Origin of the sequence: Shewanella sp. NFH-SH190041 (assembly GCF_024363255.1) — a bacterium.
Classification (GTDB): domain Bacteria; phylum Pseudomonadota; class Gammaproteobacteria; order Enterobacterales; family Shewanellaceae; genus Shewanella.
Genome location: NZ_AP026070.1, coordinates 2,304,906 through 2,361,305 on the forward strand (window position 1 = coordinate 2,304,906; position 56,400 = coordinate 2,361,305).

Annotated in this window: 62 protein-coding genes and 1 pseudogene (2 of these 63 running past the window's edge); 5 read left to right on the top strand and 58 right to left on the bottom strand. The window is 47.0% G+C overall.

Features of this window, described 5'->3' with window-relative positions:
- The 9 genes and pseudogenes from guaD to pheS all read right to left on the bottom strand — a co-directional run.
- Positions 1-1,043, bottom strand: partial view of a guanine deaminase gene (gene guaD / locus NFHSH190041_RS10155; protein WP_261921747.1) — the 5' portion only. Its footprint begins 274 nt before the window's first position; the window shows 1,043 of its 1,317 coding nt (coding positions 1-1,043); the start codon lies at positions 1,041-1,043; the stop codon falls past the left edge of the window.
- Positions 1,044-1,167: 124 nt separating this feature from the next.
- Positions 1,168-2,580 (bottom strand): nucleobase:cation symporter-2 family protein, encoded by a 1,413-nt coding sequence (locus tag NFHSH190041_RS10160; RefSeq protein ID WP_261921748.1) that lies wholly within the window; start codon positions 2,578-2,580, stop codon positions 1,168-1,170.
- Positions 2,581-2,741: 161 nt separating this feature from the next.
- The gene (locus tag NFHSH190041_RS10165) at positions 2,742-5,627 is read right to left on the bottom strand and encodes a molybdopterin-dependent oxidoreductase Mo/Fe-S-binding subunit (RefSeq protein ID WP_261921749.1); all 2,886 of its coding nucleotides are present in this window, start codon (positions 5,625-5,627) and stop codon (positions 2,742-2,744) included.
- Between the two features lie 5 nt (positions 5,628-5,632).
- Positions 5,633-6,433, bottom strand: coding sequence for a molybdopterin-dependent oxidoreductase FAD-binding subunit (gene ygfM / locus NFHSH190041_RS10170; protein WP_261921750.1), 801 nt, complete (start codon positions 6,431-6,433; stop codon positions 5,633-5,635).
- 445 nt (positions 6,434-6,878) lie between these two features.
- Positions 6,879-7,697 (bottom strand): annotated as a pseudogene (locus NFHSH190041_RS10175) (IS1595 family transposase); the annotation flags it as partial.
- 219 nt (positions 7,698-7,916) lie between these two features.
- Positions 7,917-8,855 (bottom strand): lauroyl-Kdo(2)-lipid IV(A) myristoyltransferase, encoded by a 939-nt coding sequence (gene lpxM, locus NFHSH190041_RS10180; protein ID WP_261921751.1) that lies wholly within the window; start codon positions 8,853-8,855, stop codon positions 7,917-7,919.
- Between the two features lie 93 nt (positions 8,856-8,948).
- Entirely contained in the window at positions 8,949-9,245 is a 297-nt protein-coding gene (gene ihfA, locus NFHSH190041_RS10185) for an integration host factor subunit alpha (protein ID WP_261921752.1), read from the bottom strand.
- Positions 9,246-9,248: 3 nt separating this feature from the next.
- The gene (gene pheT, locus NFHSH190041_RS10190; RefSeq protein ID WP_261921753.1) at positions 9,249-11,636 is read right to left on the bottom strand and encodes a phenylalanine--tRNA ligase subunit beta; all 2,388 of its coding nucleotides are present in this window, start codon (positions 11,634-11,636) and stop codon (positions 9,249-9,251) included.
- A gap of 15 nt (positions 11,637-11,651) precedes the next feature.
- Positions 11,652-12,635 carry a phenylalanine--tRNA ligase subunit alpha gene (pheS, locus tag NFHSH190041_RS10195; RefSeq protein WP_261921754.1) on the bottom strand — a complete coding sequence of 328 codons (984 nt, stop codon included), beginning with the start codon at positions 12,633-12,635 and terminating at the stop codon, positions 11,652-11,654.
- A 791-nt stretch (positions 12,636-13,426) separates the two neighbouring features.
- Between pheS and NFHSH190041_RS10200 the strand changes: the two genes are divergently transcribed.
- On the top strand, positions 13,427-16,060 hold the full coding sequence (locus NFHSH190041_RS10200) for a PAS domain S-box protein (protein ID WP_261921755.1): 2,634 nt from the start codon (positions 13,427-13,429) through the stop codon (positions 16,058-16,060).
- Positions 16,061-16,112: 52 nt separating this feature from the next.
- Here NFHSH190041_RS10200 and NFHSH190041_RS10205 read toward each other — a convergent pair whose 3' ends face one another.
- The 9 genes from NFHSH190041_RS10205 to speE all read right to left on the bottom strand — a co-directional run bounded on the left by NFHSH190041_RS10205 (position 16,113) and on the right by speE (position 24,277).
- Entirely contained in the window at positions 16,113-16,985 is an 873-nt protein-coding gene (locus tag NFHSH190041_RS10205; RefSeq protein WP_261921756.1) for a RimK/LysX family protein, read from the bottom strand.
- A 42-nt stretch (positions 16,986-17,027) separates the two neighbouring features.
- Positions 17,028-17,402, bottom strand: a complete 375-nt coding sequence (locus tag NFHSH190041_RS10210) for an STAS/SEC14 domain-containing protein (RefSeq protein ID WP_261921757.1) — start codon at positions 17,400-17,402, stop codon at positions 17,028-17,030.
- Between the two features lie 144 nt (positions 17,403-17,546).
- A complete protein-coding gene (locus tag NFHSH190041_RS10215; RefSeq protein WP_261921758.1) occupies positions 17,547-17,915 on the bottom strand; it encodes a DUF3802 family protein in 369 nt (122 codons plus the stop codon).
- 139 nt (positions 17,916-18,054) lie between these two features.
- Complete coding sequence (locus tag NFHSH190041_RS10220) at positions 18,055-18,513, bottom strand: YaiI/YqxD family protein (protein ID WP_261921759.1); 459 nt, start codon at positions 18,511-18,513, stop codon at positions 18,055-18,057.
- A gap of 277 nt (positions 18,514-18,790) precedes the next feature.
- Positions 18,791-19,435 carry a pyridoxamine 5'-phosphate oxidase gene (gene pdxH / locus NFHSH190041_RS10225; RefSeq protein ID WP_261921760.1) on the bottom strand — a complete coding sequence of 215 codons (645 nt, stop codon included), beginning with the start codon at positions 19,433-19,435 and terminating at the stop codon, positions 18,791-18,793.
- Positions 19,436-19,518: 83 nt separating this feature from the next.
- Complete coding sequence (speB, locus tag NFHSH190041_RS10230; protein ID WP_261921761.1) at positions 19,519-20,451, bottom strand: agmatinase; 933 nt, start codon at positions 20,449-20,451, stop codon at positions 19,519-19,521.
- A gap of 34 nt (positions 20,452-20,485) precedes the next feature.
- On the bottom strand, positions 20,486-21,415 hold the full coding sequence (locus tag NFHSH190041_RS10235; RefSeq protein WP_261921762.1) for an S-adenosylmethionine decarboxylase proenzyme: 930 nt from the start codon (positions 21,413-21,415) through the stop codon (positions 20,486-20,488).
- A 50-nt stretch (positions 21,416-21,465) separates the two neighbouring features.
- Positions 21,466-23,385, bottom strand: a complete 1,920-nt coding sequence (gene speA / locus NFHSH190041_RS10240) for a biosynthetic arginine decarboxylase (RefSeq protein ID WP_261921763.1) — start codon at positions 23,383-23,385, stop codon at positions 21,466-21,468.
- The gene (gene speE / locus NFHSH190041_RS10245) at positions 23,378-24,277 is read right to left on the bottom strand and encodes a polyamine aminopropyltransferase (RefSeq protein ID WP_261921764.1); all 900 of its coding nucleotides are present in this window, start codon (positions 24,275-24,277) and stop codon (positions 23,378-23,380) included. The genes speA and speE overlap by 8 nt, the downstream gene beginning before the upstream one ends.
- 659 nt (positions 24,278-24,936) lie before the next feature.
- Between speE and NFHSH190041_RS10250 the strand changes: the two genes are divergently transcribed.
- Positions 24,937-25,770 (top strand): S1 RNA-binding domain-containing protein, encoded by an 834-nt coding sequence (locus tag NFHSH190041_RS10250; protein ID WP_261921765.1) that lies wholly within the window; start codon positions 24,937-24,939, stop codon positions 25,768-25,770.
- Between the two features lie 158 nt (positions 25,771-25,928).
- Positions 25,929-26,579, top strand: coding sequence for a YceH family protein (locus NFHSH190041_RS10255; RefSeq protein ID WP_261921766.1), 651 nt, complete (start codon positions 25,929-25,931; stop codon positions 26,577-26,579).
- Between the two features lie 668 nt (positions 26,580-27,247).
- Here the strand turns inward: NFHSH190041_RS10255 and NFHSH190041_RS10260 are convergent.
- From NFHSH190041_RS10260 to NFHSH190041_RS10410, 32 genes are all read right to left on the bottom strand, one after another.
- Positions 27,248-27,457: a cold-shock protein gene (locus tag NFHSH190041_RS10260; RefSeq protein WP_261921767.1), complete on the bottom strand. Its 210-nt coding sequence runs from the start codon at positions 27,455-27,457 to the stop codon at positions 27,248-27,250.
- A gap of 307 nt (positions 27,458-27,764) precedes the next feature.
- Complete coding sequence (gene rlmA, locus NFHSH190041_RS10265) at positions 27,765-28,583, bottom strand: 23S rRNA (guanine(745)-N(1))-methyltransferase (RefSeq protein ID WP_261921768.1); 819 nt, start codon at positions 28,581-28,583, stop codon at positions 27,765-27,767.
- Between the two features lie 733 nt (positions 28,584-29,316).
- The gene (locus tag NFHSH190041_RS10270; RefSeq protein ID WP_261921769.1) at positions 29,317-31,743 is read right to left on the bottom strand and encodes a hypothetical protein; all 2,427 of its coding nucleotides are present in this window, start codon (positions 31,741-31,743) and stop codon (positions 29,317-29,319) included.
- A 43-nt stretch (positions 31,744-31,786) separates the two neighbouring features.
- Positions 31,787-34,528 (bottom strand): host specificity factor TipJ family phage tail protein, encoded by a 2,742-nt coding sequence (locus NFHSH190041_RS10275; RefSeq protein ID WP_261921770.1) that lies wholly within the window; start codon positions 34,526-34,528, stop codon positions 31,787-31,789.
- On the bottom strand, positions 34,516-34,890 hold the full coding sequence (locus NFHSH190041_RS10280; protein ID WP_261921771.1) for a hypothetical protein: 375 nt from the start codon (positions 34,888-34,890) through the stop codon (positions 34,516-34,518). The genes NFHSH190041_RS10275 and NFHSH190041_RS10280 overlap by 13 nt, the downstream gene beginning before the upstream one ends.
- Positions 34,890-35,342, bottom strand: a complete 453-nt coding sequence (locus tag NFHSH190041_RS19755; RefSeq protein WP_410010825.1) for a DUF1833 family protein — start codon at positions 35,340-35,342, stop codon at positions 34,890-34,892. Before NFHSH190041_RS19755 ends, NFHSH190041_RS10280 begins: the two co-directional genes overlap by 1 nt.
- Positions 35,339-35,905 (bottom strand): hypothetical protein, encoded by a 567-nt coding sequence (locus NFHSH190041_RS10285; RefSeq protein WP_261921772.1) that lies wholly within the window; start codon positions 35,903-35,905, stop codon positions 35,339-35,341. The genes NFHSH190041_RS19755 and NFHSH190041_RS10285 overlap by 4 nt, the downstream gene beginning before the upstream one ends.
- Entirely contained in the window at positions 35,905-38,064 is a 2,160-nt protein-coding gene (locus NFHSH190041_RS10290; protein ID WP_261921773.1) for a hypothetical protein, read from the bottom strand. The genes NFHSH190041_RS10285 and NFHSH190041_RS10290 overlap by 1 nt, the downstream gene beginning before the upstream one ends.
- A 228-nt stretch (positions 38,065-38,292) precedes the next feature.
- Complete coding sequence (locus NFHSH190041_RS10295; RefSeq protein ID WP_261921774.1) at positions 38,293-38,622, bottom strand: hypothetical protein; 330 nt, start codon at positions 38,620-38,622, stop codon at positions 38,293-38,295.
- Positions 38,623-38,631: 9 nt separating this feature from the next.
- A complete protein-coding gene (locus NFHSH190041_RS10300) occupies positions 38,632-39,084 on the bottom strand; it encodes a hypothetical protein (RefSeq protein WP_261921775.1) in 453 nt (150 codons plus the stop codon).
- A 14-nt stretch (positions 39,085-39,098) separates the two neighbouring features.
- On the bottom strand, positions 39,099-39,494 hold the full coding sequence (locus NFHSH190041_RS10305; protein ID WP_261921776.1) for a hypothetical protein: 396 nt from the start codon (positions 39,492-39,494) through the stop codon (positions 39,099-39,101).
- A 2-nt stretch (positions 39,495-39,496) separates the two neighbouring features.
- Complete coding sequence (locus tag NFHSH190041_RS10310) at positions 39,497-39,943, bottom strand: HK97-gp10 family putative phage morphogenesis protein (RefSeq protein WP_261921777.1); 447 nt, start codon at positions 39,941-39,943, stop codon at positions 39,497-39,499.
- Positions 39,940-40,296: a hypothetical protein gene (locus NFHSH190041_RS10315; RefSeq protein ID WP_261921778.1), complete on the bottom strand. Its 357-nt coding sequence runs from the start codon at positions 40,294-40,296 to the stop codon at positions 39,940-39,942. The genes NFHSH190041_RS10310 and NFHSH190041_RS10315 overlap by 4 nt, the downstream gene beginning before the upstream one ends.
- Before the next feature lie 6 nt (positions 40,297-40,302).
- The gene (locus NFHSH190041_RS10320) at positions 40,303-40,635 is read right to left on the bottom strand and encodes a head-tail connector protein (RefSeq protein ID WP_261925090.1); all 333 of its coding nucleotides are present in this window, start codon (positions 40,633-40,635) and stop codon (positions 40,303-40,305) included.
- A complete protein-coding gene (locus tag NFHSH190041_RS10325; RefSeq protein WP_261921779.1) occupies positions 40,635-40,829 on the bottom strand; it encodes a hypothetical protein in 195 nt (64 codons plus the stop codon). The genes NFHSH190041_RS10320 and NFHSH190041_RS10325 overlap by 1 nt, the downstream gene beginning before the upstream one ends.
- Positions 40,830-40,876: 47 nt before the next feature.
- Positions 40,877-42,070 (bottom strand): phage major capsid protein, encoded by a 1,194-nt coding sequence (locus NFHSH190041_RS10330; protein ID WP_261921780.1) that lies wholly within the window; start codon positions 42,068-42,070, stop codon positions 40,877-40,879.
- A gap of 65 nt (positions 42,071-42,135) precedes the next feature.
- Positions 42,136-42,744 carry an HK97 family phage prohead protease gene (locus NFHSH190041_RS10335; protein ID WP_261921781.1) on the bottom strand — a complete coding sequence of 203 codons (609 nt, stop codon included), beginning with the start codon at positions 42,742-42,744 and terminating at the stop codon, positions 42,136-42,138.
- A complete protein-coding gene (locus tag NFHSH190041_RS10340; RefSeq protein ID WP_261921782.1) occupies positions 42,737-43,933 on the bottom strand; it encodes a phage portal protein in 1,197 nt (398 codons plus the stop codon). The genes NFHSH190041_RS10335 and NFHSH190041_RS10340 overlap by 8 nt, the downstream gene beginning before the upstream one ends.
- Positions 43,933-44,088: a hypothetical protein gene (locus tag NFHSH190041_RS10345; RefSeq protein ID WP_261921783.1), complete on the bottom strand. Its 156-nt coding sequence runs from the start codon at positions 44,086-44,088 to the stop codon at positions 43,933-43,935. Before NFHSH190041_RS10345 ends, NFHSH190041_RS10340 begins: the two co-directional genes overlap by 1 nt.
- Positions 44,085-45,824, bottom strand: a complete 1,740-nt coding sequence (locus NFHSH190041_RS10350; protein ID WP_261921784.1) for a terminase large subunit — start codon at positions 45,822-45,824, stop codon at positions 44,085-44,087. Before NFHSH190041_RS10350 ends, NFHSH190041_RS10345 begins: the two co-directional genes overlap by 4 nt.
- Positions 45,824-46,273, bottom strand: a complete 450-nt coding sequence (locus NFHSH190041_RS10355) for a phage terminase small subunit P27 family (RefSeq protein WP_261921785.1) — start codon at positions 46,271-46,273, stop codon at positions 45,824-45,826. The genes NFHSH190041_RS10350 and NFHSH190041_RS10355 overlap by 1 nt, the downstream gene beginning before the upstream one ends.
- Before the next feature lie 192 nt (positions 46,274-46,465).
- Positions 46,466-46,813, bottom strand: a complete 348-nt coding sequence (locus NFHSH190041_RS19665; protein ID WP_315972938.1) for an HNH endonuclease — start codon at positions 46,811-46,813, stop codon at positions 46,466-46,468.
- A gap of 145 nt (positions 46,814-46,958) precedes the next feature.
- On the bottom strand, positions 46,959-47,504 hold the full coding sequence (locus NFHSH190041_RS10365; RefSeq protein WP_261921787.1) for an antA/AntB antirepressor family protein: 546 nt from the start codon (positions 47,502-47,504) through the stop codon (positions 46,959-46,961).
- A 139-nt stretch (positions 47,505-47,643) separates the two neighbouring features.
- Positions 47,644-47,862, bottom strand: a complete 219-nt coding sequence (locus NFHSH190041_RS10370; RefSeq protein ID WP_261921788.1) for a hypothetical protein — start codon at positions 47,860-47,862, stop codon at positions 47,644-47,646.
- A gap of 285 nt (positions 47,863-48,147) precedes the next feature.
- Positions 48,148-48,318 carry a hypothetical protein gene (locus tag NFHSH190041_RS10375; RefSeq protein ID WP_261921789.1) on the bottom strand — a complete coding sequence of 57 codons (171 nt, stop codon included), beginning with the start codon at positions 48,316-48,318 and terminating at the stop codon, positions 48,148-48,150.
- 25 nt (positions 48,319-48,343) lie between these two features.
- Positions 48,344-48,694 (bottom strand): hypothetical protein, encoded by a 351-nt coding sequence (locus NFHSH190041_RS10380; protein ID WP_261921790.1) that lies wholly within the window; start codon positions 48,692-48,694, stop codon positions 48,344-48,346.
- Entirely contained in the window at positions 48,669-49,247 is a 579-nt protein-coding gene (locus tag NFHSH190041_RS10385; RefSeq protein ID WP_261921791.1) for a lysozyme, read from the bottom strand. The genes NFHSH190041_RS10380 and NFHSH190041_RS10385 overlap by 26 nt, the downstream gene beginning before the upstream one ends.
- On the bottom strand, positions 49,244-49,501 hold the full coding sequence (locus NFHSH190041_RS10390; protein ID WP_261921792.1) for a hypothetical protein: 258 nt from the start codon (positions 49,499-49,501) through the stop codon (positions 49,244-49,246). The genes NFHSH190041_RS10385 and NFHSH190041_RS10390 overlap by 4 nt, the downstream gene beginning before the upstream one ends.
- Before the next feature lie 189 nt (positions 49,502-49,690).
- The gene (locus tag NFHSH190041_RS10395; protein ID WP_261921793.1) at positions 49,691-50,053 is read right to left on the bottom strand and encodes a hypothetical protein; all 363 of its coding nucleotides are present in this window, start codon (positions 50,051-50,053) and stop codon (positions 49,691-49,693) included.
- Positions 50,054-50,062: 9 nt separating this feature from the next.
- The gene (locus NFHSH190041_RS10400; RefSeq protein WP_261921794.1) at positions 50,063-50,311 is read right to left on the bottom strand and encodes a DUF3850 domain-containing protein; all 249 of its coding nucleotides are present in this window, start codon (positions 50,309-50,311) and stop codon (positions 50,063-50,065) included.
- An 18-nt stretch (positions 50,312-50,329) separates the two neighbouring features.
- On the bottom strand, positions 50,330-50,872 hold the full coding sequence (locus NFHSH190041_RS10405; RefSeq protein WP_261921795.1) for a hypothetical protein: 543 nt from the start codon (positions 50,870-50,872) through the stop codon (positions 50,330-50,332).
- A gap of 16 nt (positions 50,873-50,888) precedes the next feature.
- The gene (locus NFHSH190041_RS10410) at positions 50,889-51,587 is read right to left on the bottom strand and encodes a hypothetical protein (protein ID WP_261921796.1); all 699 of its coding nucleotides are present in this window, start codon (positions 51,585-51,587) and stop codon (positions 50,889-50,891) included.
- Positions 51,588-51,737: 150 nt separating this feature from the next.
- Between NFHSH190041_RS10410 and NFHSH190041_RS10415 the strand changes: the two genes are divergently transcribed.
- Entirely contained in the window at positions 51,738-52,004 is a 267-nt protein-coding gene (locus NFHSH190041_RS10415; RefSeq protein ID WP_261921797.1) for a hypothetical protein, read from the top strand.
- A 14-nt stretch (positions 52,005-52,018) separates the two neighbouring features.
- Here NFHSH190041_RS10415 and NFHSH190041_RS10420 read toward each other — a convergent pair whose 3' ends face one another.
- The 8 genes from NFHSH190041_RS10420 to NFHSH190041_RS10455 form a co-directional block, all read right to left on the bottom strand.
- Positions 52,019-52,351, bottom strand: coding sequence for a hypothetical protein (locus tag NFHSH190041_RS10420; RefSeq protein WP_261921798.1), 333 nt, complete (start codon positions 52,349-52,351; stop codon positions 52,019-52,021).
- A complete protein-coding gene (locus NFHSH190041_RS10425) occupies positions 52,344-52,553 on the bottom strand; it encodes a helix-turn-helix domain-containing protein (protein WP_261925091.1) in 210 nt (69 codons plus the stop codon). Before NFHSH190041_RS10425 ends, NFHSH190041_RS10420 begins: the two co-directional genes overlap by 8 nt.
- Before the next feature lie 17 nt (positions 52,554-52,570).
- Positions 52,571-52,888 (bottom strand): endonuclease domain-containing protein, encoded by a 318-nt coding sequence (locus NFHSH190041_RS10430; RefSeq protein WP_261921799.1) that lies wholly within the window; start codon positions 52,886-52,888, stop codon positions 52,571-52,573.
- A 94-nt stretch (positions 52,889-52,982) separates the two neighbouring features.
- A complete protein-coding gene (locus tag NFHSH190041_RS10435) occupies positions 52,983-53,192 on the bottom strand; it encodes a hypothetical protein (RefSeq protein WP_261921800.1) in 210 nt (69 codons plus the stop codon).
- Entirely contained in the window at positions 53,189-53,899 is a 711-nt protein-coding gene (locus tag NFHSH190041_RS10440; RefSeq protein WP_261921801.1) for an ATP-binding protein, read from the bottom strand. The genes NFHSH190041_RS10435 and NFHSH190041_RS10440 overlap by 4 nt, the downstream gene beginning before the upstream one ends.
- A gap of 22 nt (positions 53,900-53,921) precedes the next feature.
- Positions 53,922-54,887: a replication protein gene (locus NFHSH190041_RS10445; protein WP_261921802.1), complete on the bottom strand. Its 966-nt coding sequence runs from the start codon at positions 54,885-54,887 to the stop codon at positions 53,922-53,924.
- Positions 54,884-55,549 (bottom strand): hypothetical protein, encoded by a 666-nt coding sequence (locus NFHSH190041_RS10450; RefSeq protein WP_261921803.1) that lies wholly within the window; start codon positions 55,547-55,549, stop codon positions 54,884-54,886. Before NFHSH190041_RS10450 ends, NFHSH190041_RS10445 begins: the two co-directional genes overlap by 4 nt.
- A 28-nt stretch (positions 55,550-55,577) precedes the next feature.
- Positions 55,578-55,793, bottom strand: coding sequence for a helix-turn-helix domain-containing protein (locus tag NFHSH190041_RS10455; RefSeq protein ID WP_261921804.1), 216 nt, complete (start codon positions 55,791-55,793; stop codon positions 55,578-55,580).
- Positions 55,794-55,924: 131 nt separating this feature from the next.
- Here NFHSH190041_RS10455 and NFHSH190041_RS10460 point away from each other — a divergent pair, with 131 nt between their 5' ends.
- Positions 55,925-56,400, top strand: the 5' portion of a protein-coding gene (locus NFHSH190041_RS10460) for a helix-turn-helix domain-containing protein (protein ID WP_261921805.1). Its footprint extends 214 nt past the window's final position; 476 of the gene's 690 nt are visible here — the first part of the coding sequence; its start codon is at positions 55,925-55,927; the stop codon falls past the right edge of the window.

Below are 56,400 nucleotides of genomic sequence, written 5' to 3' on the forward strand. Positions count from 1 at the left end.
AGCTGCATCACTTTGTAGGCTTCATTCAAAGTCTGCAGAATATTGAAGGTGGTGCCGGCACCAATATCAGTTCCCACCCCGACCTTGACCTTGCGTTTCCAGGCTTCCTGTAGCTTGAATAAGCCACTGCCAAGATACAGGTTCGATGTTGGACAGAAAGCAACCGCAGAGTCAGTCTTATACAAACAATCCCACTCGCTGTCTTCCAGATGAATACTGTGGGCAAACACACTCTTGCAGCCTGTCAGGCCATAATGGTGATACACATCCAGATAGCTGGCACGATCTGGATACAACTCTTTTACCCACTGGATTTCATTTTTGTTTTCACACAGGTGGGTATGTACATAAGTATCTGGATATTCCTCTTTCAGTTTGCCGGCCAGCGCTAATTGCTCTGGGCTAGACGTCGGGGCAAACCGTGGCGTAATGGCATACATCAAGCGGCCACGGCCATGCCACTTTTCAATCAGTGCTTTGGTTTGCTCATAACTAGACTCTGGGGTATCCACCAGATAATCCGGCGCATTGCGATCCATCATCACCTTACCGGCGATCAGGCGCATATGGTAACCTTCCGCGACTTCAAATAAAGAGTCGACCGATTCTGGGTGCACAGTGCCAAACACCAGCGCAGTAGTGGTGCCATTGCGTAATAACTGGTTAACGAAGAACTTAGACATCTCCTTGGAGTAGTCTTTGTCTGAGTAGCGGGCTTCTGTCGGGAACACATAATTATCCAGCCACTCCAGCAGCTGCTCACCATAAGCGCCAACCATTTCAGATTGTGGATAGTGCACATGGGTGTCGATAAAACCTGGCATCACGATTTTTCCCGGATAACTGCGAATTCGTACCCCGGGTGGCACTTTATCCTTGCCTTCTTCCCATTTACCGACCCATTCGATTTTGCCATCAATGATTAACATCAGGCCATCGTCAATGTAGCGCATGTTCTTTTCAATGTCTTCCGGACGGTCCACAACACATTTCACGTCCATGATTGAGGCGCGGATCGCCTTGATTGACTCTAATTGTCCCATCTCAAATCCTCGTTGATGTACAGCTTGAACTCATCACCAGGGTGCGTTGAACTTTCCTTAGCTGATGTCGCCCGACAGGCTCAGGAACATCCATCTTTCCTTGGCTCGCTTTCCAGAAAAACTGTTAAATCATTCCCTTACGTCCAGTGAGCGACCGCTGACGCTCTTTTTCCAACTCCATTGCACACAGGTCACACTCTTTTACCTGCTGCTCCAATGCGGCCCGTTTTTCCATGGCGCATTCCGCCTCATCCTCACGGTCCACCGGCAATACCAAGTTCAGTATTAAGGCCACCAGCGAGCCGGTAGTAATGCCGGAGCCAAGGATCACGTGCATAGGCTCTGGCAAATAGGTCAAAATCTCAGGGCGCACAGTCACCGCCAGTCCAGAGGCAATCCCCACTGCAATCACCAGCATATTGCGCTTGGTAAAATGGATGCGGGATAAGATGCCTACCCCAGAGGAGATGATCATGGCAAACATCACCAGCCCCGCCCCACCGAGTACTGGCGATGGGATGGTCACCACAATGCCACCAAGCTTGGGGAACATACCGGCAAACAACATAATAGCGCCGGTTAACGCCACCACATGTCGGCTAGCCACACCAGTGATGGAAACAATGCCGACATTCTGACTGAAAGAGGAAAATGGCGTAGAGCCAAATACGGAGGAAATTGCACTGCCGACCCCATCACATAAAATGCCACGGGACAGCTTCTTACCGGTCAGTTTGGTATGGGTTGCATCGCTTAAGGCCAGAAAGTCCCCGGTCGATTCCATAATGGTCACCAGATAGGCAATGGACATGCCGATAATGCCGCTGACCGTAAAACTCAGCCCAAACGGCAACAGTTCTGGTAGGGCAAACAGCGGTGCATTAGTTACTGGGCTGAAATCGACCATACCCAGCATCATGGCCACCATATAGCCAACAAACATACCAATCACGATGGCAGCAGCAGAGATAATGCCCTTCCCCAGCATGGAGAGGATAATCACCACCCCCAGCACCAATGAACCGAGCAGTAAATTATCCAGCTGACCGTATTGCTCCTGGCCCACGAACCCACCCGCAAACCAGTCCACGCCCACGGGCAATATGGTCATCCCGATCAGCACCACAACAGTGCCGGATACCACTGGGGGAAACAATTTGCGAATTTGCGGCATAAACCGACTGCCGATAATCATCACCAAAGAGCCCACCAGCGCCGAGCCGAAAATACCTGAAACGCCAGAATCCATCCCGATTGAAATTGCAATGGCCACAAAGGTAAAACTGGTCCCCATCACCACAGGTAAACGGATCCCGATAGGGCCAATGCCCTTACACTGCATCATGGTGACCAGACCCGATACAATCAAAGCCGCATTGACCAGCACAATCATATCTTCCGTCGGCAGCCCAAGCGCACTACCGACCACCAAAGGTACCGCGATGATGGCGCCCATTGCCGCCAACATATGCTGTAGCGCTAACAGGATCCAGGCACCGACTGGTGGTTTATCTTCAACGTTATAAAGCAGCTTCATATTCACTCACCTCGTTCCAAGGTACGCAATCGATTAATTAGTTAATTGCTCATCACCGGTACTTCAGTTAACGCGAATATCGCCCTCTTAGTTAGGCCGGCAGCCCTGCCCATCGGGCTGCCGGGAGTGTGTTACCCAAAAGTTGAGTTGTGCATCTACCCTTACAGCAACTTCAGCCCTGCCAAGACTTTTTCAGGGGTAAAGTGCCAATCACGGATCCACACGCCGCAAGCATCATGGATCGCTGAGGCAATCGCAGGAGCGGCACCATTTACGCCAATTTCAGAGATAGACTTGGCACCATAAGGGCCGACAGGATCATCACTGGGCACTAACACCGCGCGGAAGTCCTTTGGAATATCCCCGATCATGGGCGCGCCATAGGTCTTTAGATCCCGCGTGAGTGGAATGCCCTGCTCATCGTAAATCAGCTCTTCATACAGGCTGTGACCAATGGCCCGCATGCTGGCGCCGTAAATCTGTCCCAGCGCCAAATCAGGGTTCACCGGTGTGCCGCAATCCAACAGGGCATAGAACTTATCCAAGCGGATTTCACCGCTGCGGACATTCACTGCCACTTCAGCGAAGTTAGCACCATATGGGAAGGCAAATTCAGGGGTAGTGAAGCAGCCAGATGCCAGCAGTTGCCCCCAACCAGTGCCACTTTCCGCTTTATGGGCGATATCAAAGAAGCTCACTTCACCCACTTTCTGATCATGGTGCTGACAGCGCACAATACCGGGGGCGACTAACTCAACCTTATACACTTCTACCCCGAGCATCTCAGCGCCACATTTCAGGATCTTCTCCTTCATCGCTTCTGCCGCTAGACGCGCCGCATTACCCGAGAAACAGGTGCCAGATGAAGCGTAAGCGCCTTTATCAAATGGGGCATGGTCAGTATCACCAGAGTGAATAGTGATATTGTCTAGTGGACAACACAGCACTTCTGCCACCAGCTTGTTCACCACAGTATCTAATCCCGTGCCGATATCCGCGCCGCCGGAGTGAACAATAAAGGTGCCATCTGAGGCCATCTTGATGGCGCAGTTAGCTTGGTCAATATCCGGAATACCCGATTTTTGCTGGATAATGGCAACACCACGACCAATGCGCCAATCACCGTCACTTTCTTTCGGGCTATCCCAATTAATCATCTCCCACCCTTGTTTCAGGATGGGCTCCAACGCGCAACTGTGCACTTTCGGCGCCGCGGCGGGCATCTTCCCTTCCCCGATAGCCGCCAGAATTTTGAGATCTTGCCCTTCTACAACACGGTTCTTTTCCACCATATCCAGATGGTCAATGCCAAGCTCTGCCGCCATCTCAGCCATCGCCATGGTCAAAGCGAAGTTACCTTTTGGCGCGCCATAACCTTGGTAGGCACCGGTAGGACAAATGTTGGAGTAATACGTGGTGACCAGAAAATCGACGTTATCACAGGGATACAGAGGTAAGGACAAGGCAGGGCCATTACAAGGCACTGTCAGGGCATGGTTACCGTATGGGCCGGTATTGGCACGGAAATCCATATCGATAGCGGTTAACGTACCGTCCTTTTTCGCCCCCAGTTTTACCCGCACTTTCGCCACATGGCGGCTGGAGTTACTGATAAACTCCTCTTCCCGGGTATGGTGGAAATACACCGGCCGGCCGGTGGTCCAGGTTGCCCAGGCACACACATCTTCCAGCAAAATATCCTGTTTAGAGCCATAGCCACCGCCGACCCGCTCTTTGACGATATGTACCTTGTTTTGTTTAATGCCAAGGATCTTGGCCACTTGCCGACGCACGTGCCAAGGCACTTGGGTGGAGTCGTGCATCACCAGACGATCACCATCCATATAGCTGTAACAGATATGGGTCTCTACCGGCAGTTGCTGCACCTGTTTCGATTCATAGGTCCGCTCGATAATATGATCGGCCTCAGCAAAGCCTTTATCCAAATCACCAATATGCCCCCGGACACTGGCGGCAATATTTTTGCGTGGAAAACAGCCAATAGGGAAGTTCACAATCAGCTTGCCTTCCCGAGGATCAGCATGTTCATTCTGCTCAGCTAAATCGGCTGGCGCACCCACGCCATATTCAATCGGCTCGTTATGGATAATTGGTGCATCGGCCGCCATGGCATCATCAATGCTCATCACCGGCTTAAGTACTTGGTATTCCACCTCAATCAGTTTTAATGCCGCTTCAGCGATTTCAACGCTTTCGGCCACCACAGCAGCCACACGGTCGCCCACATGACGCAATTTCTGCCCAAACATGCGTCTGTCTAACGGTGATGGCTCAGGTGCACTTTGCCCACCTGGGGTATAAGGAATGTCCGGGCAATTTTTATGGGTGATCACCGACACCACGCCAGGTAATGCTTCAGCCTGGCTAACATCTAAATGGGTAATAAAGGCATGGGGATGAGGGCTGCGCAGCATTTTAATCACGCAAGCATCCGCTGCAATGCGGTCTTCCACATAACACGGGCGAGCCTTAATCATCTTAAAGGCATCAATCTTAGGACTGTTTTTACCCACGACTTTCAGATCATCACGGAACTCAGGGGCAAAGGCCTGTTGATACGCCGGCTCATTGAGACGCCTTGCGGCCAATGCCACCACATCATAAAACTGCTGATAACCGGCATCACGGCTGAAAATACCGCTTAGCGCATCTTCAATCTGTGCCTGAGAAGGACTTGGATGCCGCTCAAGTAAATTGGTAATCACCAGTGCCATTGCCGGGTCATTGTAACCAGACTGCACCACACCAACATCCACCATGGCCTGCTGCACCAGACTTAATTCATTCCATTTGCCCAAAGACTCTGCCGTCGCCACATTACAACCTTCCAATTGCGCGGCGATCAGTAAAGAGGCGTTATGCAGCACCCCATCAAGCAAGATGGCATCAGAGCCGGCAAAACCAAAACCATCATCACTGTTCCGCACAGAGCGCAATCCCAATTGCTTTAACAGTGACTGCACATTGGCACCAGCTGCACATTCCAGTGATTTCGGTTGACCATTCAAGTTAAATTTCACCAACATAACTTTTATTCTCCCTGTGTGCTCTGTGCCAATTGCTGACATTCAACCAATAAATCCGCCATCACCACGCCGGCGATATAGCGCTTATATTCAATGCTGCCGCGGATATCCGCTACAGGAGAAATAGCTTCAGCAACAGCGCGCTCCAGCGCTTCACCTTCTAATGCCTGCCCCGCGACATCACGCAAACTGACAGGCCGAGCCTGACGTTCACCCAGTTGGTTCATGCCATCAAGCAGCATCTCAACCTTGCCATCAGCACTGAGGGAAACCGCTGCCGTTATTACCGCAAGTCCACCGGCTGAGCGGCGCACACTGCGGGTATGACAATGTATTGCTCGCTGAGGTAGCACCACTTCTAAGATCAGCGCGCCTGGGTTATCCAAATAGGCTTCCAGCGAAACCTGCTGGCCATCGGCTAAAATCAGTTCGGCATGCATCGCCAGCAATGCGGGCAGTAACACTGCTTCATCTTGCTTTGCAGCAATCTCACCGCCTAACGTTGCCTGATGACGAATATGGCGCGAATAAACAAAACCCGCGGCGTCTTTCAAAGCAGCGGGTGTCAATTCATGCTCAATTAAGGCCTGCAGTTTGCACATGGCACCAAGGTACAGCGCTTCACCTTCACAACGAATGTCATTACAAGGTAAATCAGACAGGGCAATGGCGACGGTTTTATCAGTTCGGGTCGGGGCAGCATTCAGTTTGGATCCACCGTTAAACCAAACGGCGTGGGGACTGTGGGCATGCATCAATTCCAATGCCTGCTCCGGAGTTTGGGGGCGAAAATAATGCTCTATCATTGTTATTCCCTTTTATTGATGTCCACTAAATTCAGTTGATCATCACAGCTCGAGTGAATAACCCTATTCAGCAATATTTAAGCCAAGGAAAAATAAACGATTAAAAGATGAGCAAAAGTGTGAGTCAGTAGCAATTTTTGTTATCAAGCTAGAAGATTTTAGTGAACTGAGTCGGAAAATTTTCCGCCGTTTTGACAAACACAATTAAAATCAACAGCTAGAGCAGCTATAAATTATAAATAGCCCTAGTGTCACGCTATCAATTTAATATTTTGCTATCAAATTGATATCAAATCAGGAGCTATCAGTCTGATAAAATCTTCGCTGTAAGAACAAAGCATGCATTCATCTTGAATTACTTAGCCAAACTGCATATATCCAAGATCTGATAACCCAACCAGCACACTAGTGGAAGGCAATAAAATAACATGCCTATGCACTTTGCTCAGCATGAGTTCATAGGTGAATGAAAAATAGCTATATTTAACAGCCGCATAGGAATTTGTTTTTCTATTCTTCTGCGATTAAAACGATAAATGAACTCATTGAGGTATTCCTGTACATATTTTTTGGATATTCCGTGGAATGTGCCCTGAATAAATGTTTTCAGGTTGCTAATGGCGATATGTACCCACGGGAGCCACTCATCAACCAATTCTTTCGGCGTCACTCTGGCTTCGTGATGCTGGGTTTTATCAATGATAGTCAATGCACGTAGCCCATCTGAGCGAACATATTGATTGGGGAGAATATGCGCTTGCACAAATTGCTCGACACTTTGGTGGCTGATACGGTTAACAGCCTGCATGGCAATATAGCCGGCTCGTTCACCTTGGGTTTCAACGGCCACAATTATCGGTGTTTTCCCTGCCGCTCCTCAACCACGTTTACCTTTTTGTTTGCCGCCAACCAAGCAATCATCCAATTCTATGTTGCCAGATAACCAATACAGTCTGTCTCTGTGCCCCATTGCGATACGCAATTTTTTCAGTATCAACCTTGCCGTTCGCCAGTTAACTTCAATGAGCTTTTTGAGCCGTAATGCTGATATTCCGCCTTTGTCTGACCCTATAAAATAAATGGCCGTAAACCATTTAGACAGCGGGATATGCGTGCCGTGAAACAGCGTGTCAGATGTCACGGATGTTTGCTTATGGCACTGACAGCATTCATAAAGCTCACGGGTATGGATTTGATAGGCTTGACGATGACCACATTTAGGGCAGATAAATCCATCCGGCCATCGCTGCAAATAATGATTGAGTAATGTGTGAAGATAGGATTATTTACACATTCACGATAAAAAGGCGATGGCTGAAAATAATAACGCACTGTGATTCCGGTAATCTCTGAAACCGTAATCACAGCGCGCTAATTATATTTCTTTATGGGATAGGTGTAATCACGAATACCACAACTGTATGACAATTGAATGAAGAGTTTCATTCTTATCAGGTCCCCAAATTCCGACCTGTATCACCACTTAGTCGTAAATATCAGCTTCCCCTTCTGGCCGGGTACGCAACACACGTAAGAACCACATGTATTGCTCTGGATAGGCAAGAATCACCTGCTCAACAGCATGATTGAGCGCTCGAGCTTCATTTTCCTTGCCCTGCATTGCTTCCGGTGCAATCGCTGGCATAACCGTTAAATCAAATTGACGGCTATGACGGTTATAGCCAATTTTAACCGGCATCACGGCAGCATTGCCTGCCTGCGCCAGACGACCAACCACAGGCAAGGTGGCTTTTACTGTGCCCAAAAATGGCGCAAAGATGCTCTTATCCCGGCCATGATCTTCATCGGGTAGATAAAAGAAACTGAAATCGTTTTTCAGCTCAGAAAGCAGTGCTCGAATCCCCGCTTCACGCATATAAACTCTCGCGCCAAGCGAACTACGCATCCGGTTATTAAACCAATTAAATAGACCATTACGGTGAGCTTTTGCCATGGTCACCATCGGCAACTCAAGGTTCAACCGTAAACCAGCATACTCAATCCCCCAAACATGGGGCATAATAAAAATCACAGGCTTACCAGCATCACGGGCCTGCTGCACATGTTCATAACCCATTAACTTCACCCGGCGGCGTAAATACTTTCGGCCCTTAAGCATCAGTTCTGCTTGCGCCAGCAGGATCATCACAAAATTTTCCACATTTTCACGGATCAGTGATGCTATCTCTGCCTCTGATTTCTCCGGAAAACAGGTTTTCAAGTTCGCTCGTGCGACCGCAATCGGCCGTTTAGCAATATGCATCACCAAATGCGCCATCATACGGGCAATGGGATCACGAACAACAGCAGGCATCAACCCGAAAATAACTAACAGGCCAATACCAAGCCAAGATAACCAATATTTGGGATGAAGCAGTGAAAGGTGAAAACGGCGATCGAAATGTTTTGCTGCTCTGGACAAGATACAACCCCAAACTAAATAAAAGCGCCCAAATGGTAATGAATCAAAAACAGAAAAGCCACTCTAGGAGTGGCTTTTCTTCATCGGGTCGAACTATTTGTCGGTGTTAGCGACTTCTACCCGGCTTTTTAACTTCTGACCGGGGCGGAAGGTCACCACTCGGCGGGCGCAGATAGGTATATCTTCGCCTGTCTTTGGATTTCTGCCAGGACGTTGGTTTTTGTCCCGCAAGTCGAAATTGCCAAAGCCAGATAGCTTGACCTGCTCACCATTTTCAAGTGCACATCGAATCTCTTCGAAGAACGACTCTACCATCTCTTTCGCTACGCGCTTGTTAATACCAAGTGTTTCGAAAAGATGTTCTGCCATTTCGGCTTTGGTAAGTGCCATACTTTAATCCCTCAACGATGCGTTGAACTCAGACTCAAGAGCAGAAACCACTGCGTCAACTTTTTCCGCAATTTCTTTCTCTTCAAGCGTACGAGCCGTATCTTGTAACGTTAGTGCAATTGCCAAGCTCTTTTTGCCAGGCTCTACACCCTTACCTTGGTATACATCAAACAAGTTTATGCCAACCAACTGATTCCCGCCAATTTTTCTTATCACATCGATAACATCACCGGCAGCAACGGCATCATCAACCACAACCGCGATATCACGGCGGTTAGCAGGGAACTTAGAGACTGGTTGAGCTTGAGGCAGTTTAGCCTGCAACAGCGCATCCAATTCCAGTTCAAAGACAATGGTTTTACCGTTTAAACCAAATGGCTTTTCCAAGCTTGGGTGTACTGCACCAATGAAACCGATAACTCGGCCATTTCGCAGAATTTCAGCACATTGCCCTGGATGAAGAGCGCTGTGCGTTGCACTTCTAAAATTAAATTCTGCTTCGGCAGCTGTCAAGCCGATGATCGACTCTAAATCACCTTTAAGGTCGAAGAAATCAACAGTTTTGGATTCCATAGACCAGTGTTCATCACTTTGTGGCCCTGCAATCACTGCCGCAAGCATTGCCTGTTGACGAACGCCAGATTCAGCCTGAGCATCAGGTACAAAGCGCAAACCAGTCTCAAACAAACGCACGCGAGCTTGCTGACGGCTTTGGTTATAACCCACTGCATTCAACAATCCAGTAAATAACGACAGGCGCATGGCTGACATTTCACTGGAGATTGGATTTGGCAACACCATAGCATCTTGCTGCGGGAACAGCTGCTGCTGTAGTTTCGGATCAACGAAACTATAGGTGATCGCTTCCTGGAAGCCACGAGCAGTCAGTACACTACGTACTTTTTTCAGGCTCAGCTCAGCTTCTTTATGATCTGACATTTTCAGTGCCGCAATTGGAGCAACATTTGGAATGTTGTTATAACCGTAGATGCGCGCAACTTCTTCAATCAGATCTTCTTCAATCGCCATATCGAAGCGATAGGTTGCAGTCTTAACCTGCCAACCAGCATCAACGACTTCAACAGTAAAGCCCAAGCGAGTCAAAATCTCATTGACATCGTTATCAGCAATCACATGTCCCAGCAGTTTGTCCAGCTTAGCGCGACGCAGCAGAATATCAGCTGGCTTAGGTAAATGGGCATCAGATTTCACTTCCACCACAGGGCCAGCTTCACCACCACAGATATCCAGAACCAAACGGGTCGCTCTATCCATCACTTTTTGCTGCAGTTCAGGATCTACTCCGCGCTCAAAACGGTGAGAGGCATCAGTGTGCAGCCCCAAACGACGGGCTTTACCCATAATGGCCAACGGCGCAAAGAAAGCACACTCGAGCATAATGTCGCGAGTTGATGAAGATACACCTGAATCTTGACCACCAAATACCCCAGCTAGCGCCAGTGGTTTTTTAGCATCGGCAATCACCAGCACATCATTTGGCACTGTGATTTCATTGCCATCAAGTAAGGTCAGTTTTTCTTCCCCATTACCCAAACGAATTTGAATGCCACCATCCAGCTTTGCTAGATCAAAAGCATGCATTGGCTGGCCGAACTCAATCAATACATAGTTGGTAATATCAACAATTGGATCAATAGAACGGATACCACTGCGACGCAATTTTTCCTGCATCCACATTGGCGTTACCGCATTAACATTGACCTGTTTTACCACCCGGCCCAAATAACGTGGGCACGCTTCAGGTGCATTTAAGCTAATCGCCACTTGATCATCAATGCTGGCATTGACTGGCGCCCAGCTTGGTGCAGACACTTCAGCACGATTCAGCACCCCAACTTCACGCGCCAGGCCAACCATACCCAGGCAGTCAGCCCGGTTAGCAGTCAGATCCACGTCGATAACCGCATCATTCAGTTGCAGAAATTCTCGTACATCAGTACCCAACAGCGCATCGGCAGGTAATTCAATGATACCGTCACTCTCGATATCAATACCCAGCTCACCAAAAGAACACAGCATGCCGTGGGAAGGTTGTCCACGCAGCTTAGCCTTTTTAATTTTAAAATCGCCTGGCAGTACTGCACCGACCATGGCGACACAGACTTTCAATCCCAAACGGCAATTAGGCGCGCCACAGACAATATCAATCAGCTCATCACGACCCACATTGACCTTGGTCACCCGCAGCTTATCTGCATCTGGGTGCTGGGCACATTCCACAACTTCACCGATAATTACGCCGGAAAAATCCGCCGCTACCGGTTCAACACCATCCACTTCCAGACCAGCCATAGTGATCTGGTGGGCTAATTCTTCACGACTAACAGCAGGATTGACCCACTCACGTAGCCAGGATTCAGAAAATTTCATATCTATTTGGCTCCGTTATTTAAATTGCTTTAGGAAACGCAAGTCATTTTCAAAAAATGCCCGCAAATCATTAACGCCGTAGCGCAACATGGTGAGACGCTCAACGCCCATACCAAAAGCAAAACCGGAGTATTTCTCAGGATCAATACCAACACTGCGCAGCACATTTGGGTGTACCATGCCGCAACCCAGCACTTCCAGCCACTTGCCATTTTTGCCCATCACATCCACTTCGGCAGAAGGCTCTGTAAATGGGAAATAGGAAGGACGGAAACGCACCTGCAGATCTTCTTCAAAGAAGTTACGCAGGAAATCATGCAAAATGCCTTTCAATTCAGCAAAATTCACATGCTCGTCCACCAGCAGACCTTCTACCTGATGGAACATTGGGGTGTGGGTCATATCGTAGTCATTACGATATACCCGACCTGGAGAAATAATGCGCAGCGGGGGCTGTTCTTTCTCCATGGTGCGAATTTGCACACCCGATGTTTGAGTGCGCAGCATCAGTTTAGGGTTAAAATAAAAAGTATCATGATCCGCACGGGCTGGATGATGCTCAGGGATATTTAATGCATCAAAGTTGTGGAAATCATCTTCAATTTCCGGCCCTTGCTTTACAGTGAATCCCAATTCACCAAAGAAAGTTTCAATCCGTTCAATGGTTCGGGTCACAGGATGTAGACCGCCATTGCCAATTGTTCGGCCTGGCAGAGTCACATCAATTTTTTCCGCAACCAATTTGGCTTCCAGCTCTGCCGCTTTGAGGCCTTCAATGCGTTGGCTCAAACACTGCTGCACCTGCTGTTTTGCCAGATTCACTTTCTGGCCAAACGCCGGCTTTTCTGCCGGGCTCAGGGTGGCCATCAGTTTCATCATGTCGGTAATTTTACCTTTCTTTCCTAGGTAATCGACGCGGATTTCATCCAGCGCTTTGAGGTCGCTGGTCTGGTCGATCGCTGCCAAGGCTTGTTCTACGATCTCAGTTAACTGCTGCATCTTCTCTTCCACTACTTAACCATTTGATGAAAGTCAGGCTTTAATCAAAAGGTTTCGGTGTATGTCTAATATATGGTTGTTCCATTTCACCCAACTGCTATCCTATTCGCCTCTACCCCTTTAAGGGTAAGGGCTGCAGCGGGTCTCTCCTCCAGATAAAAAGAGTAAAAGTTTACGCGACACGCCCTCTTTTGACTAGGGTTAATTATGGCTTTTTGCCATTAAAATTCATGGAGTAAAGGCATTTTTTTGATTAATTCATGGTCAAGTTAGAAGTGGTTGACACCCATCGCCTTTTTTTTCAGCAATTCATTCATATTTCGGTAAATAATCTTGCTGACACACCACATGAATCGACATAAAAACTACCAAAATCACGCAAATAAAAACCAATTTAATACAAAAAATGCAGATGGCGTCGAAAAACCACAAAAAAACAACATTAGACAGTAATGTGCTTATCATCACAAAAATACCGTCAAACTAAGACTCTGTTTAGCTGGAAAATAAAAATCCCTATATTGAAAGAAAATCCACTGCAGCAAAAACAAACAAAACACGCTTTTGACATCGACATCACTAAACCAAAGTCACTGCACATTGACCGTGCCTTATTGGCATAATCAATCGCTAGGCATCAACCCAACCACACGGCTTAAAATCCTGAGATCAAAAAACAAATAACATATTAATACAATAAGTTAATCATTTTAAGTTACCACCTTAATAGGATAACAATCACCCATAAACAGGTTACAATAGTCGCGATAATGATAAAAAGAGGCGTTGCTGTGATAAGGACATCGGAAGGAAGTACGCTGATATCTCAACTACGTGGGTTACCGGCAACGATTAGCGCCACACAGCTGGTCATTGCCAGTATTCTGATCATCAGTACTCTCTGGGTCATGTTGGATTTACAGCAACAACAAGCCAGAGAGCAGCAGGAAACGCTGAATCGTAACTATGGACAATTGATCGTTACCCGACTTCATGAAGTGACAGCACAAATCTCCGCCCTAGTCATCTCCATTGCCAGTCTAGGCGAGGCAAATAGCCACCAGTCCGAGCAGCTTCAGCGTATTATTCCCATCATGCTGGATCTCGAAAGTCAAAAATCGTTAATTTCTGGTGGTGGACTCTGGCCAGAACCCGATGTTTTTCACCACGGAAAAAATAAAGACAGCCTGTTCTGGGCCAGAACGCCACAGGGCACATTACAACAATTGGACGATTACAACCAAAGTGATGCGCCAGCTTACCGCGACCAATACTGGTATCGGCCAGCACGACTCCTCCCCAGAGGGAAAGTGCTTTGGTCCAAATCCTATCGCGACCCTTTCACCCATGAGTCCATGATCACCGCCTCGGCGCCGCTGTGGCTGCAACACCGTTACATTGGTTCCGCTACCGTTGATATCAGTCTCAAGCAGTTAAATTCATTTATTCACAGTGGCAATGAAAAACAACGGGGCTACATCATGGTAGTCGATCAATTCGGGCAGCTATTATCAGCCCCGACAGCGTTAGAGCGCAGACTTGGTGGCACATTAACCTTGATGAACATACGCCATTTAAGCCATGAAATACCCGACTTCTCCCCGCTCACATCAGCCTTGCAGCAGAGTAATCAAACCCTCATTGAACTCGCCGCACAGCAGGACAGATATCAGCATGAACAGATCGCGCCGATTTTAGCTCCCCTTCCGGCAAACGAAGCACAACTCACCAGAGCAACGCTCAGTCACCTCGCTACAGGTTGGCCATCCGCCCCCTATCCATTGGCAAATATCAATTTAGCCAATGATCCGATACTCCATGAGCAATCCATGGTATCTGTTTTTTTGATGCCAGATACTTACTGGAAAGTCATTGTTGCAACGCCCTACTCAACATTTGGCGCTGGTGTGAAATCTTTAGTGGGCAAGATTGGAGCCTATCTCGTTGTCATCCAATTATTGGCATTAGCCCTACTCTTCTACATTCTGCACCGTTTTCTCATTAAACCACTCAGTACAATGGTCATGGCCCTACAACATAATCAGCCAGAGCAAATTGAAATTCTAGCCAGCGAACGCCACGATGAACTCGCAACCCTTGCACGGGCCTTTATCTCCCGTAATCGGCAACTGGAGACAACCATGGCCAGTTTAGATGCGACAAATCTCGCATTAGAACAACAACTAGCCGTTCAGGCGGATGCACAACTATCATTAAGCCAATATCGGGATCAACTCACAGCGTTAATCGAATCATCGGACAATCTGATTTTTATCAAAGACCCACAGGGGAAATATCTCTTAGTTAACGAGAAGTTTTGCCAATTATTAGGACGTGAACGCCAACGCATTATCGGTATGGACGATACGCAATTATTTCCACCAGAGCAGGCAGAAAAATATCGCGAACGCGATTTACGAACACTCCGCAGTGACAGCACTATCAGCTTCAATACAATATTTCACGGCCATCAGGGCAGTAGAGCACTGAGAATAACTAAATTCGTTATTCGCAATAGCCAAGATCAGATCTTAGGCATAGGTGCAATAGCATTTGATATCGCCCACCAGAATCGGGAAGTTGAACAGCTTAAACAACAATTGCAGCAGCAAAGCGACGAAAACGCCGTACTGAGCCATTCACTGGATAACATTTCAGCACAACTAGAAGCGGTAAAATTTACACTGAAACAACATAATGGACAACCGGGGCAACACGTAAATCAAAAGGTCATCGATTTTTCCAATCAGGTGCAACGGCAACTTCTCCAAAGTATATTGCACTATCTGCTGCAATTGCAGAATCACACCTTAGCCAGTTCTGACTCGGTCATCACGGCAGGTGTCACTATGGATAACATCACTAAGACCAACAATAAGCACAAAGATACAGAGACAATCAGGCACCTGACACGGATATTGGATCCGGCTAATGGCGCATCATTCAGTCAACAAGATATGCTCAGCCTGCTCAATGCCATCTCATCCCGAAGACAAATAGCAATCTCTTGGCAGGTAAAGGCCATCGCAGATTCACCATCCAAGCGTTCACTTCAGCATAACGCTTTTTTCCCCCAGCAATCTTGGGCTTTACTGCAATTGCTTTTCCAACTGGGTGCAGTTATCGCCGAGCAGCATCAGGAAACTAACGGTAAGCATATAAATAGCCAAATTAACGGTGATAAGACACCCTCAAATATTCAAGCTGTAAGCCAAGCAAGCAGTGAGCAAATATTGCCCATTACTTTGACAATGCACCATGCTAAGTCGGCTTTAGTATTAACAGGGTTGAGGCATAATGTTGATACGGATAAGCCCCAATGGCAGAGTTTGTGTCATTGGGCAAATCACTATTTACAATTCCAATTAGTGATTAATAAAGACGATTTATCAATCGACATACAATCAACGCTCATTTCTGCATAACCAGATACAACAAAGGGGAGCTTAACGCTCCCCTTTGTGAGTCATTTAAGACTTAGTGATGGACATCAACCAAATAATGCCCCGCCAGCCAATTTCTACCAATTAATAACTTCTGGTGCATTTTACTGCGATTTTTCAAGTTTACCCGTACCTTGTATTCCTTACCCGGCTCTCCCATCGTCAAAGCAACCATATAACGGATCTCACTGCCCTGAGCATTACGGATAAGCGAAGTATTAACAATCTGAGTCGTCACTGTCGCAGTTTCTCCGGCTTCATTAGCCGTAGTAAAGGTAATCATTTTGCCGACATTATTGTGCATATTCTTATGGTCAACATTTTCGATATGCAGATTGTAAGCATGCAAAGAGCTTTCCACAGCACCGGTGTCGATACGCGCTTTATATGTTAACCCGGATTCATTGATATGAATGTGGGCTTTGGCACCAATCACTGGAAGCGTCTGCACATTGACAAGGTAACGACCTTTAAGCCAATTCCGACCAATGAGTAATTTGTAATCCATATGGTCACGGTCTCGTAGATTGACTTTAACCACTCGACGATCACCATCAAAGGTCAAGGGTAATTTGACCATATAGCGTTTTTCAACGCCCTGAGCATTTTTAATGGTTGAAACTGCAACAATTTTTGCTTTTAGCTGCTCCCGCTCACCCTGCTCATTTTCTGTTGAAAAAGCCAACATTTTGCCAATATTATCGCGTTTATCCGCAGCTTCCCCACCAATAACCTGCATATCAAATGCATGCAGCGAACTGTATGATGCTCCGGTATCAATCCGCGCTTCAAATGCTAACGCGCCATCCCCAAGCGTAAAGGGTTCTGTTGGCCCAAGTACGGGTTTGGTATAAGCAAAAGCAGAGAGTGAAATCAGCGACATTAAAAATACAACTGCACGTAACATTGATGTTCCTCGGTGTTAGCGGTAAGACCGTAACAGATAGGATTAAACTAGGCTGGGCTCTGCCAGCCAATTAAGGGCTTCCTGCCGTTGCGACAAATTAAACACCCCTGTAGGACAGGGCAACATAGCCGCCAAGGCGGCGGTCATATTGTGTAACAATGGATCGTCTGTCAACACCACTATCTGAGAAAAATCCTGCAAATGGAAAAAACTTAATACGGCTTCATCCCACAGGCAGGATGCTGTCATACTCCGATAGGCTGGAGAAAATTCATACCAGAGACGAATACTGGCATGATCGAGCAATGCAGCCTCAACTGCTGGAATGAGCACAGACTCATAATCCGAAGCACTAATAACGCCACTGGCTTGAATAGCAACAGTGTCATGTTCAAACCCCGGCAGCAATACCAACATATGCCATCTCTCCTGTCATCATGATTGCAATATTATGCCAGTTCATTGCAAGACTGTCCTATCGTCGCTAGCGCTGAAAAAACTACACAGAGAAGATCATCTCAGATGTAAACTGAACCGCATTGTATTACCAATTGAAGAATACTAATTGAAGACTGCAAGTGGAGGCTCGACAGCCGTGAGCGCACTATCAAACAAATTTTTGATTAAACCGGCATATTCCGTGATAAATTCTTGCTGCTCTGGCAACAAAGTTCGACTGCCCGCAGCCGCCATGATTTCTTCTAAGTCAGCAGCAATACAATCCAATTCAGCAATCACTTCATTACGCTGTGTTGGCGTTAATCTATTATGCTGGGCACAAACTTGCATCACCTGAGCCGATAATTGCTGCTCAAAATACGCCAATACCTGTGGACCACTGCCCATAGCAGTATCAGCAGTCTCAAACAGTGACAGATTGTCTGATAAATACATTAATAACTGGTTATAACCTTCGGTATTGGTAACCATCACTCACCCATTATTGTTTAATGAAACGGGATATTCCGCTTGTCCATTAGCCGAAAATCCGTCTACTCACATTACACTGCAACGTCCTGCCGCTGAAAACTTCAGACACCAATTAAAGTCGCGGTTAAAGCGACAATAATTAGGCACTTTTTGCGTGTACACTTAGCCAGATATCAAGTTGTCTCGCAAAAGCATGTTTATCTTGATTGGATAATGCAGCGGGGCCACCACTTTGAATACCTGAGCTGCGCAAAGTATCAAAAAAATCCCGCATATTAAGTCTTTCCCCAATATTAGCGGCGGTCAGCGCTTCCCCTCTTGGGGTCACAACGCAACCTCCTTTTGCAATTGCTTCTGCAGCTAGAGGGATATCGGCACTGATGAGCAAATCATTAGCTTCAAGCTGCGCCACCAAATAGTGATCAGCCACATCAAAACCACTGCTCACTCTTACCGTAGCGATATAACGACTAGGCGGTACAGATAAGGCATGATTAGCCACCAGCGTCAATTTAACCCTGTGCCGTTCGGCAGCCTTAAATAAAATTGCTTTTATGGGATTAGGACAGGCATCCCCATCAACCCAGATACTTGCCATGATAATTGTTCACTCAGATGATTGATTGTGATTGCGATATAACCCTAGCTACTGCGCAACCATAACGTTATACATAACGGCACTGACGCCTTTCAAAACCTATCTTAATAAACGCCGTGCTCCCAGAGACTTATCCCCGAGAAAAGCCCGCAAGGATACACTGATTTATCAGAAAAAGGCAGTCACAGCGGCAAATAACCCCCCAGGTTGAAACCAAACCGTCAGCAGACAAATTTAGTCAAGAAATAACTGATTATAACTCAACGCACCTCATGGCTCAGGGAGCTAAACGGCTGATATGCCAATCATCGCTATCGTCTTGGCGCTGATATATAAATCTGTCGTGCAATCTATGTTCGCCGCCTTGCCAAAATTCGGCCGTATTGACTTTAACCCGGTATCCTCCCCAAAAACTGGGTAAGGGTACCGTTTTATCTGCAAATTTATGTTTAAGTTCTGCAAATTTACTTTCTAATACTTGCCGAGCGGAAAGCCGGCTGGATTGTTTTGAGGCCCAAGCGGCTAACTGACTTTCCTTAGGGCGGGAGAGGAAATATTTAACCACCTCAGTTGCAGACAAAGGTGTGACTCGCCCGGTAAATGCCACTTGGCGCTCTAACATATGCCAGGGAAAATGTAGGCTAATTTGACTGTTGTGCTGTAAATGTTGTGCCTTGCGACTACCCAAGTTGGTAAAAAACACCAGCCCTTGCGCATCATACTGTTTCAACAACACTATCCGTTGCCAAGGTTGCCCATCAGCATCCACAGTTGCCACCGTCATTGCCGTCGGGTCTTGTAACTTTGCAGCCACCGCCTGCGCGAACCACTGCTCAAACAATGCCATTGGCTCAGCAGTTAAATCGGTACGCCGTAAGCCACCTTGCAGATATTCACGTCTGATTTGGGTCAGATCTGTCATCAGCTATCATCCTTTTTAGCCGGTATTTTATAACAAAAAAGCCAGTGTAAAATACACTGGCTTTTTATCACAAGAAAATGCAATTACTTGGTAATTTTACCCTGACTGTCAGCCCATACATGAAGCATTTCCAACCCCAATGTAGCCGCGGCTAATGCCGTGATTTCTGAATTGTCATAGGCTGGAGCAACTTCTACCACATCCATACCGATAATATTCATGCCTTTCAGCCCACGAATGATTTTCAGTGCCTTATCACTTGTTAGACCGCCCATTACTGGGGTGCCAGTGCCTGGGGCAAATGCCGGGTCCAAGCAGTCAATATCAAAGGTCACATATAAAGGCATGTCACCCACGCGGGCACGGATTTGATCCACAATCTGCTCAGCAGTCAAATCATTAGCATGGGCAGCATCAATCACCTGATAACCATGGCCCTGAGGCTCATATTCAGTACGAATACCCACCTGAACAGAATGATCAGGATCCACCAGCCCTTCAATTGGAGCATGATAGAACATAGTGCCGTGGTCATATTTACTGCCCTGGCTGTAGGTATCAGTGTGAGCATCGAAATGCAGCAGCGCCATTTTGCCATGTACTTTCTGGTGGGCGCGTAACAAAGGCAGTGTAACAAAATGATCGCCACCAAAACTGAGCAATGTCTTACCAGACTTCACAACAGCAGTAGCAAAATCTTCCACCCGCTGGGTGAAGTCGGCTGAATCGCCACAGTTGTATACCAGATCACCCGCATCAACAACTTTGATGTTATCGCCAAGACGGAATGGCCAAGGCCAACGTTTTTCTTCCCAAGCTAAGTTTACAGAGGCATTACGAATAGCCCCTGGCCCCATACGGCCACCACTGCGGCCCGTTGTGGCCATATCAAAAGGTAAACCAATTACAACAACGTCAGCATCGCTTTCAAGCGGTTTGAAATTCAATGGCTGGCGTAGATAGCCAAACGCATTGGAATATAGCGAATAGTCTGCTTTGTCTGCAATCGTGGTCATAGTCACTCCAAACGATGGCATTTAGCCATCAAACTTACAGTTTTTCTGGGATCAGCACTTCGTGGCACATTTGCTGATAGTGGCTGAATTCAATATTATAACCCTGCTCCGAAGACAGCGAGCAGCTTCCCAGACACAGATGCGGCGGATACCCCTTAGTATCACGCCCGGCATTAAAGCCAATCACATCCCAACTGCCCGGGTCGAGTATTTGCAGCAAATTAGCAAATACTGGTTGCGGGTAAAGGGTCAAATCCAAATTAGTTTCGAAGCTAACGTATGAGCTGGTTTCCTGCGGGGTAATATGGATGGTAATGTACCTGTCCCCTTTGATACCGTTGACAGAGTAACCAAATGGCTCAAACAGAAAGTCATCAAACTCAAAACCGGGAAATCCATCTTCCAGACGTAACAGCTGTCTTACGCCTTGCGCGCTCTGCCCTGTGCTACGCAAGTAATCTGCAGCCTCTCCCCGGATATGATACATCAACAATTCACTGGTAGTATCTTCCAGTACCCCATAACAGGGTTTGTCAGTACAAAACACATAGTGATGATGTGAATCCAGATGTCCTATACGATAGGCGTTTCCAGTGATTTTTTCTCGCAATCTAAACAAATCTTCATCAAAGCTGCTTGACTGCAAATGGGACAGATATTCATTTTTACGTTGATAACAAGCAAACTCCACCGCAGACTCACCAACCTTATCAATAAAGGCCAATGCGGCATCGGCCAACGTCGTCGTTCCGCAGGTCAGCATCAAAAACCGTCGTTCCCAGACAAACAGACTCGATTCACTGAGCAGGTAAGCATCGCAATCTGCATTGCTGATCACGGAGAGAATTTCAGCATTGGCACAAGCGACAATCTCCTGCCAAAATGTTTTACCCAAGCTGCGCAGTGAGGGGGCCTGCGCAATCACGGTGACTTCTATTTTTTTCTCTGAGCCTTCAAAAAACATGATTGTCTTCCTTATAAGGGCTGCCGAGACAGCCCGAATGCCAAGTCCGATCAAAACTGGGCAATATCTTCCAGATAGGTGTATCCCTTCAGTCCTGCCTGCAATTCAGCCAAGATCTGTGCCCGCTCCGGCTCGGCAATAAACCGTTGTACCAACTCCTCATAAGTCTGCATAAATACCGCTGCATCTAAATTGACATATCGCAATACATCTTCGACGGTATCTCCGGCCAGTACTGAATCTATTTCAGCCTTGCCATCAGTATTGAGGCGCACCACCACTGAATGGGTATCCCCAAACAAATTATGCATATCCCCCAGAATTTCCTGATAGGCCCCCACTAAGAAAAAACCGAGCAGATAAGGGCTGTCCGGCGACCAAGCCGGTACCGGTAATGTGGTCTCAATACCCTGCCCATCCACATACTGATCAATAGCACCATCAGAATCACAGGTAATATCCAGCATCACCGCCCGCCGAGCTGGCCGCTTATCTAATCCAGTTAAAGGAAGCACAGGGAAAACCTGGTCGATCCCCCATGCATCAGGCAGAGACTGAAACAGTGAGAAATTGACAAAAAACTTATCCGCCAGTTTTTCATTTAACTCATCAATAATGGGTCTGTGATAGCGGTTTTTACTCTTCATCAGCCCTTGCAGCTCTGCACATACCCGCAAATTAGTCTGTTCAGCCCAAGCTCGGTCGGCTAACGATAACTGCCCCATCGCAAACAGCGAATGCGCTTCGGCTAAATCCTGTTGTACATCATGGTAAATTTCTATCTGCGCCCGTGAGTCCAGTCGACCTTTTAAATCCTGCCAAGACTGCCACATATTGTGCAGCAGTTGAGGGGCATCCACAGATGGCGGACAAATGTCTTCTGAGCGGTAGGCTTCGGTACCAATGACATCTGAAATTAACACCGCATGATGTGCGGTTAAAAAGCGCCCGGATTCAGAGATAATCCGCGGCATAGGTTGGCCGTATTCCTGACACAACGCGGCCAACACACTGACAATGTTATTGGCATATTCATTCAGGCCATAATTCATCGAATTGGCAGATTGACTGCGGGTTCCGTCATAATCCACCGCTAAGCCGCCACCCACATCAAAATTACTGACACAAGCGCCCAACTTACGCAGCTCACAGTAAAAGCGCGCCGCTTCACTGACGCCCTGGCGAATATCGCGAATATTGGCGATCTGTGACCCCAAATGAAAATGCAACAATTGCAAGGATGGCAACATATTCTCTTGCCGTAGGGCATCAACCACCTGTAGCACCTGGGCTGCTGACAAACCGAACTTGGATTTCTCTCCACCACTGGCCTGCCACTTTCCGCGTCCCTGAAAGGCTAACCGGGCCCGAAGTCCTAGCCGGGGCGTCACCCCTAATGCAGCCGCTTCTTTTAATACCAGTTTCAGCTCTGACAGTTTTTCCAGTACGATATAAACTTGGTGACCCAATTTTTCACCAATCAGGGCTAGACGGATATATTCACTGTCTTTATATCCGTTACACACAATCACAGAGCTGGCTTGCTGTGCCATCGCCAGCACCGCCATCAATTCCGGCTTACTGCCCGCCTCTAACCCCAATTGCGGGATCGCTTTGGATTGCTGAGATGCCAATAACTCCTCAACCACAGTGCGCTGCTGATTTACTTTAATGGGGTAGACCAACAGGTAATCCTGTTGGTAATCATATTTTTCAATCGCTTGGTTAAAGGCCTGACATAAACTGTTAACCCTGTGATGCAAAATTTGTGGAAATCGCAGTAGGACCGGCAAAGATACCCCTTGTGCCACCAAATCTCGGGTTAGTTCATGCAAGGCTAACTGATACTGCGGCCGCGCAGGATCCGGCGCCACAAACACATCCCCAGCCGGAGATACGCCATAAAACCCCTGACTCCAGTGAGCCACATTGTAATTTGCTTGCACATCATCCATCGACCAGTTAGGCATCTTGTGCGCCCTCCTCAATACCGCTAACGGATAGCGCTGCAGATAAAGCCGTTTCGATAAATGCTGGCAGCGCAAAACTGGCCAGATGGACTTTGGGCGTGTAGTAACGGGTGTTAATGCCGCTAGCAACATATCTGTCATTCAGCTCAGATAAACGCAATTGCCGGGCAGCCAAATTATCCGTCGCCCAAGCAAATGCCATATTGCCGCCAATGTAGGTCGGTACAGCAGCTTGATAAAAAGTACATTCTTTAACGTAACTGCTCATCCGGCGCAGCGTATTTTGCAGCTCGTCCTCCTGCATAAACCCTACCCCATTTTGGGCAACGAAAATGCCACCATCATTAAGGCAACGTTTACAGCCAGCATAAAACGCTGAGGTAAACAGCACTTCACCCGGTCCCACTGGGTCAGTACAGTCAGAAATAATCACATCGAACCTTTCCTGACAATGGTCAACAAACGCCATACCATCATCAATCACCAATTCAAGTCGGGGATCATCAAACGCCCCTTGTGAGTGATTCGGTAACCATGTTTTGCACATCTCAACCACGGCGGCATCAATCTCAACCATGACAATCCTCTCTATTTGGCGATGCTTAACCACCTCACGCAACATGCCACCATCACCACCGCCGATAATCAACACACTTTTCACTGCGCCATGGGCCAATACCGGCACATGGGTTAACATTTCATGATAAATAAATTCATCCCGCTCGGTGGTCTGAATGACACCATCAAGAGCCATCACTCGGCCAAAACGGGCATTATCAAAAATAGTTAAATGCCATTGCGCAGTTTTTTGCTCAAACAATACCCGGTCCATGGCAAAATACTGACCATATCCTTGGTGCAGTGTTTCGTAATAAAGCGTTTGCTTTTCCATAATCTATTCCATTTGGTACATCAAAAACCCAAGACTAATCCCCCGAAACAGAGCAAACCATTTCAGGCGAGACAATCAAACAGTAGGATCAGTTGGGACTGGCGGCAGCCGCTTCGCGGCAGGAATTTATGCGAACCAACGTCAGGTGTTTGCGTTCAGGATGGAACGACAAGCATAACGCAGGTAAAAAAGGATATGCTGGGGTATGGCAACAGCGTGCGGGATAAATCCGGTCATGCATGGGTGGTGTATTCCTCAAATGTCCGTATCATCGCTTGAGGGCGGTGACACGGTTTACGCCTCGTGAATCATAAAAACCTTAACTGCTTACGCAATTGCTATTTGACTTATTTCTACTAACACAGGTAGTTACCTGCAATCGGCGCAATTAAACCCCGCAGTTATTCAGATTGCAAGGTCTGCATTTAACCAAATAAACACCCGAAGCCTATTTTGGCAACCTGTGCTGACATTTCAGACAGATATACCCCTTTTTTGCCTGACAAACCAGCACTTGCGATACAAAAAGTAACAACCGCCCTCCCCCGGAACATCCTAATGCTGACGAAATACGCCCAGTACAAATCTTCACGAGCATCACTGAGGTGATTCCTTTATAATTCCAGAGTCACATGACAGATTACACTAGCGGAAAACTCATGATTCAAATCGGTAAAACCTACACCTTGGACGTGGTAAAACAGGTTAATTTTGGCTTCTACCTTAATGCCCACGAGCTGGGGCAGGTATTGCTGCCCAACAAACTGGCGCCTAAAGAATGTCAGGTAGGTGATCAGGTTGAAGTCTTTCTTTATCTCGACTCTGAAGATATGGTGATTGCCACCACCCAAAAGCCTAAAGCCCAAGTCGGTCAATTTGCCCTGCTCAAGGCTGTTGCCATCGGCCGTTTCGGTGCGTTCCTAGACTGGGGACTGGATAAAGACCTATTGCTGCCATTTGCCGAGCAAAGCCGTCAAGCTGAAGAAGGCCGCAGCTATCTCGTCTACGTGCATACCAACCGCGCTGATGATCGTATTGTGGCCTCAGCTAAAATTGATAAGTTTTTAGATAAGACCCCCGCCCGTTATAAGGTTGGCCAACAGGTTAATATCATTATCGCCGGCACCACTGACTTAGGTTACAAAGCGATTGTTGAACACAAGCACACAGGTGTTATTTACCAAAATGAAGTGTTCAAAAAACTCAGATTTGGCCAGTCGCTGAAAGCCTACATCAAGCAGGTACGCAGTGATGGCAAAATTGATCTGCAATTACAACGTGGTAGTAAAGCGGAGCTGGATCAGTTCAGCAGTCAAATTCTGACTAAATTACGCCAAGCCGGTGGTTTCCTGCCACTGACAGATAAAACCGATGCCGATGTCATTTATGCTGAACTAGGCATGAGTAAAAAGGCATTTAAAAAGAGTATCGGCGGCCTGTATAAGCAGGGCCAGTTAACTATCGAAGACAATGGTTTACGGTTAGTCGAATAATATTTTTACGCGGGCCGGTTTTTCTGCCCGCGTTTTTCTGTCCCGCTCAAAAGCTATCCAATCAATATACTCTCTGTCACAAATCAGCCGCCATCGCTGGTGAGCCCACAGTTCCGGTGATATAACAATTGCATGTTCCTCAGCAAAAGAGAAAAACAATGCAATTAACCAGCATCGAAGCCCGGGTTATCGGTTGCCTGATGGAAAAAGAAGTCACTACGCCAGAGCAGTATCCACTCTCCCTCAATGCGCTTACCCAAGCCTGTAATCAAAAAACCAGCCGCGAGCCGGTGATGTCTCTCAGTGATATAGAGGTACAACAAGCACTGGATGAACTGAATAAAAAACGGCTTATCAGCGAACAATCCGGTTTTGGCAGTCGGGTCGTCAAGTACAAACACAGATTTTGTAATACCGAGTTTTCTGATCTACAGCTGAGTAAAAGCCAATTTGCCGTTATCTGCCTATTGCTGTTGCGAGGGGCACAAACTCCAGGTGAATTACGAACCCGGGCCGGACGCTTGTATGACTTTAGCAGTATTACTGAAGTGGAAAATGTTTTATCAGAGCTGAGTAACCGAGATGAACCCATTATTCGGCAGCTACCTCGAGAAGTAGGCAAACGTGAAAGTCGTTATTGCCAATTATTCTGCGCAGCCCCCGAAGCGGTAACATCGTCAGCGAGCTCTGTCCTGGAGTTAACGCCAAGGTCGGATGATACAACTATGTGCGATCGTATCAGTCAATTAGAACAAGATGTCGCCGAACTTAAAGCGCAATTAGCTGAACTGAAACAGCTACTGGAATAATGCCAGATTACATCCATCTTTGAGCTTAAATTCACTTTAGTCAGTGTCGCGCAGCCGAGTATCGGGTAGTAAATATCTTTTCTATCGGCTGCGGTTATTTTTCGGGGGGACTAGCCACTCACACTTCCCTGCCCTACTTTCACTCCCGAACGCTCACAATCAAACGGTTGCCATGCCATATATGTGCTCGTCATCAAGCATACACATGTGTCGTCAGGTGCATTCATCAATACTCAACTATTTAGCTTATTTGGTTAAGTACAGAGCTCACAACATCAATCATCACTACAGCCGACAAACACTCTCCCCATAATCATGCTTGGTACGACGAATGTGATGTCCATTTTTTAGCTAACGAGAAAAGTGTTACAGCGGGAGTTATACCTAGCTGAAATAAGAGTCCTTGATACTGTCGCTATAGTGTTATATCTAATGGCGCGATGTTTAGCCGTAAACGTAACGAGAGTTCAGCTCAACATACACGCTGTACAGAAAAATCCGTAAAAGTATAACCATGACTTAGAGATTAACAATCAGAAAGTTTAGGGAGATTGGAGCGATAAGCAGGAGAAATAAGATAGAGAATGTGAAAAAAGAGAAAATGACATAAACAAAAAAGCTGCGGCGCCATCGGCGGCCACAGCTTTTATTTCAATCCAAGCGGATGATTAACCGATAATGGTTACGTTTTCAGCTTGAGGACCCTTCTGGCCTTGAGTAACAGTAAACTGTACTTTCTGACCTTCGTCCAGAGTTTTGAAACCATCAGAGTTGATAGCACGGAAGTGAACGAATACGTCTGGACCGCCTTCCTGCTCGATGAAACCAAAACCTTTATCAGAGTTGAACCACTTAACAACACCAGTTACTTGAGACATGAATTATATCCTGTACATAAGAAAATTTAAGCCTAAACGGCGGTAGAGCTGAAAATGCCGGTTTACTTATGTTAACAGGACGAAACAGATCGTATTGAAGACATAAAGATAAGCCCAACTTTCAAGCCAAGGAAACTATAAACCATTCTGCTCATAAGTCAACAAAGATAATTGGCATCAAGCTGAATTTTTTCTTTAATTTCCGACCCTTGACCAATAGCCGTTTTTAATGAGAGCTTTATTAAATTTAGTTTGAGTTTTGCTAGGTAACTCACTGATTAATTAAACTCTTATTTACAAATGTCATTTACATCTGGTTATGTTTTTGATGAATTTCTATTAAAAAATCCAGCTCACATTTAAGCCCATTAGCCACTAAATTCCCTTTCTGCTCAGCAGTTAATTTCCAGGCATAAGGCGTCATTTCAAGGAAGTGCCCTACCATTTCACCCGCCGGTAAGACTAACTCCGAGCATAACCGCTCCTGATGCACCCGAACAAAACCACTTAATTCCTGCCCTTTATCGCCGTGAAGTCGGGGGTGAGCATAGATTAATTCTTTAATCGCATAGTGGTGGGTTGGACCTGGGGAAACCGTAATCAAAATGCCCTTATCAGCCATCACTCGCGCTAACTCAGCCTCCTTCGATGGTGCGTAGACCCGTAATGCCAAGTCAAAACGATTGCTCACAAAAGGCATTTCATAAGCACTGGCGACACAGAATTTAAGTTCTGGATAACGTTTCGCGGCATAGCGGATAGCACTGCGAGAAATATCCAACCCAAACAGTTGCCGAGGTTCTGCAGTCAGTGACTGAAACAATCGATGGCTATAGTAGCCCTCACCACAACCAAGATCTAAAATCGTGCTCGCTTCAGGTTGCCACTGCTCCGCCAATTGATTAATGCGTTCGCTAAGATGCTGATAGAACCCTGCCGATAAAAATGCCCGACGAGCAAATATCATCGCTTTATTATCACCGGGATCTTTTGATTTTTTCTTATTAACTGGCAATAAGTTAACATAACCTTCTTTGGCACAGTCAAAGCGGTGTCCCTTCGCGCAGCAATAACTGTGCGCATCCAGTGTCAGTGCCCCCTGACAAACAGGGCATTGATAAGTCATATATTTTCTACTCTAAAGCGGATAGGTACCATTTCCGGCAATAGCCAGTTTAGCTGTTACTGCACGGCCATATCGATACTCGAAAGCCGCATATAATAACACTGAAACCATCAAGAGATGAGGGGTTGTACACGCTTAACTAGCAATAGTCCCCAGCCTGAAATATACCGCAAATGAGTAGCATCTTGATGATGCACACGAATAGCACTTTCCCAACCGGCGCACAAACAACTGCTAGTCAGTCGTTTTTTTCATCAGCCAAGTTAGCTATCAGCATCGCGCCCCTAAAGCCATGTTATAGTTAGCATCAGTTTTCATCACAGTTCGAGTGCCTGTGCTGCAATTATTTTCTGCCGCTATCTCTTGCGTTGAGCGGCAAAGCAAGCCGTTTTATTCACAACTGTGTCGATTTCACCTTCAATCAAGTGACCATAATGAAAAGTAATACATCCCATACTTTCTTCTTCCATGATTACGAGCATTGAATAAATAAGCAACTGTATGTAAAGGGGTTTTACTGATTATTAAAACCATTTTGGACACACTTTGGTACACAGTTGATTGAGCCACCCGCCATCCTTGGCAGGACTCGAACCCGCAACCATCGGTTTTGGAGACCGCTGTTGAATTGTGCCAAATCAGTAACTTACAGTGAGCTGTTGAAATATCTTTTAAAACTTTAATGCTGATATAGCTGAGTTTCGACCACTACGAGCAGGGATATTCAACCAGATTAAGCATAAAACGGTGATTGCTCGGAAAAAATCGGCGCACTGTAATGCACAACAATATTAACGAGATCTATCGATAGATTTTTATTTACTGTAATTACGTTTGTATCAACATTCACATCAATTACTGAGTAAATAACAGAATCAATCACGAGAACATGTGACGCATAAATATTACTAACGTCATTTAACGTCAAAATGTTTGTATTCGCGAGACCATTGCATACTGTGTTATTCAGCGTGCCAAATGTACCACTTTGCGTGCAAAGTCTTCCACTTGTGCCGTTCGATACAATCTGTCCTTTGAAGAAAGTGCCTGATGATGGCATATCATCCACGTATGTACCCATTTTTTGACAAATAAAATGCGGGATATCGCCGTCTGGCGATGGTGACATTGCCATATCACTCATATTGCCATCCCCGAGTAACACTGACGACGAATTCAAATCTCTGCGCCTCAAACCTGTAAATGAGTTATTTGACAACACGCAACATGAATATCCCCACACGCCAACCAGTGTTGCATCTGCATGCAATCCGTGGAATTTATTGCTCGAAATCAGCGACATTAGCGGAGGGGTTGCGACTGCATTTGATTCCGGTATATAAATTCCAAGTCTGCCAGTTTTTATTGTATTGCCAGAAATAGTAAAGCCTGACGCGCGATATCCATCAGTCATTACAATCCCAATTCCAATCGCATTTTTACCGATAATGCTGTTATCGTTGACCCCAAAATTTGAGATAACTTTCTCCGTTGTGACGGATGTATTTTTTATTAGGATGCCGTTGTATTTTTTATTCAAATTATCAGCAATAATAATTTTGTTCTCGTTGATGCTATTATCACTGTCAATAGCAATAATTGCCCAACCATCCGCCGCATTATCACTGATATCTGACACATCGCAGACATTATTTTTTATAATATTACCACGTCCACCAATAGTGATGCATGTCGTCCCATCTTTTTTGTGGTATCCACCCGTGCCGATAACAATATTCCCCGTAATAATATTTAGACCGCTGTCAGAGCCTTTTGTTGTTAACACTTTAATTGCATCTTTACCCGCTTTAATTACCGTATTATTTAATATTTTTGTGCCGCGCCCGTAAGAATAAAGCGCGGTGTCATACAGATGATCAGCTATGCAGTTTTGAATTACATTGTTTTTACCGACAATCTTTGCATCTGCATACGACTGGTCAAACAAAACAAGTGACTCAATATTTCTCCCGTAGCACTTATCAACAACAACTTTGTCGCAAGTCGTGAAATACGCTAATGCAAATGATGTGATTGCCGGATATGATGATTTACTATCTGAACCCAGTGCCTTACAGCCTGTAATTAATACGTTTTCAGCACATATTTCGTTTGAACCTGACGCATTCTGGCCATGTATCCCCGTGTGGGAATCAATAAATGTCACATTTTTTATTGTTGAGTCAGATAATTTCCCACCGGCATGTATGTATATTGTATGTCGTGGCTCTTTCTTTAATCCTTTTTCTCGATAACCGTCATTTGTAAACCCATTGATCAAGTTAAAATCACTAACAAAATCTGTTATCTCAAACATGCCAGGTGTAGTTTCTGTACGAGGACGAATGAGTGTTGAGCCATTTAAATCAATAGTTAAACCACTTTTTAATTTCATACCTCGCAAATAAAACATCCCATTTTTAGGAAATTTTACATAGGTACTTTCAGCGCAGGCATTGATTAAATTGTCAGTCACGTCAATATCACGAGCTAAACCCCCCCATCCATCTAACTGACCAATTGATCTGAGGTATGGGGTTTTAGCTAATGCAGCAACAGGATATGCTGTGACAACTGAATTGTCAGACAATGTAATTACAACAGAGTTATCAACGCTTTGAATAAAACTTTTAACTATATAATTAACAGAGTTATCAGCTAGCTCATAAATTGCATTGAAAGCCGATAGTTTTGGGTATTGATTATTACTTGGGGTAATCACTAATCCAGCAGTCAGATCAACGGGCTTACTTCCAAAAACATCACTAAGCACATCCGATTTATCCGCAGTGTACGCAATCCAATTATCATCAGGCTCTGCGCCCATTAAAGCGGGTGCGGTTTTTGGCAAATAAGTATGTCCATCGGTAAATCTGCGCTGCTGGTTTAAATCAGTCTGAGTTTCGCCTGCTGTCCACGGTAATACAGGCTTGGATTTAATACTCAGCGCATCACGCTCCTCCTTCCAATCTTTGGTTAATGCCGCGGCATTCTCCTCCCATTCTTTACTGATTTTTGGAAAGGTTTTACGGGCGCCTACTGGGGTATTCACTACATCATCAGCATGGGCAAATTTATCAATAGTACCGCTGGCAGTTTCGTATTGTTTAACAGCATTAACTGTGCGCTGTTCGATATTCTGAGTCATGATTTTGTCCATAAAAAAGCCCTCCGAAGTGGAGGGCTGTGATTAATTGGGTTAGTTATGCGTAGGCATCAACACGCGGGTCATCTTCTACTGCTTGACAGCTCACTTCGTACTCGCCTTTCTGTTTGACTTGCTGGAGTATGCAGCGCTTGTACATTCTGTCGGCCTGCCCAAACATATATTGGCTGGGATTCTGGCCGCGCTCGCCAACCTCGAAAATTGGTTTAACAGGTTTATCAAGCAGGATGATGATGTCAGGCTCGGGGGTGCGTTCCACTCGGTATGGCCCATGTACCCCGGCGTTGCCGTCGTTAAACAAGATGTAATGGGTTTTACCTGTCTCCCACTCAAGCAACCCCGTTACCCGCAGGTATTGTGAGCCTTGCAGCTCCTGAGATTCCAATATCTGCCCGGATTGCCCCCAACACACGGCATCATGGCTAACAGGCACCAAGTCACCATAGTTTGATTCCCAGCCATCAATATCCGTTGAGAACTCAATATTAGTTCTGCGGTAAGCTTGGCAAGCTGCAGCAAACATGCCCTCCGCCCGAGCCTGCTTCTCGCTGGTCACAAAGCGGAGTTTAAGGCTTTTGGGATTATAGCCATCATGCCCCGGCAATTTGCACAGCACAGTCTCGGACTTGCGGCTTTTTGGATTAAACCACTCAACCTCCACTGAATCGTAATCGCCCTGCTCGACTAGGGATATATCCGCACTAAAGCTATCCGACAGCATATTGACTGGGCTATACGGCTTGCATAGTGCCTGCCTTGGTTCATCCCGCCACATACTGACACTGCCAAAATCTAAGCGTGGGTACGCGCGGCCAGTTTGCAATATCTGACCTAGCGCATCCCAGAATCCAGTGGCCGAATCAAAGATGCCGTCACAGGTATCGCCACGCTGTTGCCACTTATCTCGATAGGCCGGCAGGGTGTCAAAATCTATGCCTTCATCATTTAGGCCGGCGCCATACACCTGATCTCGACAAGCATCAATCACAGCATCAGCAATAGACCGGGTAGCCTGTTCTCTGAATGTTCCATCATGCTGACGCACCGGTAGAATCCTTGTTGCATCACACCAATATTGCTGATTGGCTTGCTGGCTCAGGGCGTTAGTGGCCTTGATTTTCAGGGTAATAATGGTCTCGTGCGGATTGGTGTATTCACGTTGAATGAGGGATTTAAGCCCCATCCACTGAACTTGATCAAAGATGCGGGTTGAGTCGGTAAAAGGGGTAACCCGGCGGCAGCCAATCTCGTAACGACCAGCGGGCAGGTTCATCTCTTTTGATAGCCAGTACGTTGCCCGCTGCGGCGTATTATCAGCCTTAGTCAGTACAAAATTGTGATACCTATATGGCTCCGCACTGTCAGCAAGCCTTACCCGTACTTGCCATTCCGATGACCGGCCGATGATGTTGCCGTTTTTATCCATCTCGCCCAACCCTCTCGGCCAAACAAAATCCAGTCCAATATCAAGCGGCTCAGCATCCAGCGGCGCAGCAAGGAAGTCGCCTACCCACCGACTTTCAACATCCCGCTCGTACAACGTAAAAACGGCGGTATCAGATGACATACCGATAAACCCCGGCCACCCTTCAACCTCACCAAGTGTGTCAGAGTCAACCAGCGCCAACGCACCGCTATCATCTTTACAGACATATACGCCGTCATTACCGATAGCTTCCGAAATTCGCACAAAGACCCCAGCCATTGGTGTGAAGCTTGTAACGTCGTGGCCAGTCTCGTTGGTTACCTCAATGCGGTGGCCGAGGATTTTCTTAATGCGGTAAGTACCAGAGTTAACCCCCGCTTTATCAATGATTATCCGCATGCCAACCTTGGCAAAACCCCAGCCCGTGGCAGACTCAATCTGGTCTGGCAGATCATCAGGATTGATTAGCGAGCCATCGTCCCCCATGTCGTAAAACGAGATATTGCCCTCAAAAATCAGGCTCGGCTTACTTGAGTTAGTGATCACAACATGCCTACCGGCAGGCCACGGCCAGCCAACCCGAGTCTCATGGGTGCCGCCATAGCTTGAACTCTGAACCTTATATAAATCCACTTTCGTACCGGCAAACACGGCTTTTTGAGCGTCAACAGTGGATTCCCAGCCACCCGTTGCACCGTCCAGTTCAAGACCGCCCTTACCGTCTGTACCGCCGACCTCTTTTGATGTCCATACGATATGCGGGAAGTGATCAACCGGCTGCCCCGGCTCGTATACCTTGCATTCGATATCCGGGTTATGAATGCCAAGCTTTGTCTCACCGATGTAGTGATCATGGATTAGGAATCGGCCAACACCCTTGCTGAAAATTTGGTAAACATACTGCTCGTTATCGACATACTCCCACCAACTTGGCGTAATGATGTCAGGGTAGTGCGGCATGCGGCCATAGCAAACAGGCACTGGGTTGCCAAGCTTGGGTTGATTGCCCTGTGCGTTGTAGTTGTAGACGCTGGATGCCTGTTTAGTGTCATGATTCGTGTCATCAGGCATGTTCATCAATGTGTAAACAATTGACGCGCCAGATAACACAAGTGCAGCAACCAGAGCTATAGTGCCAAGCTCACCAAGCCGGGGGCGTAAACTGATCACGTCATGCTCTTTGACAACATAATCAAGATCTATCAGTTCATCAAAATTTACGGCGACAACCAGAGTGCCGACCGCCGGAAGTTCCCGAGCAACCCAATTCTTGAGGTTTTCACCGGTCTTGATAGATAAAATGGTGCAACCATTCTTTTGCGTTGGGTGATTGAAATGGATTATCGTAGGCATTTATAAAACTCCACGCTATCAAAACGCTGCTTAAATTTATGCAACGGCTCAATCTTCACTTTTCCGCCAACCGCATGGATGATGTATCCCGGCACCTGCTCGGTTGAGTAAATGCCACAATGCCAATGAGTGCCCTGTACTCCAGTTATTAAGCAGCCGTGCTCTGGCTGCTCAATCTGCTGCATCAAGCTTTGCTGATGACTACTCATTAGACCACTGGCTTTCGACACAGTGACAAACTGATCGATGTACAGTGGTAAGTCACTAATGCAGTACAGCATTTGCCAAGCATCACGCGCAAGCATGGCGCAGCCGCCCGCCGGATAGTGATCATCCGGCAGTGATAGAAAATGTGTGATCATTAGATATATTTCAGCCCGGGGTGGGTCTCTGTTGTATATAGCCGCCGCAGGAATCTGCGGTTAGTTAAGTCACGCCAGCTATTAGTCAAACTGATAACTGATGTGTTAACGCTGATCGATGTAGTTGTCAGCTTGATAGGCTTGTTCCTTGGTTGGCTCAAGTCATCAGTGTCGTACTCCCGATAGATGCAATCTATTGGGATAACAGGCTCGTGCCGCTTGACTGACTCGATTGCCTTGATCAACGTCTGATCGGTATTAGGTGCAGCAACTTTTAGAGCCTCCTGCCCTTTCATGTTCTTATCGGGGAGCTGAAACTCAAACTGGCCAGCAGTAAACCAAACTACTTGACCAGTTTCTAAACCAGCCCTCAGATCAACGTTATCCCGCACATATCTAAAGCAGCCCCCGGGTAGCCCTGGGTGCCTATATTCAAGAGTTGATAGAATCATTTTTTGTTGACCCCATCAAACGCAATGGCAGCCGCTTTTTCAAGCCCGGTAAGCGGCACAGTAGATAACAGCAGGGCATTGTATTTCTCAAGTTTGTTGGCTCTGAAAGCCTGTACCTCTGCGGTTAGCTTCCACATTGTCATACGCCCCCTACCATGCGGTTCAGGGCGGAAGCTGATCAGCTCAAAGTCAGAATCTTCCCCGGGCGTTTTGGTAAACCTGACCTTGTGGATTTCCAATCGGTAATCACCTGTCAGTAGGGGGCAATAAAACCATTCAACGCCCGCATCCAACTCATTGAATACCCATGACTCAAACACCTCTTTCTGCTCGCCGGAGAACGTGAATACCAGCGGCACATTAATCGGCGCAGTGCGACAGCGGCGGCGCATAGTCGTTAAGCCAAGATCCATCTGTGACCTAACAACAGTGCGCTGGTGCCGATATTTGTAGCCATTGATGTTGGGTTCGGGCAAAACCCCGTTGCCAAAGTAACTACATGGGTACTGCAAGATGTTTGGGTTGAGCGCAGCAATCTGCTCGGCAGTAGCTTTTTCGGCCATTACTTATACCCTCCGGCTTTCACACCGAGTTTTTGCGAGATATAGGACATATACTGACCACCAGAGGTGGCATCACTCATCATGATTGCAATCACTTTTTTCTCGTCATCAACCTCTGCCCGGGTGCCTTGTGGGGCATCGTAGATATTGATTACCCAAGGTTGTGAACTATCACCACCACTTCGACCATTCGCCAGCATTCCATACATCTGATCCAGCTTTCTAACCGAATCATTTGTGTAAACACGCTCACCCTTATCAAGAAGCCAGGTACCTTCACGCGGCACTTCGTCAATGCCGGAGTGAGCCATACCACCAATGGCCTGCCCAGCAACAATGCCGACCGACGCATACCCTAGCGCCCTGACAGCGGATGATGCGATGGGGCCGGCGACGGGTCCAAGCGTCAGCGCCTTGGTTGCCGCATCTTCGGTGGATATGATCATCGATGGAATAGCCGCTGCTTTTTGAGTTGCAAGCATCAGTTTGTAAATGCCGGTATGTTCCTTACCCGCATCAGCCAGCGCGCTGGTAGTGATCGACATCTGCTGCTGCGTAAATGTCAGTAAGTCGGCGGCAATCTGCGACTGATACGCCTTACGCTTATCAAGTCCGGCCGCTTCAATAGCCGTTATCTGCTCTTGGTTGTCGGCTGACAACTGCTGCAAATCGGCATAATACTGAACCTGCAGCGCCTTTTGGGCTTCTTTGTCCGCGATCGAGGCGTCATAGGCTTTTTGATAGGACTCAACTAAAGAGCCAACCCTATCCTCATAGTTGAATTTCTCTTGCAGTAACGCTTGATTATCCCCGGCCTGCATCAGCTGAATACGGCGCTGCTGCTCTTGCAACATCTTTTGGGATGCGTCTTGGTAAGATTTAACCGCGTCCTCTTGGGCTTTTTGGATAGGGCTTTTACCGGGCACCGGTTTCGGAGTAATTTGCCCGCCAATAAGGTCAACTTTAGGCGGCTTAAAATCAGTAACTTTCCTGATTAGCGCGTCAATAGTTGAGTCGAACCCTGACAGGTCTGTTTCACCTGCAAGCTGCTTCTGAATTTCAACTGTTCGCGCTTGTAATTGCTGATATCTGGCCAACTGCTCAGACGACATCTGCCAGTATCCCGGCACATCATCATTACCATCAATCCAGCTGCCAGACCGCTCTATTGCTGACATTTCCTTGCTAATATCATTGAGCGTTGACCGAAGAATATCGGCGTCTTCAACTTGAAACCAATCCCGCCCCAGCACGCTCCCCATTTCACGGATCTCAGCCTTAATGGAGTCAACCATCTCAAAAAAAGCGTGAGTCGCACCACGTGTAGCCTCAAGCATCGAGGCTGATAAAGCTTTGCCGAGATTCTGAAAACCGCCATTAGCCTTGGCTGTAGTGATTAGCCAACTATTCAAGCCGTCAAGCACGTACTCAATTGCAGGGGCTGAACTGGCGACTACGTTTTGCCAAGTGCTGCTAGCAATTGCAAACAACCTGTCAAACTCAACCCGAGCAAGCTGCGCGTTGCGAGCCATATTCTGATCAATAGATAGCCCAGCGCGCTCTGCTTCCGACACAAACTTGCTGAACGCAGCATCAGAACCATACAGAGTGTTGAACATCTGAGCGGCAGATTCGTTAACCTCATCAAGCATAAACCGCGCTTGGTTGGCGTCCATTTTATTGATCTCGGCAACGAATTTCCGGAACTGCTCATCTGGCCGTAGGTTTGCCCAGTCACTAGCTTTCTGGTTTATTAAGTTGAAGAAATCAATCAGGGGACCACTGGTACCGTTGTTTGCGGTGTCTTGAATTCGAACTGAAACATCCTTCATCACGTCAGCAAGCTGATCCATGCTGACACCGGACAGTTTTGCCGCATAAGCCAGATCGCCGAACTTCTGAACCGGGATAGACAGATTGGCCGCAGTCCGAGTCATTTCATCAATACTATCGAGACTGGCTTTTACGGCGAATCCGACACCGGCGACTGCAGCAGTTGCTGCGCCAGCGGCGACACCCGTGGTTTTTGCCATTGAAGCAAAGCTGGAGGCAACATCTTTTGTCCAGTTTTTCGCAACCTTCTTAGACTGCTGTAAATCAGAAACAAACTGAGCCGAATTAGCCCGAAGCGCCACTGTAAGCCGAGCAACGTCAGCCATAACAACTCCATCACATCATCAATAACCGTTCACACGCACTGGTTTGATAATCATCATCAGCAGTGTCGGTCATGTGGTTACCCGCCTCGCCGTCCTCATATTTCAAATTAAAGTGAGCCGCCCAAAGCGTTAACAGCTCTAGGTCAGAGTCATAATAAAGAATGCGAGGATCTGCGATACCAAGCCTCTCTCCGAGTTCAAAGCAGAGGCTTAGTATTGGCGAGGCGGTTAAGCGTTTTTTGCTGCATCAACATCTGTGTTGATTGCAGTAATGGTCTGAAATGCCGCGAAGATCTCAGCGTATGAATAAACGTCCTTTAACTCTTGAGGCGTAACGCTTGCGGCGGCAACACTGCCATCTTCTTCGAGCAAAGAATCAAGTACAAACTGAGCGGCCAAATCTAGAATTTCATCCGAATCAGCATTTTCAACTTGTTTGTTGTATTCAGCAATTTTTGCCGCTGGTGAGCAGACAGCCTCAAAGTCATCACCGAAAACATGGACTTTTACGGGGGTGCGCTTTTTGGCTGACAGCAGCCGGGATTTTAAGTCTTTCATAAGTACCTACTAAACTGATGGGGCGGTATAGCCGCGAGCAATATCATTTTGCTTGCCAGAGACAACGACTTTCATCGGAGAACCTTTTTCAAGCTCCTGCATTTCCCAGCCAGCCAGGGCAATAGTCATGTCCGCCCAGCGACCGTTAGGAAATTCAATGCGAACTTTCACGGTTTCATCGTTGTCAGCGGCAGCAAGAAAAGCTACTAAATCCGTGTCAGTTGGATCATCAAGGAACACAAATTCTTTATCTGGCCCTTCTGACATATCAGCCATGAACTTCTTAGAGGTATCAATCAAGCGGGTGCACTCAACAAAGCTTGATTTTTTACCAGTGGCACCCACTGCATCAGCGTCTTTGAGCAGCTTCAGCGCATCAGTTGCAGCGGTTACCGCCCCCCACAAAAACCGAGTACCCTTGGGCAGCTTGGCGTATTCAGATGGATCCTTAATTGCAGACATTCATAACCTCTCAGTTAGTAATAAATTCGAAAATCACGGTTAAACTGGTACTGGGCTTCGCCTTCCTCGCCTTTGAGGATTTGGTCGAAACCGCCATTGCTTTCTATAAGTTGGACTGGGTAGCCACCTAATAAGCCGCCAAAATCATCAAGCTCATAGGTAATTGAATTAATCAAAGCCAAAGCCTCATCTGGATCCGTGTGATAAAGGGTTATCGAGTAAATATCACTGTTAATCCCTGTCTTGCGTAAACCACCATTAACAAAGCCATTGCTTATCCTGCGAAATACAAAACAGTTTTCTTCATCCTCTGGACGCTGAAACCACCATGCACTCAAGCCGCTTTTTTCAGACAAATGGCCCCTTATCCCAGCCTCCAAAGTGATGGCAGGATTGCGTATTTGACTCATGGCTATTTACCTTTTGCGGCTTGGCGGGCGTACTTGCGCTGGGTTTTACCGATCTGCTCGGACAGCGTGTCTTTGAACTTCTGCACCGCAGATTCGCGGTGGTTGTAGAGTGCTGGCCGCATAAATGGGTCAGCTTGCTGCTTCTCAGTACCAAACTCTTGGGCGATAGCCTTTTGAGCGTGAATTTTGTTAAAGCCAACCCGGATAGTAACAGCAGTGTCCCGCCCCTCGCCCTTGCTACCGTATTTTGTATTCATCTTGACGTTTTCACGCATGTGATCATCAGGATTATCAGCGTCATAACCAGCGTTTAAGGCGACACTTAGTTGGACTGGTATCATTGCCTCACGAGCAGCCTTTCCGAGTACACGCTTTGCATCCTTAAAAGCTAATTCATTGAGCATATCTTCCAACGCTGACAGCCCGGTTACTTCGATTTTTTCAATCACGGCGACACCTTTGGCAGCTTTTCCGCTGGATTGTAAGCAGCTTCAACCTTCACGGGCTGCCGCCTGTCTAGATCATCAACCGCGGTGACTTTCAGGAACTCACCTCGAATTTCAAGGTAATCACCAAGCCTAAAGCGGTGTTTCGGATGATGACGGGCAAGCAGGTGGTACTCGTTTAAGCCCTGCTTTCTATCGCCAGCGTCAGTATTGCCCATTTGATCACTGCGCTTATCATCTAAGCCAATCTTGATAGAACGCAGCTTTTTAAGTTGGTTTTTGATTGCGCCAGATGGAGATTGGCCTTTGTGCATTTGATAATGGATTGCTGGAATGTTTAGCTTTCCTGCTCTCATATCACCTCACAGATTTATAATTTGATAAGGCTCTAGCAATGCAGAAACACCGAGCGGAATATTTTTAAGAGTGACTTCACTGCTAGCCTCTCTATTTGTATAGAAATGACCAATCAAAAGCAGCACTGATAAACAAATATCCTCTGTAGCATCAATTGCATTCTCAGGGATTAAAGTTGAATCACTTGGCTTTTCTGATTCTGACCAGTAAATATGACGGTTAACTCTGTTAGCAGCTAAACGCTTTGCGGCAGATAGATAACCAGTTAATAAGCTATCCTCGCTAGTATCATCAACTTCAATATTTAGCTGTAACTTAATATTTGCTAAATCAAGCATCACTTAGCCTCTTTAGCCATGCCTCGCTCAATTAATCGAGTTGCGGTTTCTGCATCACAAGGATACTCATCTCCACAAGCAAACCGCTTGTTTAACTCTGAATCAGCCAAAGCGGTTAACAAAGTCACCTTTGCATCACGGGTAACTTCTGATTGCTCTGCTTGTTCAATCTTTTCTTTTTGCTTTTTAGCCATAACTTACTCCAATAAAAAGGGCGCTAAATAGCACCCTTGCAAACCAATTAAGCGTGAGTAAGTTTTGCTACAGCGGCCAAATCTTCAAGCAGCACATCAAAACGATGGAAGCCGATAAATCCCATTTGGTCGAATTCAGCATAACGCTCAGTTAAGCGGCGTAATTGCTGATAGGTAACTCGACGTAAAATCACGTTCATAAAGTCACCATATAACACTGAGGTTTTGCCCGTTGCCGCAGCATCCAAAGCTTGGTCAATGACATACTGATCACCATCAATGGTAGCAGGGGCTACACCAGCGATAGCAGGAAGCCACAATGGACGGCCTTGACCATCTTTCATTAACTTCATGCCTTTTAAAGTGGCATCATTGAAAGCAAAACGGCAACCTTCACCCATGCGATAAGCTGGATCAACGGCGTGTTTAAGCTCAATCAAATCCTCATAAGCTACGGCAGCAGCGGCAGCAGCTTGGTGCGATAGCTGAACTTGTTTGATTAAACCGTTTACATTATTACCAGCGCCAGTACCTTGCACAATTTGACTTGCTTCTAGTCGACCTAAACGCTGACCAATGCGACGAGCAATAAACGCATCAATATCAATGCCTGAGTCTTGCAGCATTTCGTTAGAAACTAGGATGATTTTAGAGCTACCCTTTTTAGCCCCAAGCGTTGCTTGAGTAAAGGTAGGATCTTGCTTACTTGTTTCAGCGTTTTCCGCAAGCATTTCACCCATTTCAGTACGACCATCTGAAACAGCCCATTGCATTTCTGCACCATTAGCAGTGTTAATCACTTGGCAAACATTAGCTATGCCGCCAAAGGCTTTCATTGACTCAATTACCTTGGCGACAAATGTGGCTGGCACAGTAAAACCACCAGAAGCACCAGCACCTGTACCTAATGCACGGATTTCGGCCTTTTGCTCTGGAGTCAAATCAGAAAAACCGTGGCGCAGGTATGTTGTAAAGGCTTCCGCCTGTCGTTGCTCAACAGAACTCTCGCCATCACTGCGTTGCTCGTCTTGATGATCCTGAGCAAACTTTTCATCCATCGCGCGGAGCTGTTCTTCACGCTCAATCTTTGCAGCGAGATTATCATGCTCAATCAGCATATCTCCCCAGCGCTTGTTTTCAGCTTCATCAAAAGAGCGTTTTTCATCTTTCACTTTATCGTTCAATTCGCGCATTTGGCGGGCAATAGTGTCGCGCTTTTGCAGCATTTCATGGTATTTCATGCGGTAAAACTCCAATAAAAAAGCCGCTTAATGGCGGCCGATAGATTTGATGTAAATTTATGGGGTTACAGAGTCTTTAAAAGGCGATCTCTGTGTGCCTGCTCTTGCGCAACAGCAAGTTGCCGCTGTTCTTCTGAATCGGTTTTCAGTGCCTTTTTTGCTTCATTCAAGGCTCTGGCAGATGCCTCGGTATCGTTATAGGCTGGATAAGTTACTGGACTCACATCAAGCAATTTAGATACTCGGGTAATGGTGCGAACATAAACACCATCGTCCCCCTCATCCCAACGATAGCCATCACTCGGCAATCTAAAAGCAAAGCTTGATTGGGTAATATCACCACGTTTAAGCGGCTCTAAAACTAAGTCTCTAACCGTTTGAGTATCAGGCGGGGTAATCTCATAGCGCAGCCCCACATTGTCGACCGACAGCTTCAACGTGCCAGCGGGAACGCGCCCCAAAACAAAGTTGCGGTCATGGTTGAACAAGGCTCGGACATCATCCTCAAGCACATCATCAAAAGCGCCCTTGGCGATGACTTCAACAAAGCCGCCTAAGTTATTGGAGCGGGTATCGAACTTAGCGGCATAACCGATAATAACTGGAGCTTGATTTTCTTCTCGGGTCTCCATCCGCACTTCACCAGTGCAATAAAACTGATTATCTTTACTCATTAACTGCCTCTGGCTGTTTTGGTTGTAAGTCTGCTGACAGAATGAAATCATCCAACCCATCAACTCTATTCATTTCTTCGAGTGCCCGAACTTCGTTGCGGCTCATCCAACCATCACGAATGCCTTTTGTGTAAAACTCGGCGCGTTCTTTAGCTGTGCCACGCAGCAGTCCATTAAGATTGAACTTGACGTAATAACCCGCCTTGCGCTCAGCCTCGGTAAACACCTTTCGGTTTATCTCTTGCTCGTAATTCACGATCCACGGCGTCATCGTGTGCCGCACAAACTGAATGGCTTGCTCTGAGATATTGCTGAAAGTAGCTTTCTCAAGATCGTTAATCATGTGCGCAGGGACGTTATAAATCCCGGCAATTTCTGACCTGTTGAATTTTCGGGTATCAAGAAACTGCGCATCTTCCGGGGGAATAGTCAGAGATTTATATTCCAACTCAGTCGGTAGTAATAGGGTGGTGTTGTCATCACGCTTAAGGGCGTTTTTAGCTGATTTCCAAGCATCTTTTAAAATGCCCCAGCTATCCTTATTTAATGCTGATTTAGCACTAACAATTGCGGTGGGGCGCCCACCTCCAGCAAAGAATTGGTTGCCATAATTCTGAGCAGCCAAACCTAAAGCAAATGACTCTCGACACTGTGTGATCGGGCTTTTGCCAATCTTAGAGTCAGCACCTATCGCCTTAATGTGCAGCATGTCGAAAGGACTAATCCCAGCCTGCCCCAACTCATCATTAGTCACACGGTAAACATACCGGCCAGAATTAGATTTCATCAGAGCCACCTCAATAGGCTTCAGAAACTCCAGAGACCGGATTTCACCTTTTCGACTCCGCTTGATATATGAGTAACTATTCCCCCACCCTCCGAGATGAAACATCGAAGTTTCGCGCCAGCTGTATGATGTTTGCCATTGATTCGGCTCATCATGCAGCAAGTAATAAGCGGGGTGATCTGTCGCTCGCACCACCTCGCCATCAACCTTACGCATAACATGCAAAGGGAGCTGCCCCATTGAGCGACCAAGCACACCTATACACGCATACACGGCAGATAAAGTAAGGGCGGTATTTTCGCTTACCGCCCCGGTGCATAACCATGAATCACTTGCCAGTTCTGAAAGTGGCACCGCCGGATTTTCACCACTGGGCGCACTTCGAAATAACATCTCAAACATTATGTGCCCCTTGAGTTTTTAGCCGCTACCAAGGCGAACAGCAGGCTTAGCGAGCCACCCAGCATTAATGCTGTACCTGAGCCAAAATGTAAGTAACAGCCAGCGCACAACGCAGAAAAACCGCCGAGGCCGACCAAGTTAATAAATGTTTTCACAATACAAAATCTTCCTCGTTAAAATCTGCCAAGGCATTGAAGCAATCACCTTCATCCAACATTGCTCGACCAACACCCATGATCAGCGCGACTGCACCATCAATTTTTTGGTCTGGCTTATCTTTGCGGGGAAACTCGTTTTCATTGGCATCGGTCTTTGAGATAACGTTTGACATCATCCAAGTCAGTACCGGGTTACCATCGTGGTGCAATCGACCGGCTTTTAATGCTGCTTCCAGCTCTTTCATGCCGGGTGACAAGTGAGCGGTATTCTGTGGAATTTTTACAACCGGCAACCCCTCAGTATTAAGCTGCTGCGCAAGCTGTGCGGCGTTCCAAGGGTCGTGAGGCACCTCCCGGACTGAGTGCCCATCAGCAAGATCGATAACTTCATATCCAATGGTGCCAAAGTCAATTTCAGCCCCGTCAGTTGGCTTCAAAGCGCTGCCATCTGAGTTGGCCCACGGGGTTGATACCCACTTTTTGTAAAGCTCGGTGTTTTTCTGATCTGGGTTGAAGATGGTTTCTTCCGGCAAGTAGTGACGACTGAATACGTAGTAATGGAGTAGTCCGTTATCATCACGTCTAGTGAAAACCTGCACAAAAGAGCAGATATCCAATTTTGAAGCCAAGTCCAGCGCAAACCACGCCGGATCGCCAACGAAGTCATCAATTTTAAGCGACAAATCCTCAGCGCTTCGCCAATCTTCCATGTTGAAAAAGGCGCTAGACGCGTTAACCCAAACATCAAGATGCTTGGTTTTAAAAATGCTGGCGTAGCGGGGGCTTCGCATTGCTCGGAGCTGCTGGCTCAACAGGTAGCCTTTGTCTACTGAAACCCCAATGTTTGGGTTGGCTTTCTCTAAAACCTTTGGGTCTGTCCAGTCGTCACCCTCATCAATGGTGTAAATAATCCCGAAGATTTCATCATCTGTAATCGAACCATCAAGGATCTTTATCACATCATCGTGCAGGTCTTTGCATGGCCCAGCCAAATTACTACCTGCTGTGGTGATGACAAACATCAGCGGCTGGGTACGCGCCCCCATACCGGTCTGCATCGTATCGTACAGATCAGGATTGTCGTGCTCATGATATTCATCCACAATCGCACAGTGAGGGCTAGCACCATCGCCAGGGTTGCCGATAACAGGCTCAAAAACTGACCCATCAGGCTTAACCAGCTTCTTAGCACATACATCAACATGAAAAGCAGAGCGCAGCATTGGAAGTGCAGAGGCGATCAGCTTTGCAGGCTTGAAAACCTCGTGAGCCTGCTTCTCTGTTGTTGCGCCTGCGTAAACCTCAGGGGCACCTTCACCGTCAGCACAAAAGGTATAAAGGCCGTTACCAGCGGCGATAATTGACTTGCCATTTTTGCGAGGCACTTCAATGTAAGCCTGCCGAAAACGCCTTGTTTTATCACTTCTTCGCAGCCAACCATAAAGCACAACGTGTATGAATTTCTGCCATGGCTCCAGCTTGATTTTTCGCTCATTAAGCGGCTTCTTAGCCCACTGCCCCTTTGTGTGAACGAGCTGCTGCATAAACGTGCAAGCGCGTTCACCCCTCACTTTATCAAAGTAGTACGGGAAAGTTTTGTCAGCCTGAGATCGCTCAAGGTCATACAAGTGCCGTTTACAGGCATTAATTACGTGATGGCATGCTGGAATTTTTCCGGACACCACGTCTCTGGCGTACTTATGAGCGCTGACAACGCATGAAAATTTAGGCATTACACGTAGTCCTTAAAGCTGTTCTCAGGCTCAGAGTTGTTATTCCCAGAGCCAAATATTTTTGTCCGACTCAGCGGATCTAGTCCGAGCAGTGAGCCGCATCGAATAAGTGATGATAAAGCGTCTTGTCTAGCGTTAATGGCCGGATGCTTTTTCAGGCCGCCATCAGCTGTGGAAACAGTAAGCCCACCTTCAGAAACTTCTTGCTCGGCTTGTAGGTATAAAGAAAACGAGTTGCAGTAGCTAAGCAAGATCGGCAAGTCAGCCTCAGTGAGTAGCTGCCGGGAAATTAAAACCTGTGATTGTGTAACCCACACCCGAGTCGCAGTTTCATCACGTAAACCCAGTGGAATTTCGACTTTTTGCAGGCATTCAGAGCCATTTACCACAGAAACACTGTTACCCGTATCTGGCTTGCGACCCGCACCAGCAGCGCGAACCAGCGACATTTTACTGGCCTCCAAAAATCCAAAAAAAAGTTTCTTATTTCTCGCGCATAAAAATAGACTTAGACGGGCGGTCAGTTAGCGTCACCCTGTAGAGATTTACCCCACCCCTACCCATGCAGCATGAGCAGCCAGCAGCATTGAAATCAATTATTTTTACACGCTCGACTGAGCACATGCAGAATGGTTAACGCCTCACTGAGCGCGTTCTAGAGCGGTTTTAGCGCGGTGGCACTTCCGACAAAGTGACTCTAAATTGTCCATAGAATCGCTACCTCCATGAGCTTTAGCCACGATGTGATCCACATCATTGGCAGGCACCGCTTTACCTTTTCGTCTGCATTCGCAGCACAGGAACTTATCTCGCTTGAGTACCTGCATTCTGAGCTTCTGCCATGACCAGCCATAGCCACGCTCTGATGCCGACTTACCCTGCTGATGCGCTTCCCATCCGCACGACTTATGCTCATCACAATACCGCTCTGTAGTCACTCGCTTACAGCCGCGATATGCACATGGCTTAGGTGTTCTTGGTGGCATCATCCGCCTCCATTTTGTTCAGCCTTTTACCAACCGAATCGTTTAAAATCCTCGCAGCAAACTTCGGGCTAAAGAGCCAAGCGAAAGCGAGCAACATAAGTGTCGAAAATCCAGTCCAGCGACCCTTAGGCTTAAATACTTCCATCGCTCACGCCGCCTCCTGACCTAAAAACAGATTCCCTTGAGCCTTCTCGATCAACTCTTTGAATACCTGAGCCTCGTTAGCCAGGAAAGCTTTGCGCTTCAACATTGCCCGGCTACCCGCCGATGCGTCATCAAAGGTCTGACGGTCTAACAATGACAGTCGGTTTAAATTTGATTGCAGCGCGAACAACTCCTGAGCGCGAGTAGCTACATCGATGTAATATTTGCGAACCTGTCTGCCCTTTTCGGTGCTTTCAACCATAGCTAAATGCTTAACCATATCAGGACTGCACAAATACTCCTCGAAAGATCTTCCTACCCGTAAGTTATTGATTTTCTCGTTATAGTCACTTTTGACTATAAGTATTTGGTAATCAACACCACACTCAAATTGATACTTTTGAATTCTTTTTTGAATCCATTTTGAGAACTGAGTCTTAACACCCAGCCACTCATGCACCCGCCTTGCATCAACAAGGTTTTCAGAATTGGCGGCAAAGGCGCTTTTCACCTCAGCGAACTCAGACTCAGTTAGCAGATAGCCTTCCATAATCGTGTCCTTTAATTGAAGTCCGGAATAAGGTGGCCAGAGGAGCGGACTAACTCCCTTTTCAGCTTGCACTGCCTAGGCCTTAAAACAGGCACAAAAAAGCCCCGCAATTACGGGGCTTCATACAATAAAAATAGGGCTACAATTTATATATCTTGCTCATCGCTAATGAGCGTAAATCATCCTCGAATTCACATTCTTCAAATTCAGACCTATCAATTATGTACCGCTTTTCATCAATATAAAGATGATACTCTTCAGCATCATTCATCTTGCCTATCCGTGCTGTATAGCTTTTTCCATTATCGTCAACAAAATTTACAATCAACTTTACCGGTACAGCGTGCAGTGTTGTCATATCAACTCCAAACCAATTAATCCCTTCACAGAATAACTTGGCGCACCAGAGCTATTTTCGACCCACATCACACAATCTAACCTGTAATCACTCAAAAAATAAGTACAGGTTAGCCCGGTCATGCGTCCATAACCGGCTAAACATAGTCATCTTAGGGCGGGATATTCTCGGCTACGGCAAGGCTGTGTCCGTTAACGCCTAATCCCAACTTGAGCGCCTTTCCCCAGTATCGTCAGGGTTTATACGGCTAAGCTTCCTTAGCATAAGGTGCGCTATTTATTCCATTCAACCACCCTCCTCAATCGCTTTCCGCCACTTCAAATACTCATCAGCCTGGGCGGCGCACTGACCCAGTGCTGATTTCAATTTCAGAACATCTTCCACTGTTGCCGCCGGAGTAGCGCCGGTGAGCACTGGTTTAAAACACGGCACTATCAAACCAGCAGGCGGCAACACTTTCACCACCTTGGTTTTGACTATCTCAGTAGGACTCGCGCAACCGCTCAGAGACAGTACGAGGCCAAGGCTTGCTGTAACAATCAACACTTTCCAGCTTCGACCTAAGTGCATTGATATCTCCATGTAACCTAGCCTCCTGCTTGCTGTACCGTTGTTGCCGCTCAACCAACAGCTTATTAACATCAGCATTATCAGCTTTCAGGCCATCAATCACTGCACTGGCAGCCGTATTAGCATCTGCCGCGATCTGCAACTTCTCTTGCAGCCCTTGCGATCTAAGCTGCTCAGCATCAAGCCTAAGCCAGAGCGCAACCACAGCAAGAATCAACGCTGTCAGAACACCAATTTTAATCAGACTCAACGCATCGAGCATATTCAGCACCCCTCCGTTTAATTAGCCCGGGCAACTTAACTCCACCGGCATACACCCATCGATAGAGCTGAACACAGGCACCAGAGTAATAACCCGCATGGACCAGCTTATAAATAGTTGTCTTACTGCCGTCTGCGTTAGTCCTGAATCGCGTACAGCCTGTGTTAAACACGAACGATGCGAGTGCATCAAATTGCCCATTGCGTATGTCAGAATTAGGCATCGCAGCAGCAAGACAAATTTCAGAATTCTTAATATTGAGCACCCAGTCTTTAGCGGCCTGAGCCTCGGAAATCGGTTTTTGGGGAACACCATGCGTATTGCCGACACCATTGGTCAGCAACCCAGCAGGGCATTTATAAGGATCAAGCCTGCACCCCTCAGCATTGCCGATAAGCGCTAGACCTTTAGGCGTGACCCTTAATGTGGTGATGTACTCACCATTTATATACACATCACCAATAGGTTGATTGCTGTTATCTGCACTTATATAAGTGCCGCCACAGACAATGGCTATCAGCGAAGCAATGGAGCATTTGATAAGGTTCTTCATTCATCAGCCCGCCCTTGCTTGCGCTTATCAAAGTAAGTCCAGATATCCCAACCGAGCCGCACGACCACGACCAGCAGGCCGCAGACAGAGATGATCATGCTGATCAGGCGGTAATCGTAGGGATAAAGTGAGTTGACAATAAGTTGATTAACTTCCCCCGCTTTTGCGGCGGCATCATAGCTATAGGCGCTAACACTACCTCCTCCCAGATAGGCGATAAGGCGGCCTTGCCATTCATGCAACTTGGTGAACAAGGCTGCAAATCTCCAATAAAAAAGCCCTCCGAAGTGGAGGGCTGCAGGCAGGGATGTGATGGAATAAAAGGCTGTCGTTACGCAACAAAAAAGCATCAGAAACGAAGCTTTTCAGTGATTGCTACTTGCGTCAGCATACAAAAATATTAGCATTTTCGAGGGGTAAAAAAAGGGCGTTTTTGCCTGATTTTAAGGCGTTTTTGCCTGTTCTTGTAATTTGTAGACCCTAAGAGGCCAAGCATCAATCTGTAGCCCGTGAGTTTCTATCACATTGACCAATCGTTTCCAGTGTCGTTCATCCGCAGGAGTTCGCAGTATCAAAACAATTCCGGCACGTTGCCCGGTCATCACAGAGTAATGCAAAGACTGCCCCACCGCTTCCGCCCACTTGCGAGCGAAATCATACTCAATGGCATGGGTATTAGTTAAGCAATCAACCCGGGTCCTATCCTGCAGCGCATGTTCAACCTCTCCATTACAGTAAAGCTCAACCCAATCAGCCTCTGACGCAGCAGCAACGGGAAACGTAAGCAGCAGTAAAATCCATTTCATGCGAACCTCTCAATTCATCGACAGCAGACAATAACCAGGCTCGATACCAAACTGACCTCCATCCACTTTATGAGTGACCACGCGCCGACACTCATCATCCCCAATCCGGCACCCTGATTGGCGGTCAAACGGATAGATTATTAGTAGATCACCGACTTTATAATTTCGGTCATCACGGCGAATCTCGGCGGTTTTGGTGCGATTTCTGACGGCGTTATACAACTCTGGGTCTATCTTCAAATGATGCTCAGTTGCCATGGTCAGTTTCCGTTATGTTTAGGCCGCGACCGCTGACCGTTCAGATTTTAATTGTTCAATGAATGGTAGCCAGCACTCATTCCAGAAGTCTTGGCAACTTGGCGATGGTTTTGTGTCTCGTGGCATCTCATCGTATTCATCAAAAATATCGTCAAAACTATCGTGCATGTAGACCATGTTTGTGTATGTGTTCTTGTCTGTTGATGCGTAGGCAAGTTCTGGCATGCTCTCCCAAGCCTCTCTGGCAGTATGCTTATCAATTTGACCAATCCGGCGGCGCTCAATGATTGCCTGCTTGATAGCTGTCTCACAACCCGACTGATCCAACACAAGAAAGTCATCACACAGCTTATTCATTGCGTACTCAAATTCGCAGTTGCTCAGGAACTCTTTGGGGTCGTAACCGCAGTGACTCCAGTGGTGATCAAAGCTGCCATAATCCGAGCGAATCATCACTGAGACTGACTGCTCGCCGCAGATCAGCACAATATCGGCCCAGCCTTCGAATCCTTCCTGTCTGACGTGGTACAACTCAGCTTGTTTTTTAGTTATTTTTACCATGATTCAGTTTCCGTTATTAAGCCGCCTGGCTATTCAATTCTTTGCCGTTTGATTCAAACACGGCACGAGCAAAACCACGCGGGGTGGCACTGCGGATATTCTTTGTTTTAAGTGATTTGCCACCCAGCATCTTATGCTGACGGCTATAACCGTCCTCTGGCTTCACCTCTTTTACCGGCGGCATCACAAAGCCGCCACCAGTCCAGAGGCAGGTTTTTTTCGGGTAGGCATCCCTTGGCGCGATGTAATCAGGCCACCGCGGACGCCGGTCATTCTCTGGAAGGTAGCCGCCATACCGATAAGGCTCAAAAATATGGTTTGGTTTGCCACAGTAGGTGCTGAAAGTGCTGATCGGGTTTTCAATAAAGTAAGGCGCGCCGCTCCATTCTGCGATTTCCTTACTGGTTGCGAACAAATCCAGTGACAATGCCAGCGCCCTTGGTCCTTTTTTCAGGAAATGGGCCGCACCACTCACAGCGACATTAGTGCATTCAGGGAATGCCCCCACAAATGCAATCCGCCCGACGGTTTCCGCCGGCGGCAACCAACCACTGCGCAAATCAGCCCCGACTTTGAACAAGCCTGGGCGCTTGTTATCAGGCGTTATCCCCGTCGGGTGCTGAATATCCACGATGTAACAGGTATACCCCGCCTCAAGCCACGGCTGTGCCATGATGCCGGTCAAGTCGAATAAAAAAATCGCAACGTCTTTCACTTAAGCCCCATCCATCTGAATTTTAATAAACTAGATAAATCATCTTTGATTTGATTGTTAAATCATCTTTGATTTACATCGAGCTTAAATCATCTTTGATTTAATTTGCAAATCATTTTTGATTTATTTACAGTCCAATGGAATTAACTGATGAATACAGCTATGCCAAAAAAAACCAACGAACACACCCATTACGCTAATGCCGCCCGTGACTTCCTAAAAGCTAGACGCGATGAATTAGGCGGCAATAAGGCGTTGTATCGCGAGCTGTATGGGGCGGAGCCGACCGACAACGAAAACCAGCGGCTAATCAATCTACTGAACCGCGGCAACCTGTCAGCGGAATTTCTGGGGCTGTGCGCTGATAGACTCAAGCTGGGTGACACCACCCTTAAGCAGCTTTTCCGCACAAGATGATCACCGAGCTGGCATCACACCAGCTCCATCTCAGCCAGTCTTAGCCAATACTCATATGTCTTACGCTCGCGGAACCCGGCCAGCGTCCAGACACCTTGGCAGATATACCGGACTCTCACGGCTCGGCGGCATTGTTCACAGAGGCGCTGAATCTCTTTATCGATAGCTCGAATATGCTCTGGGGCATCAAAATCGTCATCGAATAAGTGAGCATCTGAGTTGGTCATGACCTCGCCGAGCTTGTCACAAGCACTGCGCTTTGCGTACCCCTGCCCCATTTCCTGCCAGCGCCAGTAATTACCCCACGCCCTCAACTCGCGGCGGACTTCTTTGATAGTTCTAGGCATTGAGCACCATCCGCTTTAGTTCTTCTGATGGCATCTTAAACACCAAGTCGCAAATGGTTTCCAGATCGTCATAACCTACAGCGTGAGTACCAGATTCCCAGCGCCTGTAAGTGCTTTGGTCAACACCATAAACTTCTGCAACTTCGGTTTGAGTAAACCCTCGCAGCTTCCGACCAGTCTTTAGAATTTTGCCACCGATCATTTTCTTCAACCCTCTCACTACGCAGCCCTCTGCACCAACTGCCCAATAACCTCGATTGCCCGCCCTGAGTTAATCAACGCTGCATCTACCCGGTAAACAATCCAGCCCAAACTCATTGCCTCACTGTACTTTTCGAGGTCTTTAGTAAAGCCCGAGCCTCTTGTATGCCGGCCACCTGACCATGCCCCGCCTTCAACTTCCACAGCCAACATCAGTTCTGGCCAAGCAAAGTCGAATCGCCATTTCCTAACAGCATGAAACCTGTGTTCCCGCACCGGCTCTGGCAACTTCAAAGCCCTGATCTGTAGAGCTAAAGTTTCCTCAAGCGCGCTCATATCTAAAATCCTTCTAAAATCGCTTATGAGGCACCCAAATTCTTTTGTGGTACATCCGTACTACCAGTAATTAGAACGCCCCGATAATCAACAGTTAGGCCGCAACCCCGTCATTTAACTCAGTCATTTCGAACCACTGCCCACTCAACCACTGCGCTTCTTCACTCAACCCGGCAATCCACGCCATACGCATCAGACCGGCCACCTCTGACACATACCGCTCACTATCTGCCCCGGCATTTCTTGCCCTGATCTGCTTTTGCCGCAGATCGCTGACGATTTGCACAAGCTCTTGATTGATCATGCTGACATCCTCCCCCGGTGGCTCATCCAGTGAAAAGGCACAAAGAAGGCCGTCGCATCTTTAATCCGGTCAAAGCTTCGATCGCCCAGCAGTTCGCGTAGCTCCTTGCTGCCAAGGTTGGTGATAAAACTGGTCGGCCGGTTTGCATATAACCGCTTATCAATAATCCGGGTCAGCCACAGCAACTCGTCTTGAGTTCCTCGCTGCAAACCAATCTCATCAATGATCAGCAACTCGGGACGGCAGAACTCTTTGAGCAACCGCTCCTCAGTTACGCCCGGCTTGCCATAGCTCGCTTTAGCTCTAGACAGCAAATCCATCACGCTGAGCAGTACAACCGGTTTGTTTTTCGCGATTAGATAATTGGCCACGGCGGAGGCTAGATGATTCTTGCCGGTGCCAGGTGTCCCGCTGAACATGAACCCTTTGCCTTTGCTTGCGTAATCAGCAAACAGCTCAGCGTATCGCTTGGCATAGTCCAAAGCCTTTTGCTGCTCAGGCAGTTGCACCTCGAAGTTGTCAAAAGTGCAGCTTAGGAAATGCTGATTAATACCTGACTCGCCAAATAGCTTTTGCAGCTTTGCTTGCATGTAACGAGCATCAAACTCTGCCGCGTATGATTTTTCAGCCTCGCGGCGCTCTGCTTGAATGTCTTCCCAAGTGCGGGGCTTGGCATTTGCTGGACCGATATTTTTGATGCGCTCCATCAGAGATGAGATTGACTGTGGCTTATGCATTGAAAAACTCCTCCCCGGTTGCAAAGTCGTTGGCGTAATCGCTGTAGTCGTTTGTTGAGTCAGCGCTGTATGCCTGAATGCTCAGGTTATGCTTGGGGGTAGTGCTACGGCTATTCAGCAACCACTCGCACTTAAAGCCTGCCCAGCCACGAGTTACACACTCAGTCAAACAGTCCTCAACACTCAGGCCATGCTTTGCGGCCTCCACGAATTGCTTACCGAACTGGTTCACCACGGTCTGCGTAATCGGAGATCGCTTTTGCTTACGCAGTGCTAACCAGTCACTCATGACCTGTTTGCTTGGCAATGATGGCCAGCTTGAGTAATCAAGAACCGCTTTGGCCTTAGGTGTTTTTTTCTGCTTAGCAACCGGTACTGAATTTTGAGATTCAGCATCAACGGAGTTGTGCGTAATATCTTTTATAATTTCTTTTGTATTAGTTTCTTTCTTTTGTGGTTGCCTATTCAGGTAACCCACGTTACCTATTTGGGTAATGGCATTACCTGTTTGGGTAATCTCCGTTACCTGTTTAGGTAACTTTTTTTGTTGCCTGTTTAGGTAACTTTTATTACCTGTTTGGGTAACCTTTGGCTTGTCAGACCATTCTGAAATAACTGTATTAACTCCGAGCTTTTTGCCATCTTTAACAAGAATATTTCTCTCGATAAGAGTCTTTAAGGTTTTGCTAACGTGTGGCTTTTTCATACCCGTCATCTCGGATATTTGCTCTAGAGCCACCCAATCACTCGATTGCTGATATCCAAAAGTTTTACGGATAACAGCAAACAGAACTCTGTGCTCCTGATCGCTAAACTTGACGCGACAAAAAGCATCAACAAGGGTGTTGGCAACCCGGGTAAAGCCATTATCTAAATCAGCCACAACGACCTCTTTTTCCTGCAAGACTTTCTTGTTGGGGAAAGTTAATATCTTGCGTTCCTCAGCTAAATTACTCATAATTTGAACGACCTCTGTTCATTCATGTGTTCATTGGTACTAACCACCGCACTCTGTTCGCCAAAACTTCTGCGGTGGTTTTTCATTTCTGGCACTTGGTAGTGCTCTGTGATTGCTCTACGCGCCTCAGCGCATGCAGCTTCGCTTTCTGAAATTTCTCTTAGTGCTGTAATCAGACTTTCCTTTGTTGGGTTAACACCAAGGTTTAACGCAGCCATCTGTGCCTCGCCGCTTTCCTTGATCAGCTTCATTGCCAGCTCGGTAACATCTAATGTTTCGCGCTTTGCAGGAGCCTTTCTGGCCACTGCCACGCCAGAGCACATGTAAACCTCATTCAAATATCCGGTTTTCAGTTCGGCCGGCATCGCCGCAACGATCACCTGCTCTACATAAAACAAGTTTGCTGGACTGGACTTACATTCCTCATATAGCCCGAGCCATCGGAACAGCTTTTGCTGGTTGTGGCGCATATCCTTTTCAAAATCATCACCACCCAAACACCATTTGATACCTGTGTGCTGCAGGTGCTCATCAAAGCCAAGAGTGAAGTACGCATCCACAACCTGATCTGCAAGCTTCGCCCTAGTCATGCGGGGCATTTCAAGCCACTTCTGCACGTACCGATTCAGAAGATCGATTCTCGAAAGTGAAGTTATATTCATGTTAAAAGCTCCATTTTTATTACATTGGTTATGCAGACTGAAGCGCATTTTCAAGAGGTAGCAGGTTGTAAATTTCCCCAACCGTAACCCCATAGAATTCAGCAAGTTTTTTAGCGGTTCTAAAGGTTGGGTGCTGTTTGCCGCGTTCAATCCTTGAGACGTTCCCAACATCAGATTGAATAGCTCGGGCAACCTCAATTGCGGATAGATTTTTACTTCTTCGTAGCTGTCTGAGAGTGTTCATTTTGCATCCTTGAGTTTCGACGCCCCAATAATGCGTCATGCGCATTTTAGTGTCAACATTATTTGCGTGAGACGCTTTGCGTAGAATGCAATTTTGTCGGATAGTTCTTCAAATAGACTGGATTTTGGATTATGAAAAAAGAAAGTAAAATCACTATTGGTGACGCCGTCCGCCTTGCGCGAAAACATAGAAAGATGACGATGGAGCAGGTTGCTGTGCTGGTGCCTGGGTATGATGGTGGAAACCTGTCTCGCTTTGAGCGAAATAAGCAAGATATAGCGAAAGATAAGTTGGCAGCAGTAGCGAGCGCCCTGAATACAACCGTTGCAGCACTCTATATGGTGGCAGAAAGCGGCGATGTATCAATAATAGATCGCGAGCTAAAACCGGAGCCATCAAAGGCCAGCGTGATAGCTGCGTTACACTCAGTAAAGAAGGTGCCAATTATATCTATGATTCACGCAGGACAGTGGCATGATGCTTGTGAAGATACATTTGCAAGCGAATACAGAGAAACATCTGCAAGAGTAAGCACCAAGGCGTTTGCTTTAAAGGTTGTCGGTGACTCAATGACCAATCCATATGGTCAGCCATCAATACCTGAAGG

Coding starts and splice junctions, on each gene's coding strand:
- pheS (WP_261921754.1), bottom strand. CDS start 12,635: ATGCAGCAGTTAACTGAGATCGTAGAACAAGCCTTGGCAGCGATCGAC.
- NFHSH190041_RS10305 (WP_261921776.1), bottom strand. CDS start 39,494: ATGAGTCAAATACGCAATCCTGCCATCACTTTGGAGGCTGGGATAAGG.
- NFHSH190041_RS10355 (WP_261921785.1), bottom strand. CDS start 46,273: ATGTCGCTGGTTCGCGCTGCTGGTGCGGGTCGCAAGCCAGATACGGGT.
- NFHSH190041_RS10300 (WP_261921775.1), bottom strand. CDS start 39,084: ATGTCTGCAATTAAGGATCCATCTGAATACGCCAAGCTGCCCAAGGGT.
- NFHSH190041_RS10255 (WP_261921766.1), top strand. CDS start 25,929: ATGCAATTAACCAGCATCGAAGCCCGGGTTATCGGTTGCCTGATGGAA.
- NFHSH190041_RS10320 (WP_261925090.1), bottom strand. CDS start 40,635: ATGCTTGATTTAGCAAATATTAAGTTACAGCTAAATATTGAAGTTGAT.
- NFHSH190041_RS10440 (WP_261921801.1), bottom strand. CDS start 53,899: ATGGAGCGCATCAAAAATATCGGTCCAGCAAATGCCAAGCCCCGCACT.
- NFHSH190041_RS10420 (WP_261921798.1), bottom strand. CDS start 52,351: ATGCCTAGAACTATCAAAGAAGTCCGCCGCGAGTTGAGGGCGTGGGGT.
- NFHSH190041_RS10385 (WP_261921791.1), bottom strand. CDS start 49,247: ATGAAGAACCTTATCAAATGCTCCATTGCTTCGCTGATAGCCATTGTC.
- NFHSH190041_RS10270 (WP_261921769.1), bottom strand. CDS start 31,743: ATGGACAAAATCATGACTCAGAATATCGAACAGCGCACAGTTAATGCT.
- NFHSH190041_RS10370 (WP_261921788.1), bottom strand. CDS start 47,862: ATGACAACACTGCACGCTGTACCGGTAAAGTTGATTGTAAATTTTGTT.
- NFHSH190041_RS10340 (WP_261921782.1), bottom strand. CDS start 43,933: ATGTTTGAGATGTTATTTCGAAGTGCGCCCAGTGGTGAAAATCCGGCG.
- ygfM (WP_261921750.1), bottom strand. CDS start 6,433: ATGATAGAGCATTATTTTCGCCCCCAAACTCCGGAGCAGGCATTGGAA.
- NFHSH190041_RS10275 (WP_261921770.1), bottom strand. CDS start 34,528: ATGCCTACGATAATCCATTTCAATCACCCAACGCAAAAGAATGGTTGC.
- NFHSH190041_RS10215 (WP_261921758.1), bottom strand. CDS start 17,915: ATGGTTACCAATACCGAAGGTTATAACCAGTTATTAATGTATTTATCA.
- ihfA (WP_261921752.1), bottom strand. CDS start 9,245: ATGGCACTTACCAAAGCCGAAATGGCAGAACATCTTTTCGAAACACTT.
- speA (WP_261921763.1), bottom strand. CDS start 23,385: ATGCCTAACTGGTCGATGGATGATGTGCAAGCAAATTACAATGTGGCT.
- NFHSH190041_RS10250 (WP_261921765.1), top strand. CDS start 24,937: ATGATTCAAATCGGTAAAACCTACACCTTGGACGTGGTAAAACAGGTT.
- speB (WP_261921761.1), bottom strand. CDS start 20,451: ATGACCACGATTGCAGACAAAGCAGACTATTCGCTATATTCCAATGCG.
- NFHSH190041_RS10400 (WP_261921794.1), bottom strand. CDS start 50,311: ATGGCAACTGAGCATCATTTGAAGATAGACCCAGAGTTGTATAACGCC.
- NFHSH190041_RS10350 (WP_261921784.1), bottom strand. CDS start 45,824: ATGCCTAAATTTTCATGCGTTGTCAGCGCTCATAAGTACGCCAGAGAC.
- NFHSH190041_RS10295 (WP_261921774.1), bottom strand. CDS start 38,622: ATGAAAGACTTAAAATCCCGGCTGCTGTCAGCCAAAAAGCGCACCCCC.
- NFHSH190041_RS10220 (WP_261921759.1), bottom strand. CDS start 18,513: ATGGCAAGTATCTGGGTTGATGGGGATGCCTGTCCTAATCCCATAAAA.
- NFHSH190041_RS10280 (WP_261921771.1), bottom strand. CDS start 34,890: ATGATCACACATTTTCTATCACTGCCGGATGATCACTATCCGGCGGGC.
- NFHSH190041_RS10380 (WP_261921790.1), bottom strand. CDS start 48,694: ATGCTCGATGCGTTGAGTCTGATTAAAATTGGTGTTCTGACAGCGTTG.
- NFHSH190041_RS10260 (WP_261921767.1), bottom strand. CDS start 27,457: ATGTCTCAAGTAACTGGTGTTGTTAAGTGGTTCAACTCTGATAAAGGT.
- NFHSH190041_RS10205 (WP_261921756.1), bottom strand. CDS start 16,985: ATGTTACGTGCAGTTGTATTTTTAATGTCGCTGATTTCACTCTCTGCT.
- NFHSH190041_RS10445 (WP_261921802.1), bottom strand. CDS start 54,887: ATGAGTAATTTAGCTGAGGAACGCAAGATATTAACTTTCCCCAACAAG.
- NFHSH190041_RS10160 (WP_261921748.1), bottom strand. CDS start 2,580: ATGAAGCTGCTTTATAACGTTGAAGATAAACCACCAGTCGGTGCCTGG.
- speE (WP_261921764.1), bottom strand. CDS start 24,277: ATGGAAAAGCAAACGCTTTATTACGAAACACTGCACCAAGGATATGGT.
- NFHSH190041_RS19665 (WP_315972938.1), bottom strand. CDS start 46,813: ATGATGCCACCAAGAACACCTAAGCCATGTGCATATCGCGGCTGTAAG.
- NFHSH190041_RS10285 (WP_261921772.1), bottom strand. CDS start 35,905: ATGGCCGAAAAAGCTACTGCCGAGCAGATTGCTGCGCTCAACCCAAAC.
- NFHSH190041_RS10415 (WP_261921797.1), top strand. CDS start 51,738: ATGAATACAGCTATGCCAAAAAAAACCAACGAACACACCCATTACGCT.
- NFHSH190041_RS10405 (WP_261921795.1), bottom strand. CDS start 50,872: ATGGTAAAAATAACTAAAAAACAAGCTGAGTTGTACCACGTCAGACAG.
- NFHSH190041_RS10425 (WP_261925091.1), bottom strand. CDS start 52,553: ATGATCGGTGGCAAAATTCTAAAGACTGGTCGGAAGCTGCGAGGGTTT.
- NFHSH190041_RS19755 (WP_410010825.1), bottom strand. CDS start 35,342: ATGATTCTATCAACTCTTGAATATAGGCACCCAGGGCTACCCGGGGGC.
- NFHSH190041_RS10235 (WP_261921762.1), bottom strand. CDS start 21,415: ATGTTTTTTGAAGGCTCAGAGAAAAAAATAGAAGTCACCGTGATTGCG.
- pdxH (WP_261921760.1), bottom strand. CDS start 19,435: ATGACAGATCTGACCCAAATCAGACGTGAATATCTGCAAGGTGGCTTA.
- NFHSH190041_RS10330 (WP_261921780.1), bottom strand. CDS start 42,070: ATGAAATACCATGAAATGCTGCAAAAGCGCGACACTATTGCCCGCCAA.
- rlmA (WP_261921768.1), bottom strand. CDS start 28,583: ATGACTTATCAATGCCCTGTTTGTCAGGGGGCACTGACACTGGATGCG.
- NFHSH190041_RS10335 (WP_261921781.1), bottom strand. CDS start 42,744: ATGAGTAAAGATAATCAGTTTTATTGCACTGGTGAAGTGCGGATGGAG.
- NFHSH190041_RS10430 (WP_261921799.1), bottom strand. CDS start 52,888: ATGAGCGCGCTTGAGGAAACTTTAGCTCTACAGATCAGGGCTTTGAAG.
- NFHSH190041_RS10290 (WP_261921773.1), bottom strand. CDS start 38,064: ATGGCTGACGTTGCTCGGCTTACAGTGGCGCTTCGGGCTAATTCGGCT.
- NFHSH190041_RS10455 (WP_261921804.1), bottom strand. CDS start 55,793: ATGAACACTCTCAGACAGCTACGAAGAAGTAAAAATCTATCCGCAATT.
- pheT (WP_261921753.1), bottom strand. CDS start 11,636: ATGAAATTTTCTGAATCCTGGCTACGTGAGTGGGTCAATCCTGCTGTT.
- NFHSH190041_RS10325 (WP_261921779.1), bottom strand. CDS start 40,829: ATGGCTAAAAAGCAAAAAGAAAAGATTGAACAAGCAGAGCAATCAGAA.
- NFHSH190041_RS10435 (WP_261921800.1), bottom strand. CDS start 53,192: ATGATCAATCAAGAGCTTGTGCAAATCGTCAGCGATCTGCGGCAAAAG.
- NFHSH190041_RS10210 (WP_261921757.1), bottom strand. CDS start 17,402: ATGTTGGTATTGCTGCCGGGGTTTGAACATGACACTGTTGCTATTCAA.
- NFHSH190041_RS10315 (WP_261921778.1), bottom strand. CDS start 40,296: ATGAGAGCAGGAAAGCTAAACATTCCAGCAATCCATTATCAAATGCAC.
- NFHSH190041_RS10165 (WP_261921749.1), bottom strand. CDS start 5,627: ATGTTGGTGAAATTTAACTTGAATGGTCAACCGAAATCACTGGAATGT.
- NFHSH190041_RS10365 (WP_261921787.1), bottom strand. CDS start 47,504: ATGGAAGGCTATCTGCTAACTGAGTCTGAGTTCGCTGAGGTGAAAAGC.
- NFHSH190041_RS10395 (WP_261921793.1), bottom strand. CDS start 50,053: ATGAAATGGATTTTACTGCTGCTTACGTTTCCCGTTGCTGCTGCGTCA.
- NFHSH190041_RS10450 (WP_261921803.1), bottom strand. CDS start 55,549: ATGAATATAACTTCACTTTCGAGAATCGATCTTCTGAATCGGTACGTG.